At 52.4% G+C, this 56,879-nt stretch carries 57 protein-coding genes (2 of these 57 cut by a window edge); 44 read left to right on the top strand and 13 right to left on the bottom strand.

The genetic code is table 11. The annotated features are described in order from the left end of the window. The 11 genes from IE074_RS06300 to IE074_RS06250 form a co-directional block, all read left to right on the top strand. A protein-coding gene (locus IE074_RS06300; RefSeq protein ID WP_189384579.1) for an ABC transporter ATP-binding protein crosses the window boundary here: on the top strand, positions 1–556 show its 3' portion. The gene continues 239 nt to the left of window position 1, outside the view; 556 of the gene's 795 nt are visible here — the last part of the coding sequence; its start codon lies off the left edge, out of view; the stop codon is at positions 554–556. Between the two features lie 7 nt (positions 557–563). Next, on the top strand, positions 564–1,493 hold the full coding sequence (locus tag IE074_RS06295) for a branched-chain amino acid ABC transporter permease (protein WP_189384578.1): 930 nt from the start codon (positions 564–566) through the stop codon (positions 1,491–1,493). Positions 1,494–1,518: 25 nt separating this feature from the next. Next, entirely contained in the window at positions 1,519–2,583 is a 1,065-nt protein-coding gene (locus IE074_RS06290; protein ID WP_189384577.1) for a branched-chain amino acid ABC transporter permease, read from the top strand. A 73-nt stretch (positions 2,584–2,656) separates the two neighbouring features. Beyond that, complete coding sequence (locus tag IE074_RS06285) at positions 2,657–3,985, top strand: ABC transporter substrate-binding protein (RefSeq protein WP_189384576.1); 1,329 nt, start codon at positions 2,657–2,659, stop codon at positions 3,983–3,985. 106 nt (positions 3,986–4,091) lie between these two features. After that, a complete protein-coding gene (locus tag IE074_RS06280; RefSeq protein ID WP_189384575.1) occupies positions 4,092–4,916 on the top strand; it encodes an ABC transporter ATP-binding protein in 825 nt (274 codons plus the stop codon). A gap of 8 nt (positions 4,917–4,924) precedes the next feature. Continuing rightward, positions 4,925–6,214: a phenylacetate--CoA ligase family protein gene (locus IE074_RS06275; protein WP_189384574.1), complete on the top strand. Its 1,290-nt coding sequence runs from the start codon at positions 4,925–4,927 to the stop codon at positions 6,212–6,214. Between the two features lie 225 nt (positions 6,215–6,439). Further along, complete coding sequence (locus IE074_RS06270) at positions 6,440–6,700, top strand: YtcA family lipoprotein (RefSeq protein ID WP_229793913.1); 261 nt, start codon at positions 6,440–6,442, stop codon at positions 6,698–6,700. 39 nt (positions 6,701–6,739) lie between these two features. Then, positions 6,740–7,747 carry a multidrug transporter subunit MdtN gene (mdtN, locus tag IE074_RS06265; RefSeq protein WP_229793912.1) on the top strand — a complete coding sequence of 336 codons (1,008 nt, stop codon included), beginning with the start codon at positions 6,740–6,742 and terminating at the stop codon, positions 7,745–7,747. Next, the gene (locus IE074_RS06260) at positions 7,734–9,533 is read left to right on the top strand and encodes an FUSC family protein (protein WP_189384572.1); all 1,800 of its coding nucleotides are present in this window, start codon (positions 7,734–7,736) and stop codon (positions 9,531–9,533) included. Before mdtN ends, IE074_RS06260 begins: the two co-directional genes overlap by 14 nt. Further along, complete coding sequence (locus IE074_RS06255) at positions 9,530–11,074, top strand: TolC family protein (RefSeq protein WP_189384571.1); 1,545 nt, start codon at positions 9,530–9,532, stop codon at positions 11,072–11,074. The genes IE074_RS06260 and IE074_RS06255 overlap by 4 nt, the downstream gene beginning before the upstream one ends. A gap of 363 nt (positions 11,075–11,437) precedes the next feature. Beyond that, complete coding sequence (locus tag IE074_RS06250) at positions 11,438–12,262, top strand: flavin-containing monooxygenase (protein WP_189384570.1); 825 nt, start codon at positions 11,438–11,440, stop codon at positions 12,260–12,262. Positions 12,263–12,271: 9 nt separating this feature from the next. On the opposite strand, the gene def is transcribed toward IE074_RS06250, so the two are convergent. Continuing rightward, the gene (gene def, locus IE074_RS06245; protein WP_189384569.1) at positions 12,272–12,778 is read right to left on the bottom strand and encodes a peptide deformylase; all 507 of its coding nucleotides are present in this window, start codon (positions 12,776–12,778) and stop codon (positions 12,272–12,274) included. Positions 12,779–13,057: 279 nt separating this feature from the next. Here def and dprA point away from each other — a divergent pair, with 279 nt between their 5' ends. Both dprA and IE074_RS06235 read left to right on the top strand, forming a co-directional pair. Next, positions 13,058–14,212 (top strand): DNA-processing protein DprA, encoded by a 1,155-nt coding sequence (gene dprA, locus IE074_RS06240; RefSeq protein ID WP_189384568.1) that lies wholly within the window; start codon positions 13,058–13,060, stop codon positions 14,210–14,212. A 93-nt stretch (positions 14,213–14,305) separates the two neighbouring features. Beyond that, the gene (locus tag IE074_RS06235; protein ID WP_189384567.1) at positions 14,306–15,223 is read left to right on the top strand and encodes a hydroxymethylglutaryl-CoA lyase; all 918 of its coding nucleotides are present in this window, start codon (positions 14,306–14,308) and stop codon (positions 15,221–15,223) included. Between the two features lie 81 nt (positions 15,224–15,304). Here the strand turns inward: IE074_RS06235 and IE074_RS06230 are convergent, their stop codons facing one another. Beyond that, positions 15,305–16,258, bottom strand: coding sequence for a cation diffusion facilitator family transporter (locus IE074_RS06230; protein ID WP_189384566.1), 954 nt, complete (start codon positions 16,256–16,258; stop codon positions 15,305–15,307). Between the two features lie 144 nt (positions 16,259–16,402). On the opposite strand from IE074_RS06230, the gene fmt reads away from it, so the two are divergent. Together fmt and IE074_RS06220 are read left to right on the top strand one after the other, a co-directional pair. Next, complete coding sequence (gene fmt, locus IE074_RS06225; protein WP_189384565.1) at positions 16,403–17,338, top strand: methionyl-tRNA formyltransferase; 936 nt, start codon at positions 16,403–16,405, stop codon at positions 17,336–17,338. Next, on the top strand, positions 17,338–17,706 hold the full coding sequence (locus IE074_RS06220) for a GtrA family protein (RefSeq protein WP_189384564.1): 369 nt from the start codon (positions 17,338–17,340) through the stop codon (positions 17,704–17,706). The genes fmt and IE074_RS06220 overlap by 1 nt, the downstream gene beginning before the upstream one ends. 93 nt (positions 17,707–17,799) lie before the next feature. Here the strand turns inward: IE074_RS06220 and IE074_RS06215 are convergent, their stop codons facing one another. Continuing rightward, a complete protein-coding gene (locus IE074_RS06215; protein WP_189384563.1) occupies positions 17,800–18,429 on the bottom strand; it encodes an HAD-IA family hydrolase in 630 nt (209 codons plus the stop codon). After that, positions 18,429–19,748, bottom strand: coding sequence for a 30S ribosomal protein S12 methylthiotransferase RimO (rimO, locus tag IE074_RS06210; RefSeq protein ID WP_189384562.1), 1,320 nt, complete (start codon positions 19,746–19,748; stop codon positions 18,429–18,431). Before rimO ends, IE074_RS06215 begins: the two co-directional genes overlap by 1 nt. 151 nt (positions 19,749–19,899) lie before the next feature. Here rimO and IE074_RS06205 point away from each other — a divergent pair, with 151 nt between their 5' ends. The 7 genes from IE074_RS06205 to IE074_RS06175 all read left to right on the top strand — a co-directional run bounded on the left by IE074_RS06205 (position 19,900) and on the right by IE074_RS06175 (position 28,843). Then, positions 19,900–20,793, top strand: a complete 894-nt coding sequence (locus tag IE074_RS06205; protein WP_308429750.1) for a dienelactone hydrolase family protein — start codon at positions 19,900–19,902, stop codon at positions 20,791–20,793. 117 nt (positions 20,794–20,910) lie between these two features. Next, positions 20,911–22,269, top strand: a complete 1,359-nt coding sequence (gene rsmB, locus IE074_RS06200) for a 16S rRNA (cytosine(967)-C(5))-methyltransferase RsmB (protein ID WP_189384561.1) — start codon at positions 20,911–20,913, stop codon at positions 22,267–22,269. A gap of 50 nt (positions 22,270–22,319) precedes the next feature. Further along, positions 22,320–22,898 (top strand): DUF4390 domain-containing protein, encoded by a 579-nt coding sequence (locus IE074_RS06195; protein WP_189384560.1) that lies wholly within the window; start codon positions 22,320–22,322, stop codon positions 22,896–22,898. After that, positions 22,898–25,186 carry a sensor histidine kinase gene (locus IE074_RS06190; RefSeq protein WP_189384602.1) on the top strand — a complete coding sequence of 763 codons (2,289 nt, stop codon included), beginning with the start codon at positions 22,898–22,900 and terminating at the stop codon, positions 25,184–25,186. The genes IE074_RS06195 and IE074_RS06190 overlap by 1 nt, the downstream gene beginning before the upstream one ends. A 67-nt stretch (positions 25,187–25,253) precedes the next feature. After that, positions 25,254–25,973, top strand: coding sequence for a response regulator (locus IE074_RS06185; protein WP_189384559.1), 720 nt, complete (start codon positions 25,254–25,256; stop codon positions 25,971–25,973). Between the two features lie 15 nt (positions 25,974–25,988). Then, a complete protein-coding gene (trkA, locus tag IE074_RS06180) occupies positions 25,989–27,365 on the top strand; it encodes a Trk system potassium transporter TrkA (RefSeq protein ID WP_189384558.1) in 1,377 nt (458 codons plus the stop codon). Positions 27,366–27,373: 8 nt separating this feature from the next. Next, on the top strand, positions 27,374–28,843 hold the full coding sequence (locus IE074_RS06175) for a TrkH family potassium uptake protein (protein WP_189384557.1): 1,470 nt from the start codon (positions 27,374–27,376) through the stop codon (positions 28,841–28,843). Positions 28,844–28,868: 25 nt separating this feature from the next. On the opposite strand, the gene IE074_RS06170 is transcribed toward IE074_RS06175, so the two are convergent. Then, positions 28,869–29,339 (bottom strand): tRNA (cytidine(34)-2'-O)-methyltransferase, encoded by a 471-nt coding sequence (locus tag IE074_RS06170; RefSeq protein ID WP_189384556.1) that lies wholly within the window; start codon positions 29,337–29,339, stop codon positions 28,869–28,871. An 8-nt stretch (positions 29,340–29,347) separates the two neighbouring features. Then, positions 29,348–29,845 carry a ComF family protein gene (locus tag IE074_RS06165; RefSeq protein WP_189384555.1) on the bottom strand — a complete coding sequence of 166 codons (498 nt, stop codon included), beginning with the start codon at positions 29,843–29,845 and terminating at the stop codon, positions 29,348–29,350. 12 nt (positions 29,846–29,857) lie between these two features. Between IE074_RS06165 and IE074_RS15125 the strand changes: the two genes are divergently transcribed. The 6 genes from IE074_RS15125 to IE074_RS06135 all read left to right on the top strand — a co-directional run bounded on the left by IE074_RS15125 (position 29,858) and on the right by IE074_RS06135 (position 35,839). Further along, positions 29,858–30,076: a hypothetical protein gene (locus IE074_RS15125; RefSeq protein ID WP_189384554.1), complete on the top strand. Its 219-nt coding sequence runs from the start codon at positions 29,858–29,860 to the stop codon at positions 30,074–30,076. Positions 30,077–30,191: 115 nt separating this feature from the next. Beyond that, positions 30,192–31,115, top strand: coding sequence for a methyltransferase domain-containing protein (locus IE074_RS06155; RefSeq protein WP_189384553.1), 924 nt, complete (start codon positions 30,192–30,194; stop codon positions 31,113–31,115). Between the two features lie 146 nt (positions 31,116–31,261). Beyond that, positions 31,262–32,347 carry a glycosyltransferase family 2 protein gene (locus IE074_RS06150; protein WP_189384552.1) on the top strand — a complete coding sequence of 362 codons (1,086 nt, stop codon included), beginning with the start codon at positions 31,262–31,264 and terminating at the stop codon, positions 32,345–32,347. Position 32,348: 1 nt separating this feature from the next. Continuing rightward, entirely contained in the window at positions 32,349–33,830 is a 1,482-nt protein-coding gene (locus tag IE074_RS06145; RefSeq protein WP_229793910.1) for an ArnT family glycosyltransferase, read from the top strand. 18 nt (positions 33,831–33,848) lie between these two features. Continuing rightward, positions 33,849–34,562 (top strand): response regulator transcription factor, encoded by a 714-nt coding sequence (locus tag IE074_RS06140; protein WP_189384551.1) that lies wholly within the window; start codon positions 33,849–33,851, stop codon positions 34,560–34,562. Beyond that, complete coding sequence (locus IE074_RS06135; protein WP_229793909.1) at positions 34,559–35,839, top strand: sensor histidine kinase; 1,281 nt, start codon at positions 34,559–34,561, stop codon at positions 35,837–35,839. Before IE074_RS06140 ends, IE074_RS06135 begins: the two co-directional genes overlap by 4 nt. A 50-nt stretch (positions 35,840–35,889) precedes the next feature. Here the strand turns inward: IE074_RS06135 and IE074_RS06130 are convergent, their stop codons facing one another. From IE074_RS06130 to IE074_RS06115, 4 genes are read right to left on the bottom strand one after another with little or no spacing between them, the layout of a single operon-like run. Then, positions 35,890–36,942: an NAD(P)H-dependent glycerol-3-phosphate dehydrogenase gene (locus tag IE074_RS06130; protein WP_189384550.1), complete on the bottom strand. Its 1,053-nt coding sequence runs from the start codon at positions 36,940–36,942 to the stop codon at positions 35,890–35,892. Positions 36,943–36,952: 10 nt separating this feature from the next. Further along, the gene (gene secB, locus IE074_RS06125) at positions 36,953–37,480 is read right to left on the bottom strand and encodes a protein-export chaperone SecB (protein ID WP_373297781.1); all 528 of its coding nucleotides are present in this window, start codon (positions 37,478–37,480) and stop codon (positions 36,953–36,955) included. 34 nt (positions 37,481–37,514) lie between these two features. Further along, positions 37,515–37,772 carry a glutaredoxin 3 gene (gene grxC, locus IE074_RS06120; protein ID WP_169293486.1) on the bottom strand — a complete coding sequence of 86 codons (258 nt, stop codon included), beginning with the start codon at positions 37,770–37,772 and terminating at the stop codon, positions 37,515–37,517. Between the two features lie 23 nt (positions 37,773–37,795). Continuing rightward, positions 37,796–38,245: a rhodanese-like domain-containing protein gene (locus IE074_RS06115; RefSeq protein ID WP_189384548.1), complete on the bottom strand. Its 450-nt coding sequence runs from the start codon at positions 38,243–38,245 to the stop codon at positions 37,796–37,798. 149 nt (positions 38,246–38,394) lie between these two features. Between IE074_RS06115 and gpmA the strand changes: the two genes are divergently transcribed. The 4 genes from gpmA to IE074_RS06095 all read left to right on the top strand — a co-directional run bounded on the left by gpmA (position 38,395) and on the right by IE074_RS06095 (position 43,037). Then, the gene (gene gpmA / locus IE074_RS06110) at positions 38,395–39,147 is read left to right on the top strand and encodes a 2,3-diphosphoglycerate-dependent phosphoglycerate mutase (RefSeq protein WP_189384547.1); all 753 of its coding nucleotides are present in this window, start codon (positions 38,395–38,397) and stop codon (positions 39,145–39,147) included. A gap of 1 nt (position 39,148) precedes the next feature. Then, positions 39,149–40,753 (top strand): peptidoglycan DD-metalloendopeptidase family protein, encoded by a 1,605-nt coding sequence (locus IE074_RS06105; protein ID WP_229793908.1) that lies wholly within the window; start codon positions 39,149–39,151, stop codon positions 40,751–40,753. A 62-nt stretch (positions 40,754–40,815) separates the two neighbouring features. Then, the gene (locus tag IE074_RS06100) at positions 40,816–42,282 is read left to right on the top strand and encodes a S41 family peptidase (RefSeq protein ID WP_373297778.1); all 1,467 of its coding nucleotides are present in this window, start codon (positions 40,816–40,818) and stop codon (positions 42,280–42,282) included. Then, the gene (locus tag IE074_RS06095) at positions 42,282–43,037 is read left to right on the top strand and encodes a HesA/MoeB/ThiF family protein (protein WP_189384546.1); all 756 of its coding nucleotides are present in this window, start codon (positions 42,282–42,284) and stop codon (positions 43,035–43,037) included. Before IE074_RS06100 ends, IE074_RS06095 begins: the two co-directional genes overlap by 1 nt. On the opposite strand, the gene IE074_RS06090 is transcribed toward IE074_RS06095, so the two are convergent. Beyond that, entirely contained in the window at positions 43,038–44,807 is a 1,770-nt protein-coding gene (locus IE074_RS06090; RefSeq protein ID WP_189384597.1) for a M61 family metallopeptidase, read from the bottom strand. A gap of 97 nt (positions 44,808–44,904) precedes the next feature. Between IE074_RS06090 and IE074_RS06085 the strand changes: the two genes are divergently transcribed. The 10 genes from IE074_RS06085 (at position 44,905) to IE074_RS06040 (ending at position 53,182) form a co-directional block, all read left to right on the top strand. After that, the gene (locus IE074_RS06085) at positions 44,905–45,684 is read left to right on the top strand and encodes an enoyl-CoA hydratase (RefSeq protein ID WP_189384545.1); all 780 of its coding nucleotides are present in this window, start codon (positions 44,905–44,907) and stop codon (positions 45,682–45,684) included. A gap of 79 nt (positions 45,685–45,763) precedes the next feature. Continuing rightward, positions 45,764–46,219 (top strand): ATP synthase subunit I, encoded by a 456-nt coding sequence (locus tag IE074_RS06080; RefSeq protein WP_189384544.1) that lies wholly within the window; start codon positions 45,764–45,766, stop codon positions 46,217–46,219. A gap of 65 nt (positions 46,220–46,284) precedes the next feature. Further along, positions 46,285–47,172 carry a F0F1 ATP synthase subunit A gene (gene atpB / locus IE074_RS06075; RefSeq protein ID WP_189384543.1) on the top strand — a complete coding sequence of 296 codons (888 nt, stop codon included), beginning with the start codon at positions 46,285–46,287 and terminating at the stop codon, positions 47,170–47,172. Positions 47,173–47,322: 150 nt separating this feature from the next. Further along, positions 47,323–47,565: a F0F1 ATP synthase subunit C gene (gene atpE / locus IE074_RS06070; protein ID WP_169293495.1), complete on the top strand. Its 243-nt coding sequence runs from the start codon at positions 47,323–47,325 to the stop codon at positions 47,563–47,565. 153 nt (positions 47,566–47,718) lie between these two features. Beyond that, the gene (locus IE074_RS06065) at positions 47,719–48,189 is read left to right on the top strand and encodes a F0F1 ATP synthase subunit B (protein WP_169293496.1); all 471 of its coding nucleotides are present in this window, start codon (positions 47,719–47,721) and stop codon (positions 48,187–48,189) included. A 12-nt stretch (positions 48,190–48,201) separates the two neighbouring features. Beyond that, positions 48,202–48,744, top strand: a complete 543-nt coding sequence (locus IE074_RS06060; RefSeq protein WP_189384542.1) for a F0F1 ATP synthase subunit delta — start codon at positions 48,202–48,204, stop codon at positions 48,742–48,744. A 33-nt stretch (positions 48,745–48,777) separates the two neighbouring features. Next, the gene (atpA, locus tag IE074_RS06055; protein ID WP_189384541.1) at positions 48,778–50,319 is read left to right on the top strand and encodes a F0F1 ATP synthase subunit alpha; all 1,542 of its coding nucleotides are present in this window, start codon (positions 48,778–48,780) and stop codon (positions 50,317–50,319) included. Between the two features lie 67 nt (positions 50,320–50,386). Next, positions 50,387–51,289: a F0F1 ATP synthase subunit gamma gene (gene atpG, locus IE074_RS06050; RefSeq protein WP_189384540.1), complete on the top strand. Its 903-nt coding sequence runs from the start codon at positions 50,387–50,389 to the stop codon at positions 51,287–51,289. Between the two features lie 56 nt (positions 51,290–51,345). Then, the gene (gene atpD / locus IE074_RS06045; protein ID WP_189384539.1) at positions 51,346–52,743 is read left to right on the top strand and encodes a F0F1 ATP synthase subunit beta; all 1,398 of its coding nucleotides are present in this window, start codon (positions 51,346–51,348) and stop codon (positions 52,741–52,743) included. Between the two features lie 13 nt (positions 52,744–52,756). Next, on the top strand, positions 52,757–53,182 hold the full coding sequence (locus tag IE074_RS06040; RefSeq protein WP_189384538.1) for a F0F1 ATP synthase subunit epsilon: 426 nt from the start codon (positions 52,757–52,759) through the stop codon (positions 53,180–53,182). Positions 53,183–53,307: 125 nt separating this feature from the next. On the opposite strand, the gene IE074_RS06035 is transcribed toward IE074_RS06040, so the two are convergent. After that, positions 53,308–54,984, bottom strand: coding sequence for a thiamine pyrophosphate-binding protein (locus IE074_RS06035; RefSeq protein ID WP_189384537.1), 1,677 nt, complete (start codon positions 54,982–54,984; stop codon positions 53,308–53,310). 110 nt (positions 54,985–55,094) lie between these two features. Here IE074_RS06035 and IE074_RS06030 point away from each other — a divergent pair, with 110 nt between their 5' ends. Further along, positions 55,095–56,084: a Bug family tripartite tricarboxylate transporter substrate binding protein gene (locus IE074_RS06030; protein WP_189384536.1), complete on the top strand. Its 990-nt coding sequence runs from the start codon at positions 55,095–55,097 to the stop codon at positions 56,082–56,084. A 213-nt stretch (positions 56,085–56,297) separates the two neighbouring features. On the opposite strand, the gene IE074_RS06025 is transcribed toward IE074_RS06030, so the two are convergent. Further along, positions 56,298–56,516, bottom strand: a complete 219-nt coding sequence (locus IE074_RS06025; RefSeq protein WP_189384535.1) for a hypothetical protein — start codon at positions 56,514–56,516, stop codon at positions 56,298–56,300. Between the two features lie 243 nt (positions 56,517–56,759). On the opposite strand from IE074_RS06025, the gene IE074_RS06020 reads away from it, so the two are divergent. Further along, positions 56,760–56,879 carry the beginning of a helix-turn-helix domain-containing protein gene (locus IE074_RS06020; protein WP_189384534.1) on the top strand. 654 nt of this gene lie beyond the right edge of the window, so the window shows 120 of its 774 coding nt (coding positions 1–120); the start codon lies at positions 56,760–56,762; its stop codon lies beyond the right edge, outside the window.

The raw sequence follows: 56,879 nt of genomic DNA, 5'->3' as shown, positions 1-56,879 counted from the left end.
GACGCCACGCCGGGCTGCCGAAATGGGTATTGCGCGCACCTTCCAGAACCTGGCTTTGTTCAAGGGGATGAGCGTACTGGACAACATCATGACAGGCCGTAACCTGCGCATGAAAAGCGGCATCCTGTCACAGGCATTCCGGGTTTTTGGTGCCGAAAAGGAAGAAATCAGGCATCGCGAATTTGTGGAAAACATTATCGACTTCCTGGAAATCCAGGCCTATCGAAAAACCCCGGTCGGGCGTTTGCCCTATGGCCTGCAAAAAAGGGTCGACCTGGGGCGGGCGCTGGCCATGGAGCCTCGACTGCTGTTGCTGGATGAGCCCATGGCAGGCATGAATATCGAGGAAAAACAGGATATGAGCCGTTTCATTCTGGATGTGAACGATGAATACGGAACCACCATTGTGTTGATTGAGCACGATATGGGGGTGGTTATGGATATCTCGGATCGTGTCGTGGTGCTGGATTACGGCAAGAAAATCGGCGATGGCACACCGTCCGAGGTTCGTTCAAATGAAGAAGTGATTCGTGCCTATCTGGGCGTAGAGCATTGAGGGCATTATGGGATATTTCTTGGAAACTTTATTTGGTGGTCTGATGAGCGGCATGCTGTATGCGCTGGTCGGGCTGGGTTTTGTGCTTATTTTCAAGGCATCGGGGGTATTCAACTTTGCCCAGGGGGCCATGGTGCTGGTGGCGGCCCTGTCAATGGCGCGGTTTTCAGCCTGGCTGCCCGAGTGGCTGGGTTTTGAAAGCATGTGGCTGGCCAATATTCTGGCATTCATTATCAGTGCGGTATTAATGGTGGTTATTGCCTGGCTGGTAGAGCGGCTGGTTTTGCGTCACCTGGTCAATCAAGAGGCCACCACCTTGCTCATGGCAACGCTGGGCATCAGTTATTTTCTGGACGGATTCGGCCAAACCCTGTTTGGCAGTTCGGTTTACACGATTGACGTTGGCATGCCCAAAGACCCGGCCTTTATTTTGGACAGTCTGTTCGAGGGCGGTATTTTAATCAATCTGGAAGACCTGACGGCGGCAGCGATTGCAGCGGCCCTGGTGGCAGCCCTTGCCTTTTTCTTTCAGTACACCTCTACCGGACGTGCCTTGCGGGCGGTGGCTGATGACCATCAGGCGGCCCAATCCATTGGTATCCCCCTTAACCGGATCTGGGTCATTGTCTGGGTGGTGGCCGGTATTGTGGCGCTGGTTGCGGGCATTATCTGGGGCTCCAAGTTTGGCGTGCAATTTACGCTTTCCACCGCCGCGCTGCGGGCTTTGCCAGTGGTTATTCTGGGCGGCCTGACTTCGGTTCCCGGGGCGATTATCGGGGGGCTCATTATCGGGGTGGGTGAAAAAATATCGGAAGCTTATCTGGGTCCTTATCTGGGGGGTGGCATTGAAATCTGGTTTGCCTATGTATTGGCCCTGACATTCCTGCTGTTCCGTCCGCAAGGTTTGTTTGGCGAAAAGATTATCGACCGCGTATAGCGGGCAAGCGTAAAGGAAGTACATCATGTTATATCGTGAAAATGGGCAGTTCAAGACAAGTTACCGGGCTGATCAGCAGATCTTCCCCATCCGCCAGGACCGTGTCTTAATGGTTTTTTTGCTGGCATTTGCCTTTTTGGCCGTGCCGGCAATGGCCAGTGACTATTTGTTAAGTGGCGTTGTCATTCCCTTTCTGATCCTGTCCCTGGCGGCGATTGGCCTGAATATTCTGGTGGGCTACTGTGGCCAGATTTCACTGGGCAGTGGTGCCTTCATGGCCGTGGGTGCCTATGCGGCCTGGAATTTCGGCGTGCGGTTTCCCGAGATGCCCCTGCTGGTGCAGATCCTTTTGGGCGGATTTTTTTCCATGCTGGTTGGGGTCATTTTCGGTATTCCCAGCCTGCGTATCCGCGGTCTGTATCTGGCAGTTGCCACCCTGGCGGCCCAGTTTTTTGTTGACTGGACTTTCCTGCGGATTCCGTTCTTTACGAACTATTCTTCTTCAGGCAGTGTGTCGGTGCCGCCACTTACCTTTTTTGGCCTTGACGTGCAAACACCGGCACAAAAATACCTGTTCATTCTTTTGCTGGTGGTCATTATTGCCCTGTTGGCCAAAAACCTGGTGCGCAGTGCGATTGGCCGTGAATGGATGGCTATCCGTGATATGGACGTGGCGGCTTCGGTTATTGGCATTCGCCCCATGTATGCCAAGCTCAGCGCCTTTGCGGTCAGTTCGTTCATTATCGGGGTATCCGGGGTGCTGTGGGGTTATTTGCACCTGGGGTCATGGGAACCCCTGGCGTTTGACCTGAACCGTTCTTTCCAGCTGTTGTTCATGGTCATTATTGGGGGTCTGGGTTCTATTGTAGGCAGTTTTTATGGCGCCGCCTTTATTGTCCTGATTCCCATTTTGCTTAACCGGATTCCGGCCATGATGGGTATCCCGATTGGCGTTGATACCGCTGCGCACATAGAGCATATGGTATTTGGCGCCCTGATTGTCTTTTTCCTGATTGCGGAGCCGCATGGCCTGGCAAGATTGTGGAGTATTGCCAAAGAGAAGTTGCGGATATGGCCTTTCCCACATTAAAAAAGTTCAAGTTTAACTGACGTTGTCATTCATAAAAAAACAGCATGTATCAATTTCTTCGGAGGAGACCGATATGAAATTAAGCTTTAAATCCATCACGGCAGCCCTGGCAGTTAGTGGCGTTTTGGCGACTGTTCCCTTGCAGGTACAGGCGGCAGAAGAACAGTTTGTTCCCCTGTTTACCTATCGTACGGGTTCATTTGCCCCATTGGGTATTCCATGGGCTGATGGCAAGATTGATTACCTGAAACTGATTAATGAACGCGATGGCGGTGTCAATGGTGTCAAGCTGGTTTTTGAAGAGTGTGAAACCGCTTATGCCACCGATCGTGGTGTTGAGTGTTATGAGCGCCTGAAAAATGCCAAGGGTGGTGCTTCCGGTTTTGACCCGCAATCCACCGGTATTACTTTTGCGGTGTCCGACAAGGCACCGGTCGACAAGGTGGCGATTGAAACTGTTGGGTATGGTCTGTCGCAATCGGCCAATGGCACTGTGTTCAAGTGGAACTTCCCGCTGTTGGGCACTTACTGGACAGCGGCCGATGTGATGATTCAGGATATTGCCAAGAAGCTGGGTGGGGAAGACAAGCTCAAGGGCAAGAAAATTGCCCTGGTTTATCATGACTCCCCGTATGGCAAAGAGCCCATCCCCCTGTTAAAGGCCCGTGCCGAAGCCAATGGTTTTGAGTTGCAGCTGTATCCGGTCACGGCCCCTGGTGTGGAACAAAAATCAACCTGGCTGCAAATTCGTCAGAAACGCCCTGATTATGTCCTTCTTTGGAGTGCGGGCATTATGACCCCAACCTCTATTCGTGAGGCGCAGTCTACGGGATATGGACGTGACAGGATTTATGGCATTTGGTGGGCCGGTTCCGAAGGCGATGTGAAAGACCTGGGTCAGGTTGCCAAAGGCTATAACGCCATCACTATTCATAATACGGGTGAAAGCAAGGGCAGAATTTACGAAGACCTGAAAACCCACCTGTATGACAAGGGCCTGGAGTCTGGTAAAGACACGAAAGGTTCGCTGGCCTATAACCGTGGCATGGTCATTTCCATGTTGCAGGTGGAAGCCATTCGCGCAGCCCAGGAAAAGTTCGGCAAAGGCCAGCACATGACACCCGAGCAGGTGCGTTGGGGCTTTGAGAACCTGGACCTGACCGAAGAAAAACTCAAGGCGCTGGGCTTTGATGAAATGCTGCGCCCGGTAAAAACCAGCTGCGAGAATCATATGGGTGATGATTGGGCCCGCATCATACAGTGGGACGGCAACAAGTTCACGGTGGTCTCCGATTGGTATCAGTCTGACAAGAAATATGTGGATCCGCTTGTCAAGTCCGAGGCCGAGAAGTATGCCAGCGAGAAAAAAATCACCCCGCGCGATTGTGCAACCGAGTCTTAAGTAAATGGTAGTGCTCCGGGAAGCGGTATTCCCTGTGGCCGTATTGTGCATAGACGGCCACAGGGGTGTGTGAGTACTGCTTCCCACCTGACCTCAGGAAAACTGTATGGAAACGAAACAAGAGGCTCCAAAGGCCTTATTAGATGTGAATGGTATCGAGGTTATTTATAACCACGTTATCCTGGTGTTGCGGGGCGTATCGCTGGTGGTTCCCGAGGGCAAGATTGTTGCCTTGCTGGGGGCCAACGGTGCCGGTAAAACCACCACGCTGCGCGCCATTTCCAACTTGCTGAAAAGCGAGCGTGGCGATGTGACCAAGGGAAATATCCATTACAAAGGAGAGCGGATTGACAGCCTGACGCCTGCCGATCTGGTTAAGCGCGGTGTGATCCAGGTCATGGAGGGACGGCATTGTTTCGGGCACCTGAGCATCGAGGAAAACCTGTTGACCGGTGCGTACACCCGAACCGATAGCAAGGGTGAAATTGCCGCTTCGCTGGATATGGTGTATCAGTATTTTCCGCGCCTGAAACAGCGTCGTACCAGCCAGGCCGGGTATACCTCGGGGGGCGAACAGCAAATGGCCGCCATTGGCCGCGCGCTTATGGCAGACCCCAAAATGATTCTGCTTGATGAGCCCTCCATGGGGCTGGCACCGCAAATTGTGGAAGAGATTTTTGAAATTGTGCGTGACCTGAATACCCGTGAAGGCGTCAGTTTCCTGTTGGCCGAACAAAATACCAATATTGCCCTTCGTTATGCCGACTATGGCTATATCCTGGAAAGCGGCCGGGTCATGATGGATGGCAAGGCCGATGATCTGGCCAATAATGAGGATGTCAAAGAGTTCTATTTGGGCATTGAAAGTGGCGATCGCAAGAGTTTCAGGGATACCAAGTTTTATCGTCGCCGCAAACGCTGGTTGGCCTAGGAGCTATGATGAGTGAGTTTTTTGATGTATTGGAGCATCGCGATCCCGATGCACGTGAACAGGCCCTGTTTACCGCCTTGCCCCAGGCCCTGAAAACGGCGGTGGAACGGGCGCCTGCCATTGCCGATCAGTTGCGGGGCATCGAGGTGGGGGGGGTGCATAACCGTATTGCCCTGGCCGGTTTGCCTGTCATTCGCAAGTCAGAGTTGCTAGAGCGGCAACTGGACGGACGCGCCAGCATGCTTGGCGTAGGCAGGCAACAAGGCTATGAAATCAACCGTGTTTTTGGCGGTTTTTCCACCATTGGCTGGGGACAGGCTTTGCGGGTATTTGCCTCGCCCGGGCCGATTTTTGAACCGGAAAGTGCCCGCGCTGATTACTGGCGTTTTGGACGTGCCCTGTTTGCGGCCGGTTTTCGTAAAGGCATGCTGGTTTACAACTGTTTTTCCTATCACTTTACGCCGGCCGGCTCCATGTTTGAAACCGGTGCCCATGCCTTGGGGTGTACGGTTTTCCCAGGCGGTATCGGGCAAACCGAGATGCAGGTGCAAAATATTCGCGATCTGGCTCCTGATGGCTACACGGGAACCCCCAGTTTCCTGCGTTTGATCCTGGAAAAAGCCGACGCCATGGGGGTTGCGCTGCCTTCCCTTAAGCGTGCCCTGTTTTCCGCCGAGGCGTTTCCGCCGTCCTTGCAGAAATGGTTTGCCGACCGTGGCATAGAGGGTTTCCAGGCTTATGGGACTGCCGACCTGGGGCTGATTGCCTACGAAACGCCCGCGCGTGACGGTTTGGTCGTGGCTGAAGATATCATTCTGGAAATCGTGCGTCCCGGCACCAATGAGCCGGTTCCCGATGGTGAGGTGGGCGAAGTGGTGGTCACCACGCTTAATCCCGATTATCCGTTGGTGCGTTTTGGTACCGGTGACCTGTCGGCCATTATTGCCGGACCGTCGGCCTGTGGTCGAACCAATAAACGTATCAGGGGATGGATGGGCAGGGCCGACCAGACCACCAAGGTGCGGGGCATGTTTGTTCACCCGAAGCAGGTGGCAATGGTTGCCCGGCGGTTTGCCCAGGTCCAGCGGGCGCGGCTGGTCATTAGTGGGGCAGTGGGGCACGACCAGATGAGCCTTTGGGTTGAAGTGGCACCGGGTGCGGTGTCTGACGATCTCAGGCAGTCTTTGGTGGATGCCGTGCGGGATATCACCAAGCTGCGGGCGGAAATCGTGTTTGAACAGCCTGGCCTGTTGCCCAATGATGGCAAAGTCATTGATGATGTCAGGTCATACGAGTAACCGCCAATGTTGTCTGAAACCGGCATTGCAGGTATGGATGCCGGTTTTTCAATCCAAAAGCCGGGGTTAGTGTGACGCAAGTGTGACTGTTAATTAAAGATAAGCGGATTGACAGTTGGAGATCGGTGTGGGACTATATCGTGATCAAATGTTACATTGACGATTAGCTCGCCTGATGCCTTCAACCAATCTTCGTTTTCCCCGTTTGCTGCCACAAGGTCTGTAATGATGCCACGTCTTGTTATGCTCTGGCTGGTTGCGGCGATGCTTTCGGGTTGTTCAAACGCACCATCTGTTTATGCGTTCGGATCGTACTTTCCTTCCTGGTTGCTTTGCGCCTTTATTGGTATTATCGGGGCGGTTCTGGTACGTGTGGTTTTTATTCGACTGCAGCTCGACGACGCCTTGCCGCTTCGCCTTTTGGTCTACCTGTGTGTAGCACTCATCATTGCCATTGCCACCTCAATGGCCTTCTTCTCTACCTGATCCATGACTCATCCCGTTTCCTCCAACAAGCATAAAGCTGTGGCCCGATTGGTTGCGGCCATCATTATTGTGGCTGCCGTTGCGCTGGTCCTGTTTTATCAATGGAAAAACAGTCCCTTGTCGGAGGATGCCATGTTGCAGGCCGATGTCGTACATATTAGTACGCCTGTGCCTGGCCGGGTTGAGCAGTTTCATGTTGTTGAGAACGGCAAGGTAAAGCGCGGCGAGCTTCTGTTTACCCTGGACCCAACGGTTTACCGTCTGCGCGTGGAACAGGCCGAAGCCGAGCTCAAGTCGGCTATGGCGGCTCGGGATGCGAAACAGCGGCAGATTGAAGCCGAGCGCGCCAATCTTACTGTTGCCAACGAGCAGGTTGAGCGCGCGCTTTCAAACCTGAGCCTGACCGAAAAAACACTGGAAAGACTGGTTCCGTTAAACAAGAAGGGTTTCGTTACGACTCAGCAGGTTGATGACGCACGAACCCTGCATCGCGATGCGCAGGTCAGTCTCAGGCAGGCGCAAGCCCAGGCCCAGGCTGCAGAAAGCCTGGTTGGAAACCTGGAAGCGGCCGACGCCCTGGTTCAGGTCAGTCAAAGCGCGTTGGCCATTGCCCGGCGTGCGCTGGCCGATACGCAAGTTCGAGCCCCCCATGACGGGCTTGTGGTGGGGCTGTCGGTATCATCGGGTGAATATGTCGCGCCCGATCAATCCCTGTTCACCCTGATTAATACCGAACAATGGTATGCCACCGCTTTTTTCCGTGAAACCGAGCTCATGGAACTTAAGCCCAATGCCTGTGCACTGGTTTATGTGCTTTCCGATCCTTCCGTGACCATCAAGGGAAAGCTTGACAGCATTGGCTGGGGCGTGAATTCCACCGATATGATTGAGTTGCCTCGCATTTTGCCGGTTGTGCAAAAATCCCTGAACTGGGTGAGGGTGGCCCAACGCTTTCCGGTTCGGGTACGCCTTGGGGATGCACCTGAAAACCTGTTACGTGTCGGAGCATCGGCGGTTGTTGTGGTAAAACAACATGACGACTGCTAATCGTTTTTTGTCAGCTGTCCTGCATACCGCACGCAATGATCTGCGTCCCTTCGACGGGCGTCTGGCCATGGCCTGGCGGGTTGCGGCCCAATGCGCGCTGGCGGCCTTTGTTTTCATGACTTACGGAATTCCGTTGGCGGCCATCGGGTGCTACCTGATCCTGTTCTTGATGAAACCTGATAGCGCCGAAAATACCTTAATGGCGATTGGTTTGACGGTGTTGGTGGCCCTGGTGGTGCTAATGCTGCTTTATCTGGTCCGCTGGACGATTGATGATACCATGTGGCGTCTGGTGGTTATTGCCGTCGGTTCTTTTGCCTTTCTGTATCTTGGCGCTGCCAGCCAGTTGGGGGAGATTGGCAGTGTGCTTGCCCTGGTTGTGGGTTTTGCCATGACCTTGCTGGGCGATGTTCCTTTCGGTGAGGCCGCCACGCGCGCATTGCTTTATGCCTGGTTGATGACCGTAGCACCCATGGGCATTATTGTGGTCTTTAACCTTTTTCTGGGTCGCTCGGCGGTACGCCTGCTGAAATCAGAACTGGTGCAAAGGCTTGAAACGGTGGGCCGGGTGCTTGAACAGGCAACAGCTGCTGATGCTTTGCAGGCCCTGCTGCACGAAGGCAATGAAGTCCTGAAAAAGCGCGCGGGGAATATCAAACTGTTGCATTTGGTCTCTACCGCTCAAACCCGCTATTTGAATGTTGCGATTGATGAATCGTATCGCCTGATGCTGGCCGTTGCAACGCTGGCAGGCCGTATGCCTGAACGGCAGCGCGCCGAAATGGCTGCACAATGTCGTCTGGCGGCCCGGGCAGTAACGGAAGGTTGTCCTCCCGATATGCCTTCTGAAAACACCGCCACGTATGGAACGGGCCCTGCCGAAGCAGCCAGACAGGCACTTGATACGCTGCTGGGCCGTTGCGCCCTGCCGGCGGAGCAGTCCGGTAAAGCGTCTTTCTTCTTCAAAGACGCGCTGACCAATCCGAATTATGTGCGATTCGCCCTTAAAACCACGGCGGCTGCCATTATCAGTTACCTGATCTACGCGGCGATCGACTGGCAGGGTATTCATACGGCCATGATTACCTGTTATGTCGCAGCGCTGGGAACCACCGCCGAAACGGTACACAAACTAACGCTGCGTATCATAGGCTGCCTGATCGGTGCAGCCATGGGGGTGGCTTCCATCCTGTTTCTGATTCCTCACATGACCGGTATCGGCTCGTTAATGGCGCTGGTTTTTGCGGGTATCCTGGTGGCAGGATGGGTGTCTGCAGGCAGCGAGCGGATTGCCTATGCGGGTATTCAAATCGGCCTGGCATTTTTGCTGACTGTTTTGCAGGGCTTTGGCCCTGATATTGATATGTCTGCCGCCTCTGATCGCGTGGTGGGGATTTTGCTGGGCAATCTGGTGATGTACCTGGTTTTTACCCGGGTTTGGCCCCTGGGTATTGCCTCGACGGTGAATAACAAGATAAGCGATGCCCTTGAGGGGCTCACGCAAATTCTGGCTGCAAGCCCGGCCCGGCCCGCCACTATGGATGAAGTCTCCAGCGTGGTTGTCACCTTGCATCAGGCCCGGGAAGCGCTTGGCCTGTCGCTGTTCGAACCACGATACCTGCGGCAGGATGATGAGACCATTTCGCGCCTGAAAGACCTGATTGTACGTGCAGATGCATTGTGTCCCGTTGTGGCTTTCAAACCGGCAGGCCCTTCTTCAGCCACTGCAAGTGTCCTGAATGAGGTTGATCAAATGAAGCAATTACTAAGCAAGAGTCAAGGATGATTAAACAGGCACTTTTTCCTACCCGCTTTAATCCGGCCTTAAGGCAGTCGTGTCTTGTTTTGGCAATGTGTGCTGTTTTGTCGGGTTGTGCCAGCAGCGCCTTAACGCTGGCACCGGCTTCGCCAGACAAACCGTGGAAACCGGCCCCGCAAGATTCTGTTTTGTCTGCCACGGCGTCTGGCCAGCCCGACGTGCCCCCGGGTTTTGGCGTGCCGTCCTTGCCCGAGGCCGCTGTGTTGCCTGCTGCACCGGCCATTGACAGCAAACAGGCCTATGGTTTGCCCGAACTGATTGACATTGCCCAGCGGGAAAATCCCGAGACACGGCTGGCCTGGAACCGGGCCAGGCAAGCCGCCCTGGCGGTTGGGGTTGTGGAAGCGACCTTCTTGCCGCAATTGTCCGCCAACGTGATTGGCGGCTGGCAAAAGACCCATACGCCGCTGCCTTTGCTTCCTGGCAATCGAAGCATTAATACCGAGTTGAATGGCGTGGTGCCGGCGCTGGCGCTTCAGTGGCTGATTTTTGATTTCGGGCAACGCAAGGCGCTTGCCGAAGGGGCCCGGCAGGCTTCGTTTGCGGCCAATGTCCTGTTTAATGGCATGCATCAGAAAATTATTCATGATGTGACCCATGCCTACTACCAGTATGGCGGGGTCACTGCGCAAACGCAGGTGGCCGCCCAGGCCCTGAAAAATGCACGCCAGATTGCAAATGCCGTTGAAGAGCGTCGCAAGGCCGGCCTTGCCACCGTGCTGGAAACGGCCCAGGCCAACCAGCAAGTGGCCCAGGCAAAATTGCGGCAGGTCACGGCGCAAGGCAACCGGCAAATTGCTTATCAGGCCCTTTTGGCGGCAGCGGGCCTGCCGGCAAACCTGCGTATTAATATTAGCGCACCACCAAAAAATGCACTGCCCGATACCAATACGATGTTAACGGATGAGGCCATACGGCTGGCCATTTCACGACGTCCTGATGTACTGGCCAGCTATGCCGCCATGAAAGCCAGTGCCCAGGGGATAACCGCCGCCGAGGCCGAGTTCCTGCCGAAAGTGTACCTGGGGGCTGTGGCTGCCCGCAACCGTACCAATTTTGATGTGCGCGGTTTGCCCAGCCTGCAACAGCAAACCAGTTCAACCAATGTGATACTGGGCGTCACTATACCGATCTTTGATGGTGGCCTTCGTTCGGCCCGCCTGCAGGATGCGCGTATCCAGGCCGATAAGGCTTCTGATGTTTTCCAGCAGTCCCAGCAAGCCGCCATGCGGGAAATGATTGCGGCATCCAATATGCTGCGTACGGCATTGGCCAGCCATCAGGCGGCCTCTGGGCTGGTCAGGACCGCAAAGACAACTTATGATGGTGCGCTGGAAGCCTATCGCCAGGGCTTGGGTACCCTGACGGCGGTTACCATTGCCGATACCGCACTGCTTGATGCGCAACAAGCCCGCCTGGATGCAAGGACGGCATCCCAGGTGGCGGCCGCCAACCTGGCTTTTGTGACGGGAAATATGACTGCGGCACGCGAAAGCTGGGTTGAGTAGGGCATGTGAATGCGTCCCGGCCTGGGGTGCGCATGCGCGTAATAGGATGCCCCCTGGTTGCCCCGATTGGTCAAACAGGAGTGCGTCTGTTATAATGGCCTTTTGGTACCGATGGGTGCCAGTCATTTGGTTGCTTTATTTGCAGCTATCTCAAGGGTATTTTTTTTAAGTGTGAAGTAAATATGAATATTTGCAGCCTGTAAATATTTACGGTCACATTTATTTTAATTGTGAAATAAATATGCGTATTTACAGTCACATTTAAAAAACAGCCTTTCCTTAAGACGACAATAATTATTAAAAAACAAACACGCTGGCTCGCACAGCGTGTTTTCGTCGTTAATCATTACATGGAGTTTTATTTTGGCTAAAACAAAAATTGCTATTTTAGGTGCAGGTCCCAGTGGTTTGGCGCAATTGCGTGCTTTTGAGGCTTTACGCAAAGCCGGTGTTGCGGATCTTCCTGAAATTGTCTGTTACGAAAAACAAAATGACATTGGTGGCATGTGGAATTACACATGGCGCACCGGCCTGGATAAAAACGGTGAACCCGTGCATGGCAGTATGTACCGCTATTTATGGTCCAATGGCCCCAAAGAGTGCCTGGAGTTTGCGGGGCAAGATGTGTTGCTGGTGGGTGGCAGTTATTCCGCTGAAGATATTGGCTCTCAATGCTATAAATATGGTGCGAAATCCGTAACCATAAGCCAGCGTAGCGGTACTTTTGGTTATGCCTGGCCCGAAAACGTGAGTGAAAAACCCGGGCTTGATCATATAGATGGTAATGTGGTTCACTTTACCGATGGCAGTACACAGGCTTTTGACGCCATCATTATGTGTACGGGTTATCAGTTCCATTTCCCATTCCTGCCCGATGAGCTGCGCCTGGATACGCACAACTGCCTGTATCCCGACAATCTTTATAAAGGTATCTTTTTCCAAAGCAATCCCAAGCTGATTTATCTGGGCATGCAGGATCAATGGTTTACTTTTAATATGTTTGATGCCCAGGCCTGGTATGCACGTGACGTGATCATGGGGAAAATCCAATTGCCTGACGAGGCAAGCCGCCGTAAAGACATGGATGCATGGTTGCAACGTCACGGGCAGTTGCCCAGGCCTTGGCTGGAGATCAAGGATGATTCCCTTGAGGGATTTATGTCTTTGAAGTTTAAAGAAGTTGCTTGATTGATGTTTTCAGGCTTTTTCTTTGGCCTGTTTCCTGATTTTGGTCTTGATGCGGTTTTGTTTCAGGCTTGAAAGATGTTCAACAAAGACCTTGCCCATTAAATGGTCCAGTTCATGTTGGACACAGACCGCCAGCAGACCATCGGCATCAAACGTGTATTCTTCGCCTTTTTCATTCAGCGCCTTTACCTTGACCTGGGCCGCGCGTTCGACCTTGTCGTAAATGCCCGGCACAGAAAGGCAACCTTCCTCGTAAACCTGGGTGTCATCGCTTTTCCAGATGATTTCCGGGTTGATCAGTACGCGAAGTTCGTTGCCTTCTTCAGAGATGTCAATGACCACAACCCGTTCATGAACATCAACCTGGGTGGCCGCCAGGCCCACACCGGGGGCGTCATACATGGTTTCGGCCATGTCCTTGACGAGCTGGCGAATCCGGTCGTCCACCTGTTCAACAGGTTTTGCCACTTTGTGCAAACGTGGATCGGGGAAATGAAGAATAGGTAGTAAGGCCATAAAATAAAATGTTGGTTCAAGTAAAAGACATATTAGCAATATTATAGGCAATTTTTGCGCGCTGATTATAACTGCTGTGCCCTGAACGGGGTATTTCCCGTGCGGGGCCGGCGCAGGCAAACGCACTTCGCGAATGCCGGGCAGATCAAATTATCCGTTTTCCCCGTTTCCTGGCAGTAAATGGTGGCACACTGTCGTATTTCAAGTTGGTGCACGGGTGCACACCTTTCAGCGCCAGTGGCACGGTAAGATAATGCTTATTTCATCCTTGTTTTTCAAATGTCTTTTATGAGCTCCCAAGAAGAATTGCAGGCCTGGTTAAGGCTTACCCTTGAGCCGGGCGTGGGGCCGGTAACGGCGCGTCAGCTGCTGGCGGTTTTTGGTTTGCCAGACCAGGTGTTTGCCGCATCGGTTGGCCAGCTCATGAAATATCTGCCACAAAAACTGGCTGTGCAGCTGGCGGCAGAGCCTGAGCCTGACCTTCAGGCATTAATCAATAAAACCTTCGAGTGGCTGGCCCGGCCCGGGCATTACATTCTCACGCTGGCCGACCCTTTGTACCCCAAAGCCCTGTTTGATACGCATGATCCGCCTGTTTTGTTATACGTGGATGGCCGTCCCGAGGTGTTGGCCATGCCGGCCATTGTCATGGTGGGAGCCCGTAATGCCACACTGGGTGGCAGCGACAATGCCCGTGCCTTTGCCAAATACCTGGCTGGGCAGGGCTGGTGTGTGGTCAGCGGGCTTGCCCATGGCATAGACACCGCTGCTCACGAAGGTGCCCTTGAAGCGCCGGCAGGCACGGGCAGCACGATAGCCGTGATGGGCACGGGGATCAATCGCCTGTATCCGGCTGCCAACAAGAACCTGGCCCTGCGCATTCGCGAACAGGGGGCATTGGTGTCAGAACTGCCGCTGGACACGCCCGCCGTGGTGCATCAGTTTCCACGGCGCAACCGGATTGTGGCGGGTTTGTCCAAAGGGGTGCTGGTGGTGGAAGCGGCCAAACAAAGCGGTTCACTCATTACCGCCCGTCTGGCCGGAGAAATGGGGCGAGAGGTGTTTGCGATTCCCGGTTCGATTCATTCCCCCCTGTCACGGGGATGCCATGCCCTGATCCGCCAGGGGGCAAAACTGGTGGAAACGGCCATGGATATACAGGAAGAGCTGGCGGGCACCCCGGGAAGCAAGTTGAATGCAGGCATGGGAGGCGCGATGAAGGCGGATGCGGTGCCTGATCATGCCGATGGCTTTGTTCCAGGTCCCGAACAGCTTCGTTTGCTGGAGCGGATGGGGTTTGAGCCTTTCAGCCTGGATGACCTGGTAAACGATTTGCGCATTGGCGTATCTGAAGCAGGTAGCCAGTTGCTGACGCTGGAGCTGGCCGCTTATATTGTGCGTTTGAATGATGGACGATATCAGCGTGTGCGCTAGACGGTTCAGATTATAATGAAAGTTTGAAAAAAGCCGTTTATGGCCCTGAATGATTATTTTTAAAATGAGCAAACTAAAGGAAGGAAGACAGTCATGGCATTGCCAGATAAAGTAAAAATTGTAGAAGTAGGTCCACGTGACGGCTTGCAAAATGAGAAAGAATTCGTCCCTACCGATATCAAGGTGTCGCTGGTCAACCAGCTTAGCGATGCCGGTTTTCTGAATATAGAAGCAACTTCCTTCGTGTCACCCAAGTGGGTGCCGCAAATGGCTGATGGCGCCCAGGTCATGGAGGCCATCAAACGCCGGGAAGGCACGGTTTATTCGGTGCTGACGCCCAATATGCGCGGTTTTGAAGGTGCGCTGGCAGCCAAGGCCGATGAAGTGGTTATTTTTGGCGCAGCCAGCGAAGCTTTTTCGCAAAAAAACATCAACTGCTCCATTGATGAATCCATTGACCGTTTCGAGCCGGTGGCCCGGGCGGCCAAAGAGGCTGGCATCCGCCTGCGTGGCAGTATCAGCTGTGCGCTGGGTTGCCCCTATCAGGGCGAGGTTCCGGTTGAATCGGTGGTGCACGTGGCCCAGCGCCTGATTGCCCTGGGTTGTGATGAAATTGATGTGGCCGATACGATTGGCGTTGCCACTGCCGCCCAGGTTTACCGGGTCATGTCGGCGGTTACCGAAAAGGTTGACCCTCGTCAGGTTTCCGGGCATTTTCATGATACCTACGGGCAGGCGCTGGCCAATATCTATGCTTCCTTGCAGGCCGGTATTTCAATTTTCCATTCATCGGTGGCCGGATTGGGTGGCTGCCCTTATGCCAAGGGGGCAACGGGCAACGTGGCCACCGAAGATGTCCTGTATATGTTGCAGGGCATGGGGATTGAAACGGGCATTGACCTGGATGCCGTTATTACCACCGGGCAGTGGATTTCCGATTATTTGCAGCGTCCCAATGCCAGCCGTGCCGGCAAGGCTCTGGTTAATAAACGTGCTGCTGTGTGTACCTAGACTCTTGCGTGTCTGGCCGTAAAAGACGGGGCATATGCCTGGCAGGCGTCAAGCCCGCCCGGGGTATGGCTGCCAGGCTGATTAGTGCGGGTCAAAGTGGGTGGTGATATCTAAAATATCCTCATCCACCATAGCCCGCCGGCAGGCTTCTTCGGAAATCTCATGGCCTTCGGCAATGGTCATGTTGGCGGGCAGCTCAAGGTGCACTTCCACTAAAATCATGTCCCCCATTTTGCGGGTTTTAAGGTCATGAATGCCCAGCAGGCCAGGGGTGCTGGCCAGTTTGTCGTGAATGCGCTGGTAGGTTTCGGCATCTACCGAGCGGTCGGTCAGGTCATTCAGGGTAGACCAGATGAATTTAAGACCCATGCGGGAAATCATCAGGCCCACGATAAGGGCGGCAACCGGGTCGGCCCAGGTAAAGCCAATCAGGTTGGCCAGAATCCCGATGGCCACAATCAGGGATGAAGCGGCATCGGAACGCGAGTGCCAGGCATTGGCCACCAACATGGACGAGCGGACTTTTTCAGCCTGTCTGAGCAGATACCTGAAGAGCAGTTCTTTGCCAACCAGTGTGGCGAAGGCAATGATAAGGGCGGAGTAGTGCACCTGGGCAATAGGCTTTCCGCTTTGTACGCTTTTGGCCGCTGCCCAGATCATTTCAACGCCAACCAGTAACAATAAAACCCCAATACCCAGGGCCGCCAGGGTTTCAAAACGCTGGTGCCCGTACTGGTGGTTGTCATCAGGGGCTTTATTGGCATGTTTGCTGGCAAACAGCACCACAAAATCCGACACCAGGTCTGACAGGGTGTGAACGGCATCGGCAATCAGGGCTTGTGAATGGGCGATAATGCCAATCATGATTTGCAAGACTGACAGGCTGAAGTTAACGGCAACACTGACCCAGGTGCTGATACGGGCTACCCTGACACGCTCATTATTTTGGGCCAGGGTAGCGCCCGGCTTTTTTGCGGAGGGGTGGTGGCTGGAGGAATCCCGGTTTTTTGCTTCGGAATGGGGTAATTGACTCATAATATTGGATCGTGCCGAAAGAAGTGCTGATTGCCGTTACTTTAACTGAATCGGCTGAAGATAAGCGCTGATTGCCGGAATTTACGGCATGTAGTGAGTTAAAATCGTTATCATTCAGGATTGTTTGCAGGAAGATAAGGAATTATGCGAGTTATATTTGCCGGTACCCCCGAGTTTGCCCGCCTGGCCTATGAGGCAATTGCCAAGGCCGGACACGAAGTCCCGTTGGTATTAACCCAGCCCGATCGCCCGTCGGGCAGGGGGCTGAAATTAACGCCCAGCCCGGTCAAGCAAGAGGCCCTGGCGCAAGGGGCGCAGGTGTTGCAGCCCCAAAGCCTGCGGCTTGACGGCAAGTATCCTGATGAAGCCCGACAAGTGCAACAGGTGTTGCAGGCGCTTGCCCCTGATGTGATGGTGGTGGCGGCTTATGGGCTTATTCTGCCCCAGTGGGTGCTTGATCTGCCCAAATACGGTTGCCTGAATATTCACGCCAGCCTGTTGCCACGCTGGCGTGGTGCTGCGCCCATTCAGCGGGCGATTGAGGCTGGCGATGCGCAAACCGGGGTGGCGATTATGCAAATGGACGCCGGTCTGGATACGGGCGACGTATTGCTTGAAAAAAGCATTGATATTACCGACCAGACGGCTGCCGAGTTGCATGACCAGCTGGCACAAATGGGGGCCGAATGCATTACCGCGGTATTGGGCAAGCTGGGTACGGCTGAGCTCAAGGCCGTGCCCCAGCCTGAGGAAGGGGTGACTTACGCGGCCAAGCTGGAAAAATCCGAAGCCCCGATTGATATTAACCAGGATGCCCAAACCATTGCCCGCCGCATTCGGGCATTTAATCCGGTGCCAGGGGCCACTTTGCAGCTGCCAGGCCTGAAAGACCCGGTCAAGGTGTGGCAGGCGGTGGCGTTGGATGAAAATACCGGCGCAGTACCAGGCAGTGTGTTACGGGCCACGGCCGAAGGGGTGGATATTGCCACCGGGCAGGGCGTATTGCGTTTGCTTGAACTGCAAAAGGCCGGTGGCAAGCGACAGCCGGTCGCGGTTTTTGTAACGGGTTGGAAACCTTGATGAGCCGTCAAACAGGTGTTTTGTTTTCAAAATACCTGATGACCGGGGTGCTGAATACCCTGATTCACTGGGGTGTTTTTTTCCTGGTGTACCGTGTTTTCAGTACCAGCCAGGCTACAGGCAATTTTGTGGCTTTTTGCGTTGCCGTGACCTTCAGTTTTTTTGTCAATGCCCGCTTTACCTTCCAGTCCAATACCAGTGTAAAGCGTTATTTATTGTTCGTGTCATTCATGGGGGCGCTGTCCATTCTGTTCGGATGGGGAGCCGATGTGCTGGGTGCTTTACCGGTTATCACACTGGCGGCTTTTTCAGGCACCAGCCTGGTAATTGGGTTTATTTACTCAAGATATATTGTATTCAGGCCATAAGCGGTATTTCCACGTGGCGTAAAGTACCCCCCTAAATTGGATACCCATTCAATTTAGGGGGTACTTTAGCGCTTGGGAACGCCTGGTTGAGCGTTAAGTTAACGCCTTAACGATGTCTGCCGGTGAGGTGAACAGAAAGTTGGGCTGTTCCTGTTGCAGGGCATCATGGCTGTTATAGCCCCAGGTGACCGAGCCAATCATGACGTTGGCTTTGCGCGATGCTTCAATATCACGTAATTCATCACCAATCAGTAGACATTCGGCAGGGGACAATTTGTGTTTATCCAGCAATTTGCCCAGTTTGGCCGGTTTGCCGAACAGATCGGTGCCACACAGGAATTCATTAAAGTAGCCCGTGTTCGTGCCAAGAATCTGGCGGACATTGATTTCACTGTTTGAGCTCAGGATCGCCATTTGGTATCCCTTGGCATGCAGCTGTTGCAACGCCTCGGGAATGCCGTCAAACAGTTCGATATTGGGGGAGGCGTCTTGCATGCGCTGGCGGAACTCCATCAGGATAGCGGGTGCTTTCCAGAAAGGAATTTGCAGCGTTTGCAAAATTTCGCCCGCCTCCATGCTGCGCAAGCGGGCCTTTTCTTCGGCCGAGGGGTCCCGGAAGTTATATTTTTGTGCAACACTGCTCAGGATTTCATCGAACCAGGGCAGGGTATTGGCCAGGGTGCCGTCGAAATCGAAAGCAATGATTTTGGGAAATACGCTCATTATTTGACGTCTGCCCACAAATCGTATTCATCGGCATCGGTTACCACCGCACGCACGATATCGCCCGGTTTCAGTGTCTTTTCACTGCTTAGGTAAACACAACCGTCAATTTCGGGGGCGTCGGCGCTGGAGCGGCCAATCGCATCGCCATCTTCGTCAATTTCGTCAACCAGAACGCTAATTTCCCTGCCAATTTTAGTTTGCAGGCGAGCGGCTGAAATAGCCTGCTGGTGTGCCATGAAGCGTTCCCAGCGATCCTGTTTGACATCGTCAGGGACCGGGTCGGCCAATTCGTTGGCCGGTGCGCCTTCTACCGGCGAATACTGGAAGCAGCCAACCCGGTCAAGCTGGGCTTCGCTCATCCAGTCAAGCAGGTATTGGAAGTCTTCCTCGGTTTCACCGGGAAAGCCCACGATAAAGGTGGAACGAATGGTGAGCTCGGGGCAGATTTCGCGCCATTTTTTAATGCGGGCCAGGGTTTTGTCCTCAAAAGCGGGGCGTTTCATGGCTTTTAAAATGCGGGGGCTGGCGTGCTGGAAAGGAATGTCCAGATAAGGCAGTATTTTGCCTTCGGCCATCAGGGGAATCACTTCATCGACACTGGGATAGGGGTACACATAGTGCAGGCGAACCCAGACGCCCATTTCTGACAGGGCGCTGCACAGTTCGGTCATGCGGGTTTTAACCGGGCGGCCATTCCAGAATCCGCTGCGATATTTAAGGTCTACCCCATAGGCGCTGGTATCCTGGGAAATGACCAGGATTTCTTTCACGCCGGCATTCACCAGGCGCTGGGCCTCGTCCAGGACATCGCCAACCGGACGGCTGACCAGGTCTCCGCGCATGGACGGAATAATACAGAAGCTGCAGCGGTGGTTGCAGCCTTCGGATATTTTCAGGTAGGCGTAGTGGCGGGGCGTCAGCTTGATGCCTTGGGGTGGTACCAGGTCGGTAAACGGGTCGTGTTCCAGATTGGGCGGGGCCGCCTCGTGCACGGCTCGCACCACTTCCTCATATTGCTGGGGGCCGGTAACGGCCAGCACGCTGGGGTGCACCTCGCGAATGACGTTTTCTTCCACACCCATGCAGCCGGTCACAATCACTTTGCCATTTTCGGCAAGCGCTTCTCCAATGGCTTCCAGCGATTCGGCTTTGGCGCTGTCGATGAAGCCACAGGTGTTAACCACCACCACATCCGCATTTTCATAAGAGGGGGAAATTTGATAGCCTTCGGTGCGCAACTGGGTAAGAATGCGTTCAGAATCGACCAGGGCTTTGGGACAGCCAAGGCTGACAAAACCGACTTTGGGGTTGGACATAAAAAACAATACCTTTTGAAGGAGCCAGGCTCAACAATACTTTTAAAATCAGTATTTTAACTTTTTTTTTGGAAATTCGTTCCGTTCAGGCCCCATTCACCGTAAACTGTGAAAAGTCTTGTTTTATCAACCTTTTTCTGAAGAGGTCGTTATGATGGAACGTAAAAAAACAAGTGATTTTTCGCCCGCCGTACTGAAAGAATTTGATTTATACGTGCATGGCATTATCAGCCGGCGCGAGTTTTTAAACCGTAGCGCCCGTTTTGCCGTTGGGGGGGTTACCGCTGCCGCCCTGCTGGACAGCCTTCAACCCAATTTTGCCTGGGCCCGGCAGGTGCCCAAAGATGACAGCCGGATCAAGGCGGAATATGCCGAATACCCCTCTCCCGAAGGCAATGGCACCATGAAAGGGTATTTGGCACGCCCGGCCAATGCCAGCGGGCCCTTGCCAGCTGTGGTGGTCATCCATGAAAACCGTGGCCTGAATCCTTATATAGAAGACGTTGTGCGCCGGTTGGCACTTGAAGGTTATCTGGCTTTTGCGCCCGATGCCCTGGCAGTGGTGGGCGGCTATCCTGGCGATGAAGACAAGGCCAGGGAAATGTTTGCCAAACTGGATCCGGGCAAACGGACTGAAGACATGGTGGCGGCGGCCGGGTTCCTGAAAACCCATCCCGAGTCCAGCGGGAAGCTGGGGGTGATCGGTTTTTGTTATGGCGGTGGCGTGGCTGGCATTCTGGCGGTCCGTATGCCCGACCTGGCCGCGGCAGTGCCATTTTATGGTCCCCAGCCCCCGGTGTCTGAAGTGGCGGCCATCAAGGCACCCTTGCAAATTCATTATGCCGGGCTGGATGAAAGAATCAATGCCGGCTGGCCTGCATTTGAAAAAGCCCTGCAGGACCATGGCAAGACTTATGAAATGCATATGTATGCCGATGTGCATCATGGGTTTCATAACGACACAACGCCACGGTATGATGAAAAAGCGGCCAGTCTGGCCTGGCGCCGTTCACTGGACTTTTTTGGCCGGCATCTCAAGTCCTGAAGACTGGAATTGTTTTTTTTCTTCGGGCTTAACACGGGAAATGGCGGAAAAATCAGTTAAATCAACATCAAGGCGGGTTACACTTGGGCTTGTTCGTTTATTTTTTGTCTGCTCCCTATGACTTCTTCCGTTGCCGCGCCTGCCCTGTCTGATGTCCTGTTTGCCTGTGCCGGCTGCTTGCGTGACGTTCTGGCGGGGCGCTCTTTAACCGAATCCCTGCAAGAGGTGCCCGATGAATGGCGGGCGCCGGTGCAGTCTGTGTCGTTTTATGTCATGCGACAGCTGGCAACCGGTCAGGCCTTAAGTGAGTTGTTGCTGGATAAAAAAGCCCCTAATCGCCTGGTTGAGTCTTTGCTGGTGGTGGCTTTATGCCTGCTGGCGGTTGATGAAAACCAGGAACGGAACAAGGTGCGCCACGTACCGGTTTACGATGCGCACACTGTGGTGAACCAGGCCGTCAAGGCGGCCGAAAAACACAAGAAAACCGCCTCATTCAAGGGGCTGGTCAATGCCTGCCTGCGCAATTTTCTGCGTAATAAAGCGTCGTTAATGCAAGCTATTGCCGTACGCAGTGAGGTGAAATGGGGTTTCCCCAAATGGTGGATTCGTCAGGTGCGACAGGCATATCCCGAGCAGTGGCAGGGCATTCTGGCCTCAGCGGCCACACCAGGCCCCATGACCTTGCGTGTGAATACACGGCAAATCAGCCGTGAGGCATTGCACAGGCTGTTCAGTGAGCATGGTATTGAAGCGCATGAAACCGGGCATGCCGGCCTTGTGCTGGCACAGGCCCAGCCGGTTACGCAAATACCGGGGTTTGAACAGGGCTGGTGGTCGGTTCAGGATGCCGGTGCCCAGCTGGCCGGTGAAATAGTCCCGGTTCACCATGGCATGCGGGTGCTGGATGCCTGCGCCGCGCCTGGCGGTAAAACGGCACATATGCTTGAGCTGGCCGACCTGGACATGACGGTGCTTGATGTGGACAGCCGCCGGCTTGCCCGGGTGGAAGAAAACCTGGCTCGCCTGAAGCTGGATGGTCCGCATGTGCACATGCGGGCCGCCGATGCCGCCGACTTGTCGCAGTGGTGGGATGGCGTGCCGTTTGACCTGGTGCTGGCCGATGTGCCTTGTACGGCATCGGGCATCGTGCGCAGGCATCCTGATATTAAATGGCTCAGGCAAGAGGCCGACCTGGCCAAAACCGCCGCCTTGCAAAGAACGATTGTGCAGGCATTGTGGCAAACGGTTGCTCCGGGCGGTTACTTGCTGTATGTCACCTGTTCATTGTTTCCCATAGAAGGGCAAGAGCAGGCTCGTTATCTGGAAATGTCGCTGCCACACGCCGAGCGGCTGGGTGCACCCGGACAACTCCTGCCGCTGGCAGAGCAGGCAGGCAGTGTTGCGCCGCATGACGGTTTTTATTATGCCCTGTTCCGTAAAAAGCCGGTAGCAGGCAAGGATGGTAAAGAAATTTGAAGGACGATGTTTTTTCTCAATCTGGATTTCAATGGTTTGGCCGTATTTTCATGTGGTCGTTTTTAGCCGTTTTCCTGCTGTTACCAGTGTGGTTTTCATATGCCCATCAGTTTCAGCAGGCGCAGCCCGATGCCTGGATAGAATCCCTTGAGCTGGACAAGGAAAAAGAGAACTATACCCTGTCGGCCAATATTTCCTTAAACCTTGGAGAGGAAGTGCGCAATGCCGCTGAAAAAGGGGTGCCGCTTTATTTCACCATCAATATGGAAGTGCTTAAGCCACAGCGCCTATGGTTTGATAAAACAGAATTGGCGCAGCAGCATACCTGGCGTATTCAATACAATGCGCTGTTGCGTCAGTGGCGAATCAGTTACGGAGATCTATCCATTCCAGAATTGTCGCTGGACGACTCCCTGCAGCATATTATTAACCTTGAAAGCTGGCCAATCAATGATCTTGACCAGCTTGATCCCGCCATTAACTATAAAGGCAGATTACGCCTGAAGCTCGATACCTCCCTGCTTCCGAGGCCTTTTCAGATTAATGCATTCAACAGCAGTGCCTGGTCATTATCAACACCATGGAAAAATTTCACCTTAAAAGTTTTGGACATAAAACCCAGCTCCTGATTTCATGGCTGGTGAAAATCAGCTTCATGATCATTGTGTTGGCGGCATTTGTTTTGCTGGGTTTGCTGGTTGGTTCAACCGGGAACACGTCGCGTTTTGCCCAGCAGTTTGATTTGCTGCTGCTGCTTAATGGCGTGTTGGCCCTTGCTTTGTTTATCTGGGTCGCAACGCTTACCTGGCGACTGGTTCGCCAATTGCGCAAGAAAAAATTCGGCGCCCGCCTGACTTCCCGGTTTGCCATGGCTTTTGCCGTGATGGCAATTATTCCTGGGGTGGTTATTTATTTGCTGTCGGTACAGTTCATGTCCCGCTCTGTCGAGTCATGGTTTAACGTCAAGGTGGACAGTGCGCTGGAATCGGGGCTGGCCCTGGGACGGGCTTCGCTGGACAGCCAGGTGGCCGATTTGCTGGCCCGTGCAAAAGCCATTTCCAGTGATCTGTCACGGGTGCCCGAACAGGAAATGCCGCTGGAGCTGACGCGACTGCGTGAAGCCAATGGCCTTGGCGAGGCCCTGGTTTTTTCCGCGGCCGGTAACCGTGTTGTGGCATTTTCCACTTCAAATTTTGGCAGTTTATTGCCCTCCATGCCGCCGGCCAGTATTGTGAACCAGCTCAAGCTGACGCGGCAATATGCCCGTGCCGAAGAGTCCGGCAGCCCTGACACGGAAAACCCGCAGCTCAGGATTCGGGTCATTGTGCCCGTGTTTACCCATTCTTTCCGGTTTGATGTGCCACTGGGGGCAGCCCCTGAACCGTATTGGCTGCAACTGACCCATCTGGTTTCCGAGAATCTGGGCAGTCACCTGAACCAGGTGCAACAGGGTTTTCGTGATTATGAAGAGCTGGCACTGTCCCGTACCGGTATTCGCAATCTGTATGGCATTACCCTGACCATGGCCTTGCTGTTAACCGTGTTTGCCTCTATTGGTGTGGCGCTGGCCATTGCCCGTCAGCTGGTCCAGCCCCTGCTGAATCTGGCTGAAGGCACACAGGCGGTGGCGATTGGTGATTACCGGCCGTTGCCCGAACCCGATGCCAAGGACGAAGTGGGGCAGCTGACACGTTCGTTCAACATGATGACGCACCAGCTTGATGAGGCCCGCAAGCAGGTGGAGCTGAACCGCCTGCAACTGGAACGTTCCAATGTGTATCTGGAAAGCGTAATGGAGGGCCTGTCATCGGGGGTCATTGTTTTTGATGAGCGTTTTAATGTCACGACCGTGAACAAGGGTGCCCAGACCATCCTGAATGAAGACCTGCGTTCGGTGCCGGGGCGGCCGCTGGAAGTGGTGGATAACCTGATTGAGTTCACGCAGGACATCCGCAAGGCCTTTTCCAATCACGCGGCGGTAGGTTCGGGGCGCCATTATTGGCAAGAACAAATCGAAATCATGATTGGTGCGGAATCGGGGGGGGACCAGAAAACGGTCACGTTGTTGATGCGTGGCACTCGGCTTAGGGTGGATGGTCGGCAAACCGGTTATGTGGTTGTATTTGACGATATTTCCGAGGTCATTTCAGCCAACCGTGCGGTTGCCTGGGGAGAGGTGGCACGCAGGCTGGCTCATGAAATCAAGAATCCCCTGACACCCATTCAATTGTCGGCTGAAAGGCTTGCCATGAAGCTGACCGACAAACTGGAGGAAGCCGATGCCAACATGCTGATCCGTTCCACCAATACCATCGTGAACCAGGTGACTTCACTGAAAAAAATGGTGGATGATTTCCGCGAATATGCCCGAACACCGCCTGCACAGATGCAACACGTCAATATTAATGCTTTAATAACGGATCTTGCCTTGCTGTATGGCTGGGACCCCGAAGGAAATCATGCCGAAGAACCGCTGAACCGGCGGGTAGGCCTGAAACTTGATGCCATGCTGCCAGAGGTCGAGGCTGATCCGACCCAGTTGCGTCAGGTTTTAAACAACCTGATGGCCAATTCCCGTGATGCCATGGCTGATATCGAGCTTGACGGAGACGAGCCAGGCATCACCATTCAGACCATGCTCACAAAAGTCGCAACAGGCGCCACCGATGAAGGTGAAGCGGTTAGAATAATGATCGAGGATCGGGGGTGTGGATTTACATCACAGGTTTTACAGAATGCTTTTGAGCCATACGTAACGACCAAGGTGCACGGCACAGGTCTTGGCTTGGCAATTGTTCGCAAAATCATCGAAGAGCATGGTGGCAAGATTGACATTTCAAATCGCAAGGAAGGTGGCGCCCGTATCTCGATTTTACTCACGAGACTTGTGAAGAAAAGCAAAAAAACCATGTCCTGATGGTTATAATTCGATTAATCAGATTTAAATAATAGTACTGAAGTACGTTAGTAATAGGTGACTACATATGGCCAGAATACTGGTGGTAGACGATGAAATTGGAATTCGTGAGCTTCTTTCTGAAATTTTGTATGACGAAGGTCATACCGTGGAACTCGCTGAAAATGCTTCCCAGGCACGTGCCGCGCGCCTGAGATACCGGCCAGACCTGGTCTTGCTCGATATCTGGATGCCCGATACCGATGGTGTCAGTCTGCTAAAAGAATGGGGCTCACAGGGATTGCTTGATATGCCGGTAATCATGATGAGCGGCCATGCTACGGTGGATACCGCCGTAGAGGCAACTCGCATTGGCGCCATGGATTTTCTTGAAAAGCCCATTACCTTGCAAAAGCTTCTTAAAACGGTCCAGTCTGGCCTGGCACGTCCCCATGCCAAACAGGTGTTGGCTTCTGCCGGTATGGCACCGGCTGCCCGTCCTGCGCCAGCCGCGGTCAAAGCGCCGGCAGCTCCTGCGTTTACCGCTGCGCCAGCCGCTGTTGCAGCCGCTGCGCCCGTTCAAGAGGCTGCGCCTCAGCAACAAGGCTCCATGCTGGGCAACATTACCCTTGACCAGCCTTTGCGTGATGCACGTGATGAATTTGAACGGGTTTATTTTGAATACCACCTGGGACGTGAAAATCATAGCATGACACGCGTCTCGGAAAAAACCGGACTGGAACGCACCCACCTGTATCGCAAGCTGCGCCAGCTGGGTATCGATTCATCCCGCAAGCGCAACGCCTAATTACGGTCTTCTTTCATGAAGATCCTTATCATCGGGGCGGGGCGTGTAGGTTCCAGCGTGGCCGAAAACCTCGTGTCGGAACAAAATGACATCACGGTGGTCGATACCAACCCCGATCGGCTTACCTATTTGCAGGAGCGCTTTGATTTGCGTTGCGTGCTGGGTGATGGCTCATTGCCCGATGTCCTTGAGGAAGCCGGGGCCGATGACACCGATCTTCTGGTGGCCTGTGCCGCCACTGATGCGTCCAATCTGGTGGCCTGTGCCATTGCCCGTGATGCGTTCAATATACCGCGTCGCATTGTTCGGGTCAGGGGACAGTCTTATTCTGAAAATGAAGCGTTGCTGGCTGAAAGCTTTGGGGTGGATTTCGTTATCAGCCCCGAAAAAAGCGTCACGCAATATCTGTACAGCCTGATTGAGTTTCCCGAAGCCTTGCAGGTTGTCGAGTTTGCGCAGGGCCGGGTTAGCGTGGTCATTCTTAAAGTGGGACGCAAAAGCTCCCTGATTGGCCACCAGATCGATGAAACACACCTGAACCTGCCTAACCTGAACACCCGTATTCTGGAAGTCATGCGGGGTGAGGTTTCCATTCCCATGAACCGGGTGGGTGCCATTCAGGCCGATGATGAATTGGTGCTGGCCATTGACACCCGGCAGGCCCGGGAAAGCATTGCTTCTTTCCATAAAGAAAAAAAACGCATTCGTTCCATCATGATTGCCGGTGGTGGCAATATTGGTTATCGGCTGGCCAAGGAACTGGCCCAGGAAAATTACAACGTTCGCATTATTGAAAGCAACAAGGCGCGTTGCCAGTGGCTGGCGTCCATGCTGCCCGAAAACGTGCTGGTCTTGCATGGCAACGGCACTGATGAGTCCTTGCTGGAAAGCGAGAATATTGCCGAAATGGACACCTGGCTGGCCCTGACCAATGACGATGAGGACAATATCATGTCGTCCCTGTTGGCCAAACGGCTGGGAGCCCGCAAGGTGATTGCACTTATCTCGCGCCAGGCTTATGGCGAGCTCATGCAGGGCAGCATGATTGATATCGCGGTTTCGCCTGCCCAGGCCACCATTGGCGCCTTGTTGCGTGATGTGCGCCAGGGGGCGGTGGTGGCCGGTCATCGCTTGCGTCGTGGCGCGGCCGAAGTGATCGAGTTCGAGGTGCTGGGCGATATCAGCAGTTCGAAACTGGCCGACCGCTCGGTGAAGGATATCCAGTTCCCAAAGTCTTCAACACTGGCGGTTATTTTCCGTGAGGGTTACCTGATTATGCCCGAGCCCGATACCGTGATTCGCCAGGGGGATCACGTTATTGTTTATGCGGCAAACCGTGAAACCATGAAGAAAGTTGAAAAAATGTTCCAGGTTTCGGCCATGTTTTTCTAGGAAATCGAATGCGCAGTATCCTGAATGTCTTGCATGCGCTCGGCCTGACCATGGTGGTGTTCTCACTGACCTTGTTGTTTCCTTATTTTTTTTCACGCCTCTTTGAGGATGGTGCCGATCAGAGTTTTCTGACCAGTTTCATGCTGGCAAGTGGCAGTGGCTTGTTGCTTTGGCTGCTGACTTACCCGTTTCGCCGTGAATTGCGTCCGCGTGACGGGCTGTTGCTGGTGTTTCTGGTGTGGACCGTGTTTCCCCTTCTGGCAGCCCTGCCTTTAATGCTGGAAGCGTCTCATGTGGGGGTAAAACTGTCTTTTACCCATGCTTATTACGAAGCCATGTCGGGGCTGACCACCACGGGTGCTTCAGTCTTGCCAGACGTGGCAAAACTGCCCGAATCCCTGAATCTTTGGCGCCATACCTTGGTCTGGTTTGGCGGCATGGGTATCCTGGTGCTGGCAGTCGCCATTTTGCCCATGCTGGGGGTGGGTGGACATCAGGTGATGCGGGGCGAAATTCCAGGGCCCATGAAAGAAGAGAAATTAACCCCCCGCATTGCCGGAACGGCCAAGGTGCTGTATGCCATTTACTTTTCGGCTTCGGTTTTGTGCCTGATTGCCTATCGTCTGGTGGGCCTTGGCTGGTTTGATGCCTGGTGCCATACCGCATCCACGATGGGTTTAGGGGGCTTTTCCACTTACAGTGGCGGCTTTATGGATATCAATTCGCCGGCCGCTGAGATGGTGGCGATGGTGTTCATGCTGTTTGCCGGCATTAATTTTGCCACTCATTTCAAGGTTATTCGCAACCGTGATTTGTCCATTTACCGTTTTTGCCCGGAAACGATTCCTTTCTTGCGTCTGGTGCTGGCCAGCGGTGTCCTGATCAGTCTTTATCTCTTCTTTTCCAATGAGTACTCCAACCTGCTCGAGGCCTTCAGGTTTGGCATGTTCAATACAATTTCCGTAGCGACCACCACCGGTTTTGCCAATGTGGATTACCTGCAATGGCCAATGTTCCTGCCGATTCTCATGTTGTTTCTGGGGGCCTGTGCAACCTCGTCGGGATCTACCGGCGGTGGCATCAAAATGATCCGCCTGATTTTGGTCATCAAGCAGATCCGCACTGAAATCCGTCATATCCTGCATCCGCATGCGGTGTTTCCGGTCAGGCTGGGGGCGCGCATTATTGACCAGGGCGTGATTATGTCCATCATGGTTTTCATGCTGGTGTATGCCTTGACGTTAATGGCGTTGTCGGCGGTCATGCTGTTGTCAGGGGCCGAGCCAACCACGGCGTTTTCTGCCGTTTTTGCCAGCCTTAACAATATTGGCCCCGGTTTGGGCGGTGTTGGGCCCATGGGCAATTACAGCGTCTTGTCCGATTTTCAAATTTGGCTATGTACCCTGGCCATGCTGATCGGGCGTCTTGAACTGTTCACCGTACTGGTTATTTTTACTCCCGGATTCTGGCGCCGTTAAAGCGTTGCCGTGAAGGCTTTCCGGACTAGACGCTTCCGGTATAGCCTATGTGGCGCCATGCCTCGTACACGGTAATGGCAACCGCATTGGACAGGTTCAGGCTGCGTGAGTCAGGGCGCATGGGCAGGCGCACGGCATTTTCCAGCCCTATAATGTCCCACTCTTCGGGTTTGAGTCCGGCCGTTTCCCTGCCAAAAACAAATACATCGCCATCGGTAATCTTAATGTTGCCAATGTGGCGTTGGCCTTTGGTGGAAATGGCATAAATATGTCCGGCTGCCGCACCCGTTGATTCGATGGCCTCTTGCAGATGGTCGTGAACCTGGATATCGGCCCATTCATGGTAGTCCAGCCCGGCGCGGCGCAGACGCTTGTCGTCAAGCATGAAACCCAGCGGCTTGACCAGATGCAGCTGTATGCCGGTGTTGGCGGCCAGGCGGATGATATTGCCGGTATTGGCGGGAATTTCAGGAGAAACAAGAATAATGTGGAACATGTGATTGCTTAAAAATGTTTGGGAGGAGTGCGGGCAATGGCCAGGGCATCCACGCGCTGCACGCCGGCGGCCAGCAGGGCGCGGGCGGCACTGTCGATGGTGCTGCAGGTGGTTACAATATCATCGACCAGAATGGCATGAGGAATGTCCAGGCGGCGCGAACAATAATACAAACCGGCAGCGGTGGCACGACGTGCGTGACGGGACAGGCTGGATTGCTTGAGATGCTGGTTATGACGGTGCAGCACAAAATGCTCAACTGACAATTGTAGTTTTTTTCCCAGCTGTTGTGCAAATTCAGCCGCCGGATTGAAACCGCGCCGGGAAAGGGACTGCCGGCTGCCCGGAATGGGAATCAGGCAGGTGTTTGTGAGGGGCAGCAGACCCCGGTCTTGCAGTTGTTGGCTTAGCAGTTGTGAAAATGCCGGGGCCAGGTCAAGCTGGCGGCCATTTTTGTAGCGCAAAACCAGGCTATCCAGGGGATGCACATAATCGAAGGCGGCCATGATTGTTCCGGTATGAAGGGCCTGTTCGCTGCAGTCCGGGCAAGGGCCCGGGTTGTGCAGGGCCAGGCAGCAGCGGGCACACCGATAGGGGTGGTTTCGTATGGAGTGCAAAATATCGTTGCGGCAGTCGGGGCAGAATCCATCTCCCGTACGGGGGGTGCCACACAAGGGGCAGGTGCCGGGCAGGACAAGCTTCAGGCGGCTGGCCAGTTGTTGGGCATGGCTGCTTAACCAGCCTAATCTTTTGTTTGCGTAAGGGTTTTGCACAGAATCGGGGAAGTCTTATTTACAATATGGCCTTATCAAATCATTTTCTTCCCGTATTAACAATACGTCAGTGATCTCAATGTCCCAGGCCATTTATTCCCCCCAGGTTTTGCCCATCAATTCCGAACATGTCATCCAGCAATTTTCCCGCCGTGGTTTACTGGAAGATTCCCGGTTTTTTTATGATGAAATCAGCCGTCGCATGATCGGGCGCTTAAGCTATATCCGCATCACACCGGAAACGGTGATTGATGCCGGTTGTGGTCCAGGGCATTCGCTTCAGGCGCTTAAGGAGCGCTTTCCCAAATCCCGCCTGCTGGGGGTGGACAGCTGTCCCTCATTTATCGAGCATTGCAGGAAGACCTTCCTGCCCAAGGGCATGCAGGTATGGGTGTCAAAACTGGGACGCAAAACCCAGGATGAATTCCATCTGGCCGATCTGGCAGCCATGCAGCTAGAGGCGGAATCGGCAGGCCTGGTCTGGTCTAATATGGCCCTGCACTGGCACCCCGAGCCGCATAAGGTGATTGCCGAGTGGCGGCGCGTGATACAGGTTGGCGGCATATGCATGTTTTCCTGTCTTGGTCCCGGCACGTTCATGGAATTGCGCAAGGCCGTTGAAACCGCCGGGATTCAAACCCAAACCGTGCCCTTTGTGGATATGCATGATTTTGGCGATATCCTGCTTGAGCACGGTTTTGTTGATCCGGTCATGGACCAGGAAGTGATTACACTGACTTACCAGAGCCCGCAAAAGCTGCTGCGTGATGTTTCCGCCCTGGGGGGTAACCCAACCATCGGGCGGCATAAGGGTTTGGTTGGGCGCCAATGGTACCGGCGCTTGTGTGATGCCCTTGAACAGCAGCGACAGCCCGATGGTAAACTGCATTTAAGCCTTGAAGTGGCCTATGGTCACGCCTGGAAAAGTGCCGTACACAAAACGGCAGCCGGTGAAACCCGTATTTCCCTGAGCTCCATAGGAGGCAGAAAATCAAAAACCTGAACCACTCATGACGGTTCCCGCACAACGCACGTTTCCGGACGTGCTTTTTTTTTGATATTTACTTGATTTTTGATTGATGTTTCCTTGTTGCGCCAGGACGTACTCTTACGCCTGTCATGTTTAAAATATGAAAGCAGGTGCTGTCAATGAGTGCAATGGAAGAAAACGGGACATCTTTATTTCAGGCTGAAAAAGGCCTGGTTTTATCTATCGTGATTCCGGTTTATAACGAAAGGCAGATGTTGCCGTTACTGTTTCCCCGGCTGGCCTCAGTCCTGGATCCGCTGGAGATCAATTATGAGCTGGTGATGGTGGATGATGGCAGTCGCGACGGGTCGGGGCATTTCCTGGCCGAGCGCGCCGCTTGGGATGAGCATCTGAAGCTGGTCCGCCTGAGCCGCAATTTTGGCAAGGAGGCCGCCCTGAGCGCCGGTCTGGCCTACGCGGGGGGGCAGGCCATCATTATTATGGATGCCGATTTGCAGGATCCACCGGAGCTGATTCCGGACATGCTGCAGGCGTGGCGTGAGGGTGCCGATGTTGTTAGCATGAAGCGCCGTTCACGGGCCGGTGAAACCTGGTTCAAGCAATTTTCCGCCCATGCTTTTTATCGTTTGCTGAACCGCATCAGTGAGGTTGAGATTCCTGAAGATACCGGTGATTTTCGTTTGCTTAGCCGCAAGGCGGTGAATGCCATGAGCCAGTTGAGTGAGCGCAATCGTTATATGAAGGGGCTGTTTGCCTGGATTGGCTTGCCCACCAAAGTGATTGAGTATGACCGGCTACCCCGTGCCGCGGGTACCAGTAAGTGGGATTATCCCGGCCTGATGGGGCTGGCTTTTGAGGGTATTACTTCATTTTCAGTGGCGCCTTTGCGCCTGACCATGGCGGCTGGCATTCTGACGGCACTGGCTGGTATTTTGTTTGCCCTGTGGATTGTCGCTAAAACCCTGGTACTGGGAGAGCCGGTGCAAGGCTACCCTTCGTTAATTTCCATGATCACTTTTCTGGGGGGCGTCCAGCTGATTTCAATTGGACTGCTGGGCGAGTATGTGGGAAAAACCTATTTTGAGGCCAAGCAGCGTCCGGTTTACCTGATCAGGGATGTACTGCGTAAAAATAAAGGGCAGGCCCTGGAACCGTTTGTGGATACCACCCGTGAAATGAATCGCTCAGCGGTGAATCAGCCGCAACAGCCGGTTCGAGAGTTGATGGTTGTAAAAGGAAATTAAAGTGACGCGCAGGATTGGTTTGTGGTGGGTGACGGGTGTTTTATTGTGCCTGCCCCTGATAAGTATGGTCTTGATGCCGCTGTCTGATACGTCTGAGCCCCGTTACGCGGAAATTGCCCGTTTGATGGCGCAAAGCGGTGACTGGATTACGCCCTGGTTTGAACCGGGCAAGCCTTTCTGGGGCAAGCCGCCGCTGTCGTTCTGGGCACAGGCATTGTCTTTCAGGCTGCTGGGGGTTAATGAGTTTGCCGTGCGTTTTCCTTCATGGCTAAGCATGGTGGCAACCGTGGGGCTTCTTATCGCTTTTGCACGGACTTTTTTTGGCCGGCAGCTGGCTCAGTGGGCCGCAGTGGTGTACAGCTCCTGTGCCCTGGTTTATATCACTTCGGGGGCAGTGCTGACCGATCCGTTTCTGGTGTTGGGCACCACCTTTAGCATGACGTCCTTCATGATGGCCCGGCATTATCCGTCCCTGTTCTGGCGTTATGGTTTTTTTGTGGGACTGGCCATTGGCCTGCTGGCCAAAGGGCCTTTGGCACTGGTTCTGGTTGCCGGCCCGTTGCTGTTATGGTTGTTGCCCAATATAGGCGGCCGGATGGTTCAATTCAGGGCATTGCCCTGGACGCGGGGCTTGCTCTTAACCGCGCTAATCAGCCTGCCATGGTATGTGATGGCAGAAATCAAGACCCCGGGATTTCTGAATTATTTCATTGTGGGTGAGCATTTCCTGCGTTTTATAGATCCGGGCTGGCAGGGGGATTTGTATGGTACTGCCCATGAAAAAATGCATGGCACAATCTGGTGGTACTGGTTACAGGCCACCTTTCCATGGGGTTTGTTTGGGGTGGGGCTGCTGTTGCCCAATCTGGTAAAAAAAGGTGTGCGTGCCGTTATTATCAAGCCGCTGGCCGATTCAGCCCAGCTATCGTATTTGCTGGCCTGGGCGTTATTTACTCCTTTGTTTTTCACCTTTTCGGGCAATATTCTCTGGACCTATCTTTTGCCTTGCCTGGGGGCTTTCAGCATATTAATGGCGCTTGGCTGGCGCAAGTGGGTGGAACAAAGCCAGTGGCAATTTGCCCTGAATACCCGGTGGATAGCAGCGCTGGTGCCGATGGTACTGGTTTTGCTGAGTCTGTTTGCGTATGTCAGTCCGGACCACTTTAAAACAGAAAAGGGCCTGGTTCATTTTGCCGCATTACAGACGAAGGCCGGGACGCCTGTTTATTATGTTGATGAACGTCCGTTTTCAGCCCGGTTTTATTCTGGCGGAACCGCAGAATTGTTGAAGATTAATGAGGTTTCTGCCAAACTGGACAACAGTACATTGCCTGTGTTGCTGGCAATACCCAAAAAGCGTCTAAACGAGGTTGCGCATGTGTTAAGCGTACCGGTACAAAAGCGTTACGAAAACAAACGTTATATTTTGTTTGAAGCCAGTCCTGGTCTTGCACAGACAGCCATGTCCATAGTGGCAAACTGATTTTTTTTCTGAAATTGCATGAATACATCTACAAAGCCCATTCGCATGCTGGTGGTTGAGGATCATGTCGGGCTGGCCGAGAACCTGTCCGAGTATTTTGAAAATTCGCATTATGTGCTGGATTTCGCTTCGGATGGTTTAACGGCCCTGCATCTGATTGCCACCCATGAATATGATGTCATCGTGCTTGATGTCATGTTGCCCGGCCTGTCGGGGTTTGAGATCTGCCACCGGATCCGGAACGATATCCAGTGTACGACACCGGTTATCATGATGACAGCCAAAGACCAGCTCAAAGACAAGGAAGAGGGGTTTCGGGCCGGAGCCGATGACTACCTGGTCAAGCCGTTTGATCTTCGTGAGCTGCAGCTGCGGGTCAATGCCCTGTACCGTCGTAAAGAGGGCATGGGCAAGACTCCGGGGATAGAAGTGCCTGGCATCCGTTTTGACCCGGGCAAGCTTACGGTACAGGTTAACAATAACGGCTCCCTGGAATTAAGCGGCACGATGGCGCGTATTTTTGAAGAGCTGATTAAAGCCTATCCGGATTTTCTGTCTTATGAGCAGCTGCAAGAGCGTATCTGGGGGGAAAAAGAAGTGGATATGAATACCTTGCGTACCCATGTGTATACCTTGCGTAAATTATTGCAGGATACCTTCGGGTTCTCCATGATCAAGACCATGCACGGGCGCGGTTACCGGCTGACTCCACCGGCGCAGGCAGGCCAATGAGATCTATTTCACGACGCATCCACCGAGCCATTTTGCTGGTTAGCATGGCATGTGTTGCGGTGATGGTAGTTATGGTGCTGGAGGTGAATGAAGATCTTGAGCGTACCATGCTGCAGGTGGAGTTTGAGCAGGAACTTGATTTTATTCTGGCAAACCGTGACCAGTCTGAGCTTTTTGTCTGGGAAGGGTTTAACCAGCAGCTGGTGTTCGTGCCTCAGGGGCAGGCCACACCGGTACAAATGCCCGAGGTTTTCAAGGGTTTGCCTTTTGGGTTTTCTGATGAGATAACGCGCAACGGAAAGACTTATTTGGTGAATATTTCCGTTTTGCCCAAAGGGGTGGTGTATATCGCCAAGGATATCACGCATTTTGAAAATCGCGAGTTCCTTTTCAGCATCGCGCTGGGCGTCATGACGCTGCTCATTATCGGTCTGGGTCTGTGGATGGCAACCTTAAGCAGTCGACGGATTGTGAATCCCTTGCGGCAATTGTCAGAGCAAATCAGCGAAGTGCCGGTGGGCGCGCAAATGCCGCGTATTCCGGTTAATTACACCGACAGCGAATTGTATTCAATTGCAGAAACCTTTAACCGTTTCCTGGGTGAGCTTGAGTCCTATGTGCGCAGGGAGCAATCCCTGCTCAGCCTGGCCAGTCATGAGCTGCGCACGCCAGTTGCGGTCATGTCCGGGGCGCTTGATATCCTGGAAATGCGTGGGCAGCTAAAACCCAATGATTTGGCAACAGTGGCCCGCATGCGTAATGCCTGCACCGAAATGCGCAGCAATGTAGAGGTTTTACTGAAGCTTTCGCGCAATCAGGCCGACGGCTCTCCGGTCAGGGAGGCTATTTCACTGACGACCCTGGTGGAAGAAGTTCTGGATGACCTGAACAATTTATTCAAGGTGCGGGCCAGGGTGCGCCTGAATATTATGGACACTATAATGCTCAGGAGCGATTCTGTCCTGGTGAAAATGCTGTTGCGTAATCTTGTCCAGAATGCCTTGCAGCATACGCAAAAGGAAATTGATATCACGCTGGGCAAAGGTATCATCCAGATACAGGACAGAGGGACAGGTTTTACGGCCGAGCAAAAAGCCATCCTTGGCAGGGAAATGCAAGTGGTGCCAGGCAGCACGTCCTTAAATGGCCTGGGGCTGTATATTGTGACCTTGATGTCCGAGCGTTTGCAATGGCCTTTGCAGGTGACCCGCAGTGATTCGAATGGAAGCGTGATTCAGTTAAGTATTCCCGCCGACCAGATCCTTCGCAACCGTTGAGGCATGGGATAAGGTCTGGAGCGGGTTTGTCAGGTGTGGCCAGCGCAGGCTTATTCTGCCTGCCACTCGGCTTTGGCTTCGCGCGCCAGCAGGTTTGACACCGCCTGCAGAGGTGGCATTGCATTGAACAGGACATCGCAAACCGCTTGGGTAATGGGCATCTCAATATTCAGGGCCGTGGCGCGATTCAGGGCGTCACGGGCGCAGCGAACGCCTTCAGCAGTCATGCCTGCCGCAAGAATGCGGTCCAGCGATTGCCCTTGTCCCAGGGCAAGGCCAACCTGGCGGTTGCGCGACAGGTCGCCGGTGGCCGTTAAAACCAGGTCACCCAGCCCGGTAAGACCTGAAAAGGTGGCCGCTTGTCCACCCAGGGCAATACCCAGTCGGGTAATTTCAGCCAGTCCGCGTGTAATTAGCGCAGCGCGTGCATTGGCGCCCAGTTCAAGACCATCTGAAATGCCGCAGGCAATCGCCATGACGTTTTTAAGGGCGCCACCCACTTCTACACCTATGACATCGTTACTGGCATAAATACGGGTGTTGTTGGCATGCAGGGCGGCCGTGGTGTTTTGCACGGTTATGCTGCTATGGCTGGCAATGGTCAGGGCCACCGGCAAATTGCGGGTGACTTCTTTGGCAAAGGAAGGCCCTGATAATACACCGGTATTGGGTATCTTGTTACCAAAAACCGACTGTACGATTTCATGCGGCAATTGCCCGCTGTTTTGTTCAAACCCCTTGCAAGTCCAGACAATGGGTGTGTCGGCCAGGTTGGATGCCTGGAGCAGTGGCAGCCAGGTTTCACAGGTGCTGCGCATGGCCATGACAGGCACACCAAGTATGATAAGCCTTTTTGATTGGGGGCCGTGTTGCAAATGGCTGATGGCCTGCTGGGGGCTGGTGGTGCTTTTCAGGCTGTGGGGTAAAGCAATGTCACCCAGGTATTTGGTGTTGCTGTGCCGGGTATTGATTTCTGATGAAACCGCTTCATTACGGGCCAGCAGCAAGGTGGGTGCATGATTGGCCGCCGAGGCAGCCAATGCGGTTCCCCAGCTACCCGCACCTATAACCAGTACATGAAGCGAAGCGCCGGGAGATGACATGTGAACCTGCTTACTGACGGGTTGTGCCAGGAGGCAGGATGATGCCGGAGTCTTCAGGGGCGGCACTGTTTTGCTGTGCCTGTTGGGCTTCCTGGGTGCGCTGTTCGTACAGGGCCTGGAAGTTTACTTCTGCCAGGTGCAGCGGGGGCAATGAAGTGCGGTTGATGGCGTCGGCAATATTGGCGCGCAGGTAAGGGAACAGCATGGTAGGACACACAATGCCCAGAAGAGGGTCAAACTGCTCTTCAGGGATGTTGGCAATTTCAAAAATACCAGCCTGGGTACCTTCAACCAGATACAGGATTTTGTCACCGATTTTGGTGGTGACGGTTGCCCGTACGGTGGCTTCGAAAATGGTTTCGGCCAGGCGTTGACCGCCTACGCTCAGGGAAATTTCAACCTCGGGTGTTTCCTGCTCAAGGAAAATCTGGGGTGAGTTGGGCATTTCCAAAGACAGGTCTTTCAGATAGACGCGTTGCAAATTGAACGCTGGATTGGTATTTTCTGCTTGTTGCTCTTGGGCCATGCTGTTTCCTATGTAAGAAGATTAAAGGTTAAATTGCGCTGATGGCTTAGTCGGCCAACAGGGCCGTCAATTCGCCTGCGCGGTCAAGTGCCATCAGGTCATCACAACCGCCCACGTGTTTGTCGCCAATGAAAATCTGGGGAACAGTGGTGCGTCCGGTGCGCTCAATCATAACAGCCCGTTGTTCACGGTTGGTGTCAATGCTGATTTTTTCCAGATTTGTTACGCCACGCTCGATGAGCAGTTTTTCGGCACGGATGCAATACGGGCAGGTTGCCTTGGAGAACATAGTGACTTTTTTCATGGTGCTTTTGTTGTGTAAATGGTTTAACGGTTTTGTTTGCGCTGGGTGGCAGCCGTGTGCTTTTTAAGGGGCAGGCCATCCTGGGTCCAGGCTGAAATGCCGCCGGAAAGCACGTGAACCTCTTCAAAATTGAGTTTTTTCAGGTTTGTGGCCGCTTTTTGCGCGGTACGCCCCATATTGCAGACCAGGATAATTGGCTTGCTTTTGGACAGTGAAGCCGTTTTTTCTTCGAGTTCGTCCAGGGGAATATTACGGGCCTGCGGAATAGAACCGTTTTTGTATTCTTCAGCCGAACGGATATCAATGAAAATGGCGGCTGATTTATTGGCCATTTGCACGGCTTCTTTGGTACTTAACATATTGGACTGGCCGCCAAAACCGCCTTTGCGAAAATTGGGAATGGCCAGCATGATGCCTGAGACCAGGGCAAAAGCTAAAAAATAAATGGTATTTTGGTAAAAAAGAAAATCCACGTCTAATCCTGTAGGGTTGCTTTTTTCAAGCTTAATTCTCAGATTATAAAATAGCTGGACAAATAGAGATAAGACTTCGCTAAAATAATAGAAAATTGTTTGGATATTGAATTGTTTATTTCTTAATTTAGTGGAAAAGAGCTCAGAGTATGTACAAAATCGTTTTAATGCGTCATGGTGAAAGCCAGTGGAATCTTGAAAACCGTTTTACCGGCTGGACCGATGTTGACCTGACTGATCAGGGTCGTCAACAGGCATGGCAGGCCGGCGAGTTGCTGAAGCAGGAAGGGTTTTCGTTTGATGTGGCTTATGCTTCCGTTTTGAAACGGGCCATTCGTACCTTGTGGATTGCCCTGGACGCCATGGATGCCATGCATACGCCGATTCACCTGAACTGGCGCCTGAACGAGCGTCACTACGGTAACCTGCAGGGCCTGAATAAAGCCGAAACTGCCGCCAAGTATGGTGATGATCAGGTGCTTGTGTGGCGTCGTGCTTATGCCATCGCGCCCAATCCTCTGGATCTGGACGACAGTCGTCATCCCCGTTTCGATGCCCGCTATGCACGCATTCCCGCTGAACAGCTGCCAGCCACCGAATGCCTGAAAGACACCGTGGCCCGCGTTCTGCCGGTCTGGAATGAGTCCATTGCGCCCGCCATCAAGGCTGGCAAGAACGTGCTGATTGCCGCCCATGGCAACAGTTTGCGTGCCTTGATCAAGCACCTTGACAGCATTTCCGATGACGATATTGTCAATCTGAATATCCCAACTGGACAGCCGCTGGTTTATGAGCTTGATGAAAACCTCAAGCCCATCCGTCATTATTATCTGGGTGATCAGGAAGCGATTGCCGCAGCGGTGGCTGCAGTGGCTGCCCAGGGTAAAGCGCAAAAGGACTAATGTGAACAGGTGGGTCATTTGCGTTTCCCTGTTTGTGCTGTTAAGCGCCGGGCCGGTCATGGCCCAGACAACCGCTGCATTAAGCGAACAGCAAAAAATGGCAGAAAAGCAGAAAGCCCGCCTGCAAAACCAGATAGAAGAAATCCATAAAAAAATCAAGGCGCAGGAATCGGACAAACAAGACGTCACCGAGGAACTGCGCAAATCCGAAACGGAAATTTCCAATATAAATGCACGCCTTGATGACCTCAAGGCACAGGGTGAGCGCGCAAAAAAAGAATTGGGCGAGTTGCGCAAACAGCAGGATCGCCAGCAAAAAATCATGGAGCTGCGGCGCGAAGAGCTGGCTGCTCAAATGCGTGCACAATATACCAGCGGACTGTCGCCGTGGGCAGCGCTGCTGTCAGGCGAAGATGCCCAGCAAATTGGCCGGGATCTGACTTATCTGGGCTATGTGTCCAAGGCGCGGGTTGAACGGGTACAGAAACTTGAGACTGAAATTGCCCGTCTGGATGAGCTGAAGAAAAAAGCAGCGGATCGCCAGAAAACCCTGGATCGCCTGGCTGAACAAACCCGGGTTGGCAAAAAAGAGCTTGAGTCCGAGCAAACAAAGCACGCCACTGTCTTGAAAAAAATTGAAAAGGACCTGGCTGACCGGCGCTCACAGGCCGCCAAGCTGGCACAAGACGAAAAGCGGCTTAATAGCCTGATTGACGATATTCAGAAAAATATCTCCACGCAGCTGGAGCAGGCCCGACAGGCAAGGATAGCCCAAGAGAAAGCCGAAGCGGAAAAACGCAGGGCTGCGTTACGCCAGAAAGAACAGGAAGCGGCTTTGGCCAGAGAGCAGGCGGCAAGGGCTGCCATCGTGGCCAAACAGGCCGAAGCACAAACAGAACTGGCTTATGTGGTGTTGCAAAGCGCCGTGGTGAACCAGGAAAAGCAGACCCTTGCCTTGAACCAGGCGCAACAGCAGGTGGCTCAGGCACAAGATGAGCGCCAGCGTCAGCAGGCCCTGCAGCAGGAGCAAAGTGTCCGGCAGCAAACCGAGCAGGCCCGCCAGGAACTGGCTCTGGCAAGACAACAGGCTGAAAATGCCGAAATTGAGCGGGCCAAGGCACAGATTAAAAAAGAAAAAGAAGAGCAGGCGGCCTTGCTGGCACAAAAGGCCCGTGAGGATGAACGTCGGGCAGCCGCCAATGCCCAATCGGGCGCAACCGGTTTGCAAAAAGGCGCGCCTTGGCCGGTACGCGGAGCCTTGCAGGGACGTTTTGGCACGACCCGACCCGATACCGGTGGCGTATGGCGTGGGATCCTGATCAGTGCCAATGAAGGCACACCCGTACGCGCCATTGCGGGCGGGCAACTGGTGTTTTCATCATGGGTGCGCGGGTTTGGCAATCTGGTCATTATTGATCATGGCAATAACTATATGAGTGTGTATGGATATAATCAAAGCATCATGGGCAGTGTGGGCGACAGTGTTCGTGCCGGACAAACCATTGCCCGTGTAGGGTCAACCGGCGGTCAGGTGGATCCTGCCTTATACTTTGAAATACGCAATGGATCCACCCCGGTTGATCCACTAAACTGGTTATCAAGATAATATTGTCAGAATCTATATCACATACCACTGAAACTTTATTCGATTGCAGGCAGGAGTGTCTTGTGACAAGCAGAAAACGATTGGTTAGTTACATGGTTGCGGCAGGATTGCTGTTGACAGCCGTTATGCCGGCATGGGCGCAAAAGGTATCGCATGAACTTCCCTATGAGGAATTGCAGCGTTTTGCCAGGGTCTTTGCCGCGGTCAAGAATAATTATGTTGAACCGGTTTCAAGCCAGGAGCTGATCGCATCCGCCATTAAGGGCATGGTCAATGACCTTGATCCGCACTCTTCATTTCTGGATGAGAACGAGTTTGAGGAAATGAAAGAATCCACCGATGGCGAGTTTGGCGGGTTGGGCATAGAAATTGGTGCCGAGCAGGGATTGGTTAAAATTATTGCGCCTATTGAAGATACGCCGGCGGCCAAGGCTGGCATTATGCCGGGTGACCTGATCATAAAAATCAATGGTGAAAGCACTGAAGGCAAACCCCTGAACGACGTCATCAAGCAGTTGCGCGGCGAACCGGGCAGTGAAATTGTCTTGACGGTTAAACGGTCTTCTTCAGCCGAACCCCTGGATATTAAAATTGTGCGGGATATTATCCAGATTCGCAGCGTACGTAGCAAGCGTTTGCCTGATGATATCGGTTACGTGAGAATTTCCCAGTTTCAGGAGCGCACCGGGGCCGATCTGGCCCAGCACCTGACAGACTTGGGTAAAGGCAAGCCCCTAAAAGGGTTGGTGCTTGATTTACGCAATGATCCTGGCGGCTTGCTGAATGCTGCCATTGGTGTTTCCGCTGCTTTTATCGAGCCCAATAAACTGGTGGTTTCAACCAAGGCCCGCGAACAGGAAATGCAGCGTTATCTGGCGGTGCCGTCTGAATATGCACCCGATGAGTCCGATTATCTGAAAAATCTGCCTGACTGGACGCGCAAGGTGCCTTTGGTGGTGCTTATTAACGTGGGTTCAGCCTCGGCATCTGAAATTGTGGCTGGTGCCTTGCAGGATTACCAGCGTGCCACCATCATGGGTAACCGCAGTTTTGGCAAGGGTTCGGTGCAGGTGGTTATGCCGTTGGATGACAATACCGGCATTAAACTGACAACCGCCCGCTATTACACGCCGCTTGGGCGTTCCATACAGGCCACCGGCATCGAGCCGGATATCATTGTTTCCGATACCAAAACGGGTGATCTGTTCAGTTTCCCCCGGGAAGCTGATTTAAGTGATCACCTGAATAATGACCAGGTGCCTGCAGCCGGCGTGAAGGGCAAAGTCAATACCGACAAGGCTATTGAAATGCTCAAAGAGCCTGAAGAAATGTTTGAGTTTGGTTCCGGTGAGGATTTCCAGTTGCAGCAGGCCATTAACCACCTGACCGGCAAAAAGGTTGACCAGGGGGTCATCACCAAAGAAAAGCCCAAAGGCCTGAGCAAAGAAGAAATGGAAGCGGTCAAGCCGTCAGGCAGCAATGATGGCAGTGCAGCTGGCGATAAAAGCGCTGAAAAGCAGAGCAAATAATGGATGACTCTCAGTTATTGCGTTATGCCCGGCATCTGATGCTGGATGAAATAGGCATTGAAGGCCAGCAGAACATCATGTCTTCAAGCGTCTTGGTGGTGGGTGCGGGGGGGCTGGGTTGTCCGGCGGCCGCTTATCTGGTGGCGGCAGGTGTTGGCCAGCTGGTGCTGGTTGATGATGACCAGGTTGAATTAAGCAATTTGCAGCGGCAAATCTTGCACACGACCGGGCGGATAGGGCTGCCGAAGGTGGAATCGGCCCGGCAGGCTTTGCAGGCCCTGAATCCTGAGCCCCTTATCGAGTGCCATGCCCGGCGCCTTGACGGCCCGGGTTTACTGGAACTGGTTAAAAGTGCCGATGTGGTGCTTGACTGCACCGACAATTTCACAACCCGGCATCATATCAACCGGGCTTGCGTAGCCCTGAAAAAGCCGCTGGTATCAGGGGCGGCCATTCGTTTTGACGGGCAGATAGCCGTTTATGACCTGCGTCATGAGGATGCCACCTGTTATGCCTGCCTGTTTGAGCCCTCTGATAACCTGGCTCCTGACAACTGTGCCACGCTGGGGGTGTTTGCCCCGCTAGTGGGCATTATTGGCAGCATGCAGGCCGCAGAAGCCCTGAAGCTGCTGGCCGGCATGCCTGCCGGCCTTGACGGGCGTTTGTTGCAGTTTGATGCGCGTACCATGCAATGGCACGCAATGCAGGTGCAGAAAAATCCGCAGTGCCAGGTCTGCGGCACCGCGCACGACTGATTATGCCTGTCCCGGCTCAAGCACACACTCGTTTTGCAGGGGCGGGTTCAGGGTAAGGGTAAAGCTCCTTAGCTCATCACGCCTGAACACATGGACAATGATTTTTTGTCCTGGCTGGTAGCGTTTCAGCAATGTGTCCAGATTGCCGGTGTCCACCTTGATGCCATCAATGGCTACCAGTGTGTCGCCTGCACTGAGTCCGGCCTTATGGGCCGCGCCATTTTCAATCACGTTGCCAATCTGGCAGGCATCCCCGGCCACCTTGGTGCGAATGTCCAGCGATGGGGTCTGGCTGCTGTTTTTCCAGCTTAAGGCCAGGTTCTGGCCAGCCAGCAGTTCCTTCAACGGAATATCTTCAGTGCCATGTGCGTAGCGGGCAATGTAGTCGCTGGCATCAACCCCGGTTGCGCTTTTGATGGTTGCGGCAAGTTCATCTTCTTTAAGACCATCGGCTGGCTTGCTGAAAAAGTCGCGGCCGTAGCGTTGCCACAGCAGCCGCATGACATCATCCAGTGATTTTTCATTACGGGTGGCGTTGCGGATGGTCAAGTCAAGGCCCAAGGCAGCCAGAGAGCCTTTGCTGTAGTAGCTCACGATGGCATTCGGGGCATTTTCATCCTGCTTGTAAAATTTGGTCCAGGCGTCAAATGAACTTTGTGCCACACTTTGCTTGAAGCGTCCTGGCAAGGCGTGGACATTGGCAATGGTTTTGGCTAGCAGGCCCAGGTATTGTTCCTGCGTGATCAGGCCGGCCCTGAACAGGGTCAGGTCGTCATAGTAAGACGTGAAGCCTTCAAACACCCAGAGCAGGCTGGTGTGGTTTTCAGTATAAAGATTATAAGGGGCAAATGCTTTAGGCTTAATGCGTTTTACGTTCCAGGTATGAAAATATTCATGGCTGACCAGGCCCAGGAAGTTGCGGTACTGTTCGCTTTGCTCGGGATTGCCAATGGTTGGCAGGTCATTGCGTGAGGCCATCAGGGCGGTCGAGGAACGATGCTCAAGACCGCCGTAATCTTTACCGGTAACCATGGTCATGAAAACATAGCGATCGGATGAATCCAGGAACGGGGCCTTGTGCGATTCGGGTTCGAAAAATTTGATTTGGTATTCGCAGATGCGGGCGGTATCTGCGGCAATGCGGGCCAGGTCCAGGTTGGGAATCTGGCCGGTAAAAACCATTTCATGCGTGGCGCCGCAAGCCTTGAACGAAACCACTTGTGGTGTGCCCATTTCAACCGGATGGTCTATCAAGGCATCATAGTTGGGGGCCAGGTACATGCCAAAACCGTGACGTGCCGCGCAGCCGGGGTGTTTTTTGGCCTCGGGAAGGCTGGTGTACACTTTCCAGTTTTTAATGCTTTGGGGCGCTTTAATGTTTAGCAGGCAGGGCAGCTCTTCATGGCCATGAATTTGCAGGAAAACACTGGTGCCATTGAAAAAGCCATGCGTTTCATCAAGATGTGCGCTGCGCACTGATAAGTCCCAGGCGTAAACGGTATAGGAAATATGCAACGGTCCCTGGCAGGCTTCTATTTGCCAGTGGTTGTTGTCGGTTTTTTCAACAAGCAGTTTCTTTTCGCCACAGCTGGCTTCAATGCTTTCGATGTTGCGGGCAAAATCCCTGATCAGGTAACTGCCGGGAATCCAGGAGGGCAGGGAGACTTTCTGGCCACTGGGGGTGGGAGCGGAAATGCTGATTTCGACAAAAAAACGGTGGCCGGCCGGGTCATGGGGGGTAATGGTATAAATAATTTCGTTCATCGGGATTTTTGCTATTTGTATATATTCAGACAGAGTAACTATAACAAACTGGCTACAATACCTCAGGAAAAAACAGATTATTGACAACTTACAGGAGGGTAGTATGTCAGAACAATTGGTGTTGACGAAAATTGATGGCGGTGTGGGTGTATTAACCTTAAACCGTCCAGCGGTGTTGAATGCTCTTAGCAATGAAGTCATGGAAGCGCTGGGCGAAGCGTTGCTGGCACTTGAAAACAATGATGCGGTGGGCGCCATTGTGCTAACCGGCAATGAAAAGGCATTTGCGGCTGGGGCCGACATTTCAGCCATGAAAGACTGGTCTTATATGGACGTGTATAAAAGCAATTATATTGGCGGACCATGGGAAACCATGAAAAATGCCATTCGCAAGCCCGTGATTGCGGCCGTTTCCGGTTATGCGTTGGGCGGTGGTTGTGAGTTGGCCATGATGTGTGATTTCATTATTGCGGCCGATAATGCCAAATTCGGCCAGCCCGAAATCAAGTTGGGTACCATTCCGGGGCTGGGGGGTACACAACGACTGACGAGGGCTATCGGAAAATCAAAAGCCATGGATCTGGTCCTGACTGGTAGAATGATGGACGCAAAAGAAGCGGAAAGTGCCGGCCTGGTAGCCCGTATCCTGCCCCTTGAAAACTTCCTTGAAGAAGTGGTCAAGGTGGCTCAGGGTATTGCCGGGTTGTCAACGCCAGTGGTTATGATGGCAAAGCAATGCGTGAATGCCGCACTGGAAACAACCCTTGAACAGGGGCTGCAATATGAAAGGCGTGTATTTCATGCAACATTTGCAACACAGGACCAAAAAGAGGGTATGAATGCATTTGTAGAAAAACGTCAGGCAAATTTCAGGAATATGTAATTAAACTGCTTCTCGGGTTTGCTTATGTTGGAAAAAATAAGTTATACTCTCAAGGCTTGACATATTGCGAAACCTTGTTATGACCATACTGCATGATAAGTACGCGTATTCGGGTAGTCCTGAAAACGACGTGCTTAAGCTCAGCAAGGCTGAAAAAGCCAGACTTAACGCAAGTTCTGCCAAAGGGCTTGTAAATATAGTGTTGGCACAGTTTGTTTTGCTGGCAATAGTAGTGGTGCTGTGCTGGATGGTGTCTGGTGTGGCTGCCGCAATGTCGGCGTTGGCCGGTGGTATGGCTTACCTGGTGCCAACAGCGTTTTTCGTGCTGCATATGTTGTTAAAGCTTTATAGTGGTTCAAATGCAAGCGTGCTAACGTTTTTCTGGGGTGAAGCATTCAAACTCGGGGGCACGGTGGGCTTGCTTGCATTAATAGTTAAATTCTCCGGAACCTTGCTGGTTTGGCCAGCGTTGCTGATTGGCCTGGTTGCGGTGTTAAAGGGATATGTATTGTTATTGGCTTTTAAAAGGCTTTAATAACAATCATTGGGAAAGAGTGTAATGCAGCCTTGTTGGCTGCCAAATCGTGGAGTACGAATCAAATGGCTGCACCTGCAGATGTCTCGCCTCAGTCATATTATGTTCAGCATCACCTTGTCCATTTCAATAACGTCGGAGAAGGACAGGCAAACATTGTAGACTTCGGTGTTATCAACTATGACTCCATCTTCTGGTCTGTTGCAATGGGTTTGCTGGTGGTCGGTTTTCTGTGGAAAGCCGCGCGTCATGCCACCTCTGGTGTGCCTGGACGTTTTCAGGCTGGTGTTGAAATGATTGTTGACATGGTCAATGATCAGGCAAAAAGCATTATTCATAATTCTGAGTCACGCAAGTATGTTGCGCCATTGGCGTTAACCATATTTTTGTGGATCACGCTCATGAACGTCCTTGACTTGATTCCGGTTGATCTGGCGCCTTCGCTGTTTAGCTGGCTTGGTCTTGCCGGAGACGCTGATTCTCATGGTCCACTGTACTACCATCGTATTCTTCCTACTGCCGACCTGAACGTGCCTATGGGTATGTCTCTGGGTGTTTTGCTGCTGTCTATTTACTACGGCTTCAAAATCAAAAACCCCGGTGGTTTCGTCAAAGATCTGTTCACAGCTCCTTTCCATTCAAGTGGTATTGGTGCAATTGTTCTGGCCCCTGCCAACTTCGCATTAAACGTTATCGAGTATGCTGCCAAAACGGTATCTCTGGCCATGCGGTTGTTTGGTAACATGTTTGCCGGTGAACTCGTATTTATGTTGATCGCTCTTCTGGGCGGTGCATGGACAGGATTCAATGCAATGAGCATTGGGTTGGGAGTCGGTCATGTTCTGGCTGGTTCCGTCTGGGCAATTTTCCATATTATGATTATTTTGCTCCAGGCATTCATTTTCATGATGCTGACACTGGTTTATATCGGTCAGGCACATGAAGGGCACTAAGATTTAACGTCCTGGTTTATCAAAATATTCCGGGATGTTTTTTCTTGCAAATTGCATCATTTAATTTTTAACTGGTCTGTTTGCTTTATTTTTAGTAGTTTTTTTTCCATCTTTAAATTTGTTTTAGGTTCATAACCACAAGGAGTTGTCATGACCACAGCAGCTTTCGTTGCTCTTGCTTGCGCGTTTATCATCGGTTTGGGTGCTATCGGTGCGTGTATCGGTATCGCTATCATGGGCGGTAAATATCTTGAGGCATCTGCTCGTCAACCAGAATTGATGAATGCACTGCAAACAAAAATGTTCTTGTTGGCTGGTCTTATCGATGCTGCGTTCCTGATCGGTGTTGGTATCGCTATGTTGTTCGCGTTTGCTAGCCCATTCGGCGCTTAATACAGTAAACGTCTATACCATCTGTTGATGGGGTGTGAACTGGATGGAGATGCAGGCCTTATGGTTATAAGTAAGGCCTGCATATGACAGAGTTCAATAAATTTCGGGTTTTGCAATTTCGCAAAGCCTTAACATAGTAGAAGGGAAACGACCGTGAATTTAAACGCGACGCTCTTTTTCCAGACGCTCGTTTTCTTTGTATTGGCATGGTTCACAATGCGGTTTGTGTGGCCACCCCTTACAAAGGCTATCGATGAACGTCGTCAGAAAATTGCCGATGGTTTAGCTGCTGCCGACAAAGGCAAGGCAGATCTGGCTCAGGCCCAGGCTCGTATCAGCCTGATCGAAGCCTCTGCAAAATCAGAGAATCACGCTAAATTGGCAGAGGCTGAAAAACAGGCGGCTCTTATTGTTGAAGCTGCCCGTGGTGAAGCCGAGTCTGAACGCGCCCGTATTTTGGCCCAGGCCAAACAGGATGCCGAGCTCGAAGTAGAACGTGCTCGCCAGGGACTGCGTGAAGAAGTAGCCGCTTTGGCTGTTAAAGGTGCAGAGAAGATTCTTCAGCGTGAAGTCAATGAAAAAACGCATGCTGAGTTGTTGAATCAACTTAAAGCACAGCTTTAATTCGGGATTATCATGGCTGAATTATCAACAATTGCCCGCCCATATGCAGAAGCCTTGTTTGCCGCGGCCAAAAATGATCAGGCCGGCTTGGCTGCATGGTCAGAGGCTGTTAGTGAATTGGCACAAATTTCAAGTGTGTCGGACGTGCGTGAAGCAATGTCCGATCCCAGATTAAGCAAAGATCAACGTAAAAAACTGTTCCCAGGGCTGGCCAGGTCTCCGCTTTCCAAAGGAATGCAGAACTTTATCGAACTGCTTGTGGACAACGATCGATTATTGCTATTGCCCGAGATCGCAGCGCAATTTGAAGAACTGAAAAATCGCCATGAGGGTTCTGCCAGTGCAGAAATCACAAGTGCTTTTGAATTAAGCGATGCGCAAATTCAGGAATTGCTTACTGGTCTCGAGAAAAAATTTGGCTGCAAGTTAAAGCCAGTTGTTACTGTCGATAAATCCCTTATTGGCGGTATCCGAGTCACAGTGGGTGATCAGGTATTAGATACTTCCGTGCAAGCCCAGTTGGCTCGCTTGCGCGATACATTGGTCGCTGCATAAGCGCCAGAATAACAGGATTTCAGGAGTCTGAATATGCAACTCAATCCGTCAGAAATCAGCGAATTGCTTAAGAGCCGTATCGAAGGCTTGGGTACTTCTGCTGATGTTCGCACACAAGGTACGGTCGTTTCCGTAACCGACGGTATTACACGTGTCCACGGTTTGTCCGATGTGATGCAAGGCGAAATGCTTGAATTTCCAAACAACGTTTTTGGTCTCGCTCTCAACCTCGAGCGTGATTCAGTTGGTGCGGTTATTTTAGGTGATTATACAGGTGTGTCCGAAGGTGACCCTGTTAAAACAACCGGTCGCATTCTTGAAGTGCCCGTTGGTCCCGAATTGCGTGGTCGCGTTGTCAACACACTGGGTCAGCCTATCGATGGCAAAGGCCCCATCAATGCCAAAGAAACCGATATTATCGAAAAAGTGGCGCCAGGCGTTATTGCCCGTCAATCTGTTTCCCAGCCATTGCAAACCGGTATCAAGGCGATTGACTCCATGGTACCCGTTGGTCGTGGTCAGCGCGAGCTGATTATTGGTGACCGCCAAACCGGTAAAACCGCAGTTGCTATCGATGCCATCATCAACCAGAAAGGCAAAAACGTTACTTGCGTTTATGTGGCTGTCGGTCAAAAAGCGTCTACCATCAATAACGTGGTTCGCAAACTTGAAGAACACGGTGCCATGGAATACACAATCGTTGTAGCTGCCGCTGCATCTGATTCTGCCGCCATGCAATACCTGGCTCCTTATGCCGGTTGCACCATGGGTGAATATTTCCGCGATCGTGGTGAAGATGCCCTGATCGTTTATGATGACCTTACCAAACAGGCATGGGCATACCGTCAGGTATCCTTGCTGTTGCGTCGTCCACCAGGCCGTGAAGCTTATCCCGGTGACGTTTTCTATCTGCACTCCCGCTTGCTCGAACGTGCAGCCCGTGTGAATGCCGACTATGTTGAAAAATTCACAAACGGCGCGGTAAAAGGCAAAACAGGTTCCCTGACTGCCCTGCCTATCATTGAAACACAGGCCGGTGACGTTTCCGCTTTCGTTCCAACCAACGTAATTTCCATTACCGACGGTCAGATCTTCCTGGAAACAGACTTGTTCAACGCCGGTATCCGTCCTGCGATTAACGCGGGTATTTCCGTGTCTCGTGTGGGTGGTGCAGCCCAGACCAAAGTGGTCAAAAAACTGTCTGGCGGTATTCGTACCGACCTGGCGCAGTATCGTGAACTGGCTGCCTTTGCACAGTTTGCTTCTGACCTTGACGAAGCCACTCGCCGTCAGCTGGAACGTGGTAAACGTGTTGTTGAATTGTTGAAACAGCCTCAGTACCAGCCTTTGCAGGTATGGGAACTGGCCGTGTCTCTGTTTGCCGTAAATAATGGCCACCTTGATGACATCGATGTCAGCCAGGTTCTGTCATTTGAAAAAGGTTTGAAAGATGAGTTGAAACATAAGCACAGTGCTTTGGTTGACCGCATCGAAGAAACCAAAGAGCTTTCTAAAGATGACGAAGCGGCTTTGAAAGAAGCAGTTCTGGCATTCAAGAAGAACGGTACTTACTAAGACCTGGTAGGGTGCAAGATCATGATCCTGCACCCTTGTTTTGCAAAACCGTCTAACAGGAAGGCTTATGGCTGGAATTAAGGAAATCCGTACTCAGATCAAGAGTGTGCAAAACACTCGCAAGATCACAAAAGCAATGGAAATGGTCGCTGCTTCCAAAATGCGCAAGGCGCAGGAAAGAATGCGTGCAGGCCGTCCCTATGCTACTAAAGTACGTGAAATTGCTACGCACATGATGCAGACACATCCTGAGTACTCTCATCCTTATCTGGAAGAGCGTAAAGAGCTCAAGGCTGTCGGCATTGTAGTGATAAGTACAGATAAAGGTCTGTGTGGGGGCTTGAATACCAACATACAGCGTCTTGTCTTGTCACGTCTTAAAGAATTTGATGCCCAGGGCATTAAGGTTCAGGCAACTGCGCTTGGTAACAAGGGTCTGGGCTTTTTGACCCGGATAGGTACAAACCTGGTTTCCCAGGAAGTGCAGTTGGGTGATACTCCAAGTCTCGAGCGTCTGATTGGTGCACTGAAAGTGCAGTTTGATGCTTATATGGATGGCACGATTGATGCTTTGTATGTTGCCACGAACGTTTTCGTCAACACCATGAAGCAGGAGCCTTCGTTTATTCGTTTATTGCCGTTGCCTGATGGTCTTGCTGATCCTTTCCAGACTTCTCTGGAAGAAGAGTCTCAGCTTCCCAAGGCATCATATAAGTGGGATTACATTTTCGAACCCGATGCAAAATCAGTCATTGATGACCTCTTGCACCGCTATGTAGAGTCCGTAGTCTACCAGGCAGTAGCAGAAAATATGGCGTCTGAGCAGTCAGCCCGAATGGTGGCTATGAAAGCTGCGTCAGATAATGCGAAAAAAGTGATTGGTGATTTGCAACTGGTTTATAACAAAACCCGTCAGGCAGCAATTACTAAAGAAATTTCAGAAATCGTGGGGGGAGCTGCAGCCGTTTAAGCCAAGGGCTTGCTGGCTGTCAGTTTCTTTCAATCGTTATTAAGTAAGGAATCGACATGAGTAACGGTACCATCGTTCAGTGCATCGGCGCCGTCGTGGATATACAGTTCCCACGCGACAACATGCCAAAAATTTACGAAGCGCTTGTCTTGTCAGAAGACGCAGGCGGCTTCGCCGAGAAAGGGCTTACCCTTGAAGTTCAGCAGCAATTAGGCGACGGCGTTGTCCGTACCATTGCCATGGGTTCAAGTGACGGTCTTCGCCGCGGCATGCAAGTGATTAGAACCAATGCAAATATTTCCGTACCTGTTGGTCAGGGTACGCTGGGCCGCATCATGGACGTTTTGGGACGTCCAATCGATGAAGCAGGTCCGATCGAACATGAAGAAAAACGTGGTATTCACCAGCCCGCTCCAAAGTTTGACGAATTGTCTCCATCAGTAGAGCTGCTGGAAACAGGTATTAAGGTTATTGACCTGGTTTGTCCGTTTGCCAAAGGCGGTAAAGTGGGTCTGTTCGGTGGTGCCGGTGTAGGTAAAACCGTTAACATGATGGAACTTATCAACAACATCGCCAAACAGCACTCCGGTTTGTCTGTTTTCGCTGGTGTGGGTGAGCGTACCCGTGAAGGTAATGACTTCTACCACGAAATGGAAGAGTCTAATGTTCTGGACAAGGTTGCCATGGTTTTCGGTCAGATGAACGAACCACCAGGAAACCGTCTGCGTGTTGCGCTGACCGGCCTGACAATGGCTGAGAAATTCCGTGACGAAGGCCGTGATATCCTGTTCTTCGTTGATAACATCTACCGTTACACGCTGGCCGGTACCGAAGTGTCCGCGCTGTTGGGTCGTATGCCTTCAGCGGTGGGTTATCAGCCTACACTGGCTGAAGAGATGGGTGTTCTGCAAGAACGTATTACCTCTACCAAAACCGGTTCCATTACATCGATCCAGGCCGTTTACGTTCCTGCCGATGACTTGACCGACCCTTCTCCAGCAACCACCTTCCAGCACTTGGACTCTACCGTTGTGTTGTCTCGTGACATCGCTTCACTGGGTATTTACCCTGCGGTTGACCCTCTGGACTCAACCAGCCGTCAGCTGGATCCCCAGGTTGTTGGCACCGAGCACTACGAAGTGGCCCGTGCAGTTCAACAAACACTGCAGCGCTATAAAGAGTTGCGTGATATTATCGCGATTCTGGGTATGGACGAGTTGTCTCCTGAAGATAAGCAGGCCGTTGCTCGTGCCCGTAAAATTCAGCGCTTCCTGTCCCAGCCTTTCCACGTTGCTGAAGTGTTTACCGGCTCTCCTGGTAAATATGTTCCATTGTCAGAAACCATCCGTGGTTTTAAAATGATTGTGGAAGGTGAATGTGATGCGTTGCCCGAACAGGCATTCTATATGGTTGGTTCAATCGACGAAGCGTTCGAAAAAGCCAAAACCTTATAATTAAGGAATAGCTATGGCTACTATACATGTTGATGTGGTAAGTGCGGAAGAGTCGATTTTTGCCGGTGAGGCAAAATTCGTTGCTTTGCCTGGTGAAGCGGGTGAACTGGGTATTCTTCCTGGCCACACACCTCTGATCTCTCGTATCCGTCCCGGAACAGTGAAAATTGTTCGTGAAGATGGTGCAGAAGAGCTGGTATTTGTGGCTGGCGGCATCATTGAAGTTCAGCCGTATGGCGTAACGGTACTGTCTGATACAGCAATTCGCGCGGCAGACCTTGACGAAGCTAAAGCGGTCAAGGCGCGTGAGCAGGCTGAAGAAGCGTTGCGTAATGCACGTGACAAGACAGAGATTGCGGTGGTTGAAGCCGAGCTGGCCATGTTGGCCGCTCAGGTTAGCGCCGCCCGTCGCCTGACTCAAATGAAAAATCGCCACTAAGCGACAAAAGAAGTATAAAAATAGCGCCTTATGGGCGCTATTTTTTTGCATGTTTTTTACAACCAGGTAGATGTGTGAACCGCTTGAACCTGCCGGGTATAAGCACCCGGCAGCCTGGAAAAAACTTATTTCAGGGCAGCGGCACGGATCTGGTCAATCGTTGCCGAGGGTGTAATCGCTTGTGGATCAACCAGGCAATGCAAAATGGCCGGCTTACCGCTGGTCATCGCCCGTTCAAAAGCAGGGCCAAATTCTTCATTGCTTTCCACTCTTTCTCCATGGCCGCCAAACGCGAAGGCATAGGCGGCAAAATCGGGATTTTGCAAATGAGTGGCACTGATTCGCCCGGGGTAATGCTTTTCCTGGTGCATGCGGATGGTGCCATACATGCCATTATCAAAAATCAGCACAATGATATTCAGACCGTATTGTACGGCGGTGGCAAATTCCTGGCCGTGCATCATGAAGCAGCCATCACCCGCAAAGCACACAACCGGCGTGTCGGGCAGCAGGCGTTTTGCACCAACGGCAGCCGGCAGACCATAACCCATCGAGCCCGAGGTGGGGGCCAGCTGGGTACCGAATTGAGTAAACCGGTGGAAACGGTGCAGCCAGGTGGCGTAATTGCCGGCTCCATTGGTCATGATCGTGTCTGGAGTCAGCCGGTTCTCCAGGTATTGCATGATATGGGGCATTTGCAGTTTGCCCGGCACGCTGACGGTTGTCGGGTCGCTCCAGCTCAGGTATTCGTTATGGGCCTGCTTGACCAGTTCCTCCCGGTCAGTGCTTGGCTTGATGCTTAATTTACCCAGTGCACGGGTGAATTCGGCAGGGCTTGCGTTAATAGCCAGCCGAGCCTGGTAGACCCGGTTCAGTTCCTGGCTGTCGGGATGTACATGCACCAGTTTTTGTTGGGGGACCGGGATGGACAGTGCCGTGTAACTTTGCGAAGGAACCTCAGACATGCGTCCCCCCACCAGTAGCACGGTATCGGCTTGCTCAAAACGTTTTAGCAACTTCGGATTAATGCCCAGGCCAATATCACCGGCAAAGCAGGGGTGGTTGGCGGGAAAGAGCATTTGGCGCCTGAACTGGACGGCAACGGGCAACTGGTTTTTTTCCGCAAAGCGGGCAAAGGCGTTCACGCTGTCTTCGCTCCAGCGGCTGCCGCCCAGAATGGCGATCGGGTTTTTGGCTTCACCCAACAGGTTTTCAAGTGTCTCCATCTGTGATTGGGTAGGTGCTGATTCAACCGCTTCCACGCGGGGGGCATCGGCCACTTCACGCAGTTGTACAAGCATATCTTCGGGCAGGGCGATCACAACCGGGCCAGGGCGGCCCGATGTCGCCACATGAAACGCGCGGGAAATCAGCTCCGGTATTCGGCTTGCATCATCAATTTCGGTGGTCCATTTGGTTTGCGTGCTGAAAACGGCGCGGTAATCCACTTCCTGGAAAGCTTCACGTTCACGCATGCCGGTTTCAATTTGGCCAACAAAAACGATTAAAGGGGTAGAGTCCTGTTTGGCAATATGAATGCCGGCAAATGCATTGCTTGCGCCTGGCCCGCGGGTTACCATGCAAATGCCCGGACGACCGGTTAATTTGCCATAGGCATCGGCCATCATGGCGGCGCCTCCCTCCTGGCGGCATACGGTTACCTTGATGTCCGCATCGTGCAGGGCATCAAGTACGGCAAGATAGCTTTCACCAGGTACACAAAAAACGTGGTCCACGCCTTGTGCCATAAGCTGATCTACAAGAATTTGTCCACCACTGCGAGTTTTGATATTGTTGTCCATGAGTATTCTATAATAGTAGGGTTTGTAATAAACGTAGCCAAAATAGGAAGTTAGTTTCTACTTAAGAAAACATTCTGGCTATCCGAACATTATATTAAAGGAAATTCTATATGAAAGGGCGTTCTCTATTTCGCGTAGCTGCGCTGGCCATGAGTCTCGGATTTGGCTTTATGGCCATGACATCTCCTGCCAAAGCAGAAACCAAATATCCTGAGCATGCGGCAAAAGTTGTTGTGGGCTTTAGTCCTGGCGGTACCACCGACGTACTGGCCCGTATCGTGGCTAAAGGCCTAAGTGATGAGTTGGGTGAATCTTTTGTTGTGGAAAACAAAGCCGGTGCTGGCAGCAATATTGCCACTGACCTGGTTGCCCGCGCCAAGCCCGACGGCTATACATTGCTAATGATGGCCATTACAACCACCATTAACCAAACACTGTATAACAATATCAAGTTTAATGTAGAAAAAGATTTTGCGCCTGTTGCCTTGGTCGCCAAGGTTCCCAACGTGCTGGTTGCCAACAAAAACATGCCCTATAATTCGGTGAAAGAGTTGGTCGATCATGCAAAGGCCAAGCCTGAAGACGTGATTTACGGTTCTTCCGGCTCAGGCACTTCAATGCACTTGTCTGGTGAGCTGTTCAAGCAGCAGGCAGGTATCGAGATGCTGCACATTCCCTATGGTGGTAGTGGTCCAGCCATGACTGCTCTTTTGGGCGGTCAGGTTCATGTCATGTTCGACAACATGCCTTCTTCCGCTCCGCATATCAAAGCCGGTTCACTGAAACCATTTGCCATTACGTCCGCAAGTCGTTCTCCGGCCTTCCCTGATGTGCCTACCCTTCAGGAATTGGGCTACCCCAATTTTACGGTTGACTCCTGGTTCGGTATTGTCGCACCAGCGGGAACACCCAAAGAAATCGTTGATAAACTGAACGCGACCATTGAAAAAATCCTGTCCAAGCCGGAAGTGGTTGAACAGCTGGATGGTTTGGGTGCGGTTACTGAAAAAAATACACCAGAACAATTTGGTGCGTTTATTTCAGCTGAAACCAAAAGCTGGGGTGACGTTATCCGCAAAGGCGGCATTAGCGTAGATTAATTCTGCCGTCAATGGCTTGTTTGCCTGAGATCATTCGTGTTTTTCAGGCAGGCAAGCTATCTGCAGCCTGTCTTTTCAAGATATGAAAAAAGCTAATAGAGTTTTATCTATTAGCTTTTTTTATTACTTCTCAATCCAGGGCACTTTCCCTCTTGCGGGGATAATACATGGGGGTTCAACAAAAGCAGTGAATGCTTTGGGTACTGGGTTAAATTACCAGCTGAAACCACCTGTGTTGTGATCTTTACGATCAGCCTGGTCAATTGCTTTTTCGGTGTCTTTAAACATTTCAACGAACATGCTGACAGCCGTGGCAATTGAAGAAATTACGGCTTTAAACATTTTTACCAGATTAACAGGGCGTTCTTCACTGATCGCCTGTGAAATAAGTTCGCGCTCAAGGTTGTCGCTAAGTGTGATATTGGAATTCATTGCGGTTTTCATGTGTTATCTCTCTTGAATTGAGTGTTAAGTAAGTGATATCCATTATAGGGTTTTCCCTAGTTTATTGCAAGGGGAATAGTCTGTTTATTGAATAATTAATTGAAAATCAAGGATTTTTTCAATAAAGCCACAATCGGTAGATGTCCAATATTGTGGAAAATAGCAATTGTTACCAAGTGTTATTGATTGTTATGATGAGGCCTGTCATGAATCGTAATACTGGAGACAAAAATGCGAGAATGTCTGGATTGTGGTGTTTTGATGGTGCCTGCTTTTGAGAAAAGAATACAGGCGTATATTGATAAGGCAAATGTAAATACCCGAAAATTAAACCTCTATCCCGTCAGCTTG

Source organism: Advenella faeciporci (genome assembly GCF_014652395.1).
GTDB lineage: Bacteria > Pseudomonadota > Gammaproteobacteria > Burkholderiales > Burkholderiaceae_B > Advenella > Advenella faeciporci.
This window is presented reverse-complemented; position numbering and strand designations above follow the sequence as displayed.

Coding starts and splice junctions, on each gene's coding strand:
- IE074_RS06295 (WP_189384578.1), top strand. CDS start 564: ATGGGATATTTCTTGGAAACTTTATTTGGTGGTCTGATGAGCGGCATG.
- IE074_RS06290 (WP_189384577.1), top strand. CDS start 1,519: ATGTTATATCGTGAAAATGGGCAGTTCAAGACAAGTTACCGGGCTGAT.
- IE074_RS06285 (WP_189384576.1), top strand. CDS start 2,657: ATGAAATTAAGCTTTAAATCCATCACGGCAGCCCTGGCAGTTAGTGGC.
- IE074_RS06280 (WP_189384575.1), top strand. CDS start 4,092: ATGGAAACGAAACAAGAGGCTCCAAAGGCCTTATTAGATGTGAATGGT.
- IE074_RS06275 (WP_189384574.1), top strand. CDS start 4,925: ATGAGTGAGTTTTTTGATGTATTGGAGCATCGCGATCCCGATGCACGT.
- IE074_RS06270 (WP_229793913.1), top strand. CDS start 6,440: ATGATGCCACGTCTTGTTATGCTCTGGCTGGTTGCGGCGATGCTTTCG.
- IE074_RS06260 (WP_189384572.1), top strand. CDS start 7,734: ATGACGACTGCTAATCGTTTTTTGTCAGCTGTCCTGCATACCGCACGC.
- IE074_RS06255 (WP_189384571.1), top strand. CDS start 9,530: ATGATTAAACAGGCACTTTTTCCTACCCGCTTTAATCCGGCCTTAAGG.
- def (WP_189384569.1), bottom strand. CDS start 12,778: ATGGCCTTACTACCTATTCTTCATTTCCCCGATCCACGTTTGCACAAA.
- dprA (WP_189384568.1), top strand. CDS start 13,058: ATGTCTTTTATGAGCTCCCAAGAAGAATTGCAGGCCTGGTTAAGGCTT.
- IE074_RS06235 (WP_189384567.1), top strand. CDS start 14,306: ATGGCATTGCCAGATAAAGTAAAAATTGTAGAAGTAGGTCCACGTGAC.
- IE074_RS06230 (WP_189384566.1), bottom strand. CDS start 16,258: ATGAGTCAATTACCCCATTCCGAAGCAAAAAACCGGGATTCCTCCAGC.
- fmt (WP_189384565.1), top strand. CDS start 16,403: ATGCGAGTTATATTTGCCGGTACCCCCGAGTTTGCCCGCCTGGCCTAT.
- IE074_RS06220 (WP_189384564.1), top strand. CDS start 17,338: ATGAGCCGTCAAACAGGTGTTTTGTTTTCAAAATACCTGATGACCGGG.
- IE074_RS06215 (WP_189384563.1), bottom strand. CDS start 18,429: ATGAGCGTATTTCCCAAAATCATTGCTTTCGATTTCGACGGCACCCTG.
- rimO (WP_189384562.1), bottom strand. CDS start 19,748: ATGTCCAACCCCAAAGTCGGTTTTGTCAGCCTTGGCTGTCCCAAAGCC.
- IE074_RS06205 (WP_308429750.1), top strand. CDS start 19,900: ATGATGGAACGTAAAAAAACAAGTGATTTTTCGCCCGCCGTACTGAAA.
- rsmB (WP_189384561.1), top strand. CDS start 20,911: ATGACTTCTTCCGTTGCCGCGCCTGCCCTGTCTGATGTCCTGTTTGCC.
- IE074_RS06195 (WP_189384560.1), top strand. CDS start 22,320: ATGTGGTCGTTTTTAGCCGTTTTCCTGCTGTTACCAGTGTGGTTTTCA.
- IE074_RS06185 (WP_189384559.1), top strand. CDS start 25,254: ATGGCCAGAATACTGGTGGTAGACGATGAAATTGGAATTCGTGAGCTT.
- trkA (WP_189384558.1), top strand. CDS start 25,989: ATGAAGATCCTTATCATCGGGGCGGGGCGTGTAGGTTCCAGCGTGGCC.
- IE074_RS06175 (WP_189384557.1), top strand. CDS start 27,374: ATGCGCAGTATCCTGAATGTCTTGCATGCGCTCGGCCTGACCATGGTG.
- IE074_RS06170 (WP_189384556.1), bottom strand. CDS start 29,339: ATGTTCCACATTATTCTTGTTTCTCCTGAAATTCCCGCCAATACCGGC.
- IE074_RS06165 (WP_189384555.1), bottom strand. CDS start 29,845: ATGGCCGCCTTCGATTATGTGCATCCCCTGGATAGCCTGGTTTTGCGC.
- IE074_RS15125 (WP_189384554.1), top strand. CDS start 29,858: ATGAAGGGCCTGTTCGCTGCAGTCCGGGCAAGGGCCCGGGTTGTGCAG.
- IE074_RS06155 (WP_189384553.1), top strand. CDS start 30,192: ATGTCCCAGGCCATTTATTCCCCCCAGGTTTTGCCCATCAATTCCGAA.
- IE074_RS06150 (WP_189384552.1), top strand. CDS start 31,262: ATGAGTGCAATGGAAGAAAACGGGACATCTTTATTTCAGGCTGAAAAA.
- IE074_RS06140 (WP_189384551.1), top strand. CDS start 33,849: ATGAATACATCTACAAAGCCCATTCGCATGCTGGTGGTTGAGGATCAT.
- IE074_RS06135 (WP_229793909.1), top strand. CDS start 34,559: ATGAGATCTATTTCACGACGCATCCACCGAGCCATTTTGCTGGTTAGC.
- IE074_RS06130 (WP_189384550.1), bottom strand. CDS start 36,942: ATGTCATCTCCCGGCGCTTCGCTTCATGTACTGGTTATAGGTGCGGGT.
- grxC (WP_169293486.1), bottom strand. CDS start 37,772: ATGAAAAAAGTCACTATGTTCTCCAAGGCAACCTGCCCGTATTGCATC.
- gpmA (WP_189384547.1), top strand. CDS start 38,395: ATGTACAAAATCGTTTTAATGCGTCATGGTGAAAGCCAGTGGAATCTT.
- IE074_RS06095 (WP_189384546.1), top strand. CDS start 42,282: ATGGATGACTCTCAGTTATTGCGTTATGCCCGGCATCTGATGCTGGAT.
- IE074_RS06085 (WP_189384545.1), top strand. CDS start 44,905: ATGTCAGAACAATTGGTGTTGACGAAAATTGATGGCGGTGTGGGTGTA.
- IE074_RS06080 (WP_189384544.1), top strand. CDS start 45,764: ATGACCATACTGCATGATAAGTACGCGTATTCGGGTAGTCCTGAAAAC.
- atpB (WP_189384543.1), top strand. CDS start 46,285: ATGGCTGCACCTGCAGATGTCTCGCCTCAGTCATATTATGTTCAGCAT.
- atpE (WP_169293495.1), top strand. CDS start 47,323: ATGACCACAGCAGCTTTCGTTGCTCTTGCTTGCGCGTTTATCATCGGT.
- IE074_RS06060 (WP_189384542.1), top strand. CDS start 48,202: ATGGCTGAATTATCAACAATTGCCCGCCCATATGCAGAAGCCTTGTTT.
- atpA (WP_189384541.1), top strand. CDS start 48,778: ATGCAACTCAATCCGTCAGAAATCAGCGAATTGCTTAAGAGCCGTATC.
- atpG (WP_189384540.1), top strand. CDS start 50,387: ATGGCTGGAATTAAGGAAATCCGTACTCAGATCAAGAGTGTGCAAAAC.
- atpD (WP_189384539.1), top strand. CDS start 51,346: ATGAGTAACGGTACCATCGTTCAGTGCATCGGCGCCGTCGTGGATATA.
- IE074_RS06040 (WP_189384538.1), top strand. CDS start 52,757: ATGGCTACTATACATGTTGATGTGGTAAGTGCGGAAGAGTCGATTTTT.
- IE074_RS06035 (WP_189384537.1), bottom strand. CDS start 54,984: ATGGACAACAATATCAAAACTCGCAGTGGTGGACAAATTCTTGTAGAT.
- IE074_RS06030 (WP_189384536.1), top strand. CDS start 55,095: ATGAAAGGGCGTTCTCTATTTCGCGTAGCTGCGCTGGCCATGAGTCTC.
- IE074_RS06025 (WP_189384535.1), bottom strand. CDS start 56,516: ATGAATTCCAATATCACACTTAGCGACAACCTTGAGCGCGAACTTATT.